Genomic DNA, 57,671 nt, shown 5'->3' with positions numbered 1-57,671 from the left:
ATGGCCATCAGCTCCTCGCGCTCGGCCTGGCTGATCAGGTCGATCTTGCTGATGAGGATGACATCAGCGAACTCCACCTGCTCGATCAGCAGGTCGGTGATCGAGCGCTCGTCCTCCTCACCGAGGGTTTCGCCACGGCTGGCCAGGCTGTCGGCGGCATGAAAGTCGTGCAGGAAGTTCACCCCGTCGACCACCGTGACCATCGTGTCGAGGCGCGCCAGGTCGGACAGGCTGCGGCCCTGCTCGTCGCGGAAGGTGAAGGTCTCGGCCACCGGCAGCGGTTCGCTGATGCCGGTGGACTCGATCAGCAGGTAGTCGAAACGGCCATCGCTGGCCAGGCGCGCGACCTCTTCCAGCAGGTCTTCACGCAGGGTGCAGCAGATGCAGCCGTTGCTCATCTCCACCAGCTTCTCTTCGGCGCGGTTGAGGCTGACGTCGCGCTGCACTTCGCTGCCGTCGATGTTGATTTCGCTCATGTCGTTGACGATCACCGCGACCTTGAGGCCGTCGCGGTTCTTCAGCACATGGTTGAGCAGGGTGCTCTTGCCGGCGCCGAGAAAGCCGGACAGCACGGTAACGGGTAGACGCGGGTTCATGGGTATTCCTCGTTCAGTCACGGTCACGCTGATGTTTTTCGCGCTGCTCCTGCCGCTCCTTGGCTTCGATGCACAGGGTCGCGGTGGGGCGCAGCAAGAGGCGTTTCAGGCCGATGGGTTCGCCGGTCTCGGCGCACCAGCCGTATTCGCCACGCGCCAGGCGTTCGAGCGCCTGGTCGATCTTGTCCAGCAGCTTCTTTTCCCGCTCCAGCAGGCGCAGTTGCCACTGGCGCTGCTCCTCGGCGGCACCGATATCGGCGACGTCGCTGCTGGTATCGGGCTGGCGCAGCTCGGTGAATTCATCGTCGATGCGCGCCTGCAACTCGGCACGCTGGGCCAGCAGCAGCGCGCGGAAGAATTGCTGCTGGGTGTCGTTCATGTACGCGTCGGCCGGCTGGGCCAGCAGCTCGACTTGGGTCAGTACGGTCATCGGGATCATGGCAAATCGGCTGGCTTGTTTTAATTGTTATAACATAACATTAAGCTCTGCAACCAACCCACGGATTTGCGATGAACGATCTTCCCCTGCCCGATATCGCTGCTCAGCCCACTCATCACGACCTGCCGCTGGACTGGGTCGGCATGGCGGGTATCACCCTGCCCATCCGTTTGGGTGACGCGGCCGTGACCGCTCGCCTGGACATTGGCGTCAGCCTCGACGACGCCGGCGCACGCGGCATTCACATGTCGCGCCTGTACCTGGCAGCGCAGCGGCTGGTGCATCAGCAATTGAACGTACCGGCCGTGCTGCAGGTGCTGGATGAGTGCCTGGGCAGCCACCAGGCGCTGTCCGACAGCGCCTCCCTCACGCTGCACGGCGAGGTGCCGCTCGAACGCCCGGCGCTGGTCAGCCCGCTCAGTGGCTGGAAAACCTACCCCTTCGAGCTTCGTGCGCGCCAGGACGGACGCGGCGTGAGCATCGAGCTGCAGGTCGAGGTCACCTACTCGTCCACCTGCCCCTGCTCGGCGGCGCTGGCACGGCAGTTGATCCAGCAGCGCTTCATCGATGACTTCCCTGAACGCCAGGCCGATTACATCGAAGTGCTCGACTGGCTCGGCTCGACCCAGGGCATCGTCGCCACCCCGCACAGCCAGCGCAGCACCGCGACGCTAGAAGTGAGACTGACCCAAGATTGCCTCCACCTGCCGCTGCTGGCCCTGATCGACAGCGCCGAACAGGCCCTCGGCACGCCGGTGCAGACGGCAGTTAAGCGCGCCGACGAACAGGCCTTCGCCCTGGCCAACGGGCAGAACCTGATGTTCTGCGAAGACGCCGCACGGCGCCTGCACCGCGCCCTGCGCGAATTGCCGCAAGTCAACGCCTTCCGCCTCAAGGTCGTCCACGCGGAAAGCCTGCACGCCCACGATGCGGTGGCAGAGAGCCGCTGGAACTGGAGCTGAAGGCCTACCAGCCCCCACCACCGCCACCACCCGCGCCACCGCCCGACGAGCCGCCGCCATGGGATGCGGACGAACTGGAGCCGGAACCACCGCCACCAGAAGGGGAAAAGTCATCGGAAGAGCGCGGCGCCTGCGGCGGCGTCGACGAGCTCATCAGCATCCGATCCAGATTCCAGGCCAGGCTGTGCGCCGCGCCTGAAGCCATCATCTGCGTGAAGGCCTGCGGCTGATAGTCCACCTCCACCGGGGCCAGGGTGCCCTTGCGCAGTTCGTAGGTGAAACGCTCGGTCCACTGCCGTTCGACGCCCAGCGCCATCGCGTAGGGCAGGTGTCGCTCGTAGTGCGCGATGCTCATGACCGGTGCCTGGCCGGCTTTATCCAGCACGTCCTTTTCGGCCAGGCTGAGGTACTCGCGATAGCCCTCCAACTCGTCGAGCAGACGCCGCCCGGCGATGCTGGGCGCGCGCAGGAGTGTGCGCGCTACCATCACGATGAAGAAGAGAATCAGGCACAGCAGCACGGCCGGGCCGCCCACCTGACTCGCGGCACAGATCGCCAGAACCAGCATGAGGAGCACGAGCAATACGCCCGATCCGGCCAACGACACTCCCCACGTGCCCAACGCGACGCCCACCACCATCAACCAGAATGCATTGCTCGTCGCAGCGGAATCCGCAGGCGTGGTCACCAGCGAGATGAAGCTGGCGACGAAGGCGAAGCACACGCCGATCAGCCATTCACCGGTGTGGCGGTTGAAGTTGTTCTGCTCGATGACCTCGAAACTCCGCAGCAAACCATCCAGCGCCGTGGTCAGGCGCGGTTCATAGCGGTTGCTCAGGGTCAGCGAGCCATCCTCGCTGGCAATGAGCGCGTTGAGCACCCGCCGCTCGTCTTCACGAATGGCGTCCCCTGGCGCCTCTGCTCGGGTCAGCAGCAGGCCTTCGGCGTTGCGCTGCAAACGCAGCCAGCCGCGAATCGCCAGGTCGGTGAGCATGATGCTCAGCGCCCGCACCCCACGCGGATCGCCTGCCGGGCCGCGATGCCAGACGTAGCCGGCCATGGCCGGGCTGATACCTCTGGGCAACTCAAACAATGGAATCACCAGCCCTTTGCGTGGGCCTCTGCCGATCGTCCACCACAGATAGAGATAGAACCCGACCAGGCCGACGCACACCAGTAGCGAGAGGATGTCGCGCAGGTTGTCGATGACCAGTCGCAGCAGGTTCTGCCACCAGCTCGGCCGGCTCACCAACCCGGCCGGCCAGGCGGTAGCGACGGTGAAGCCTTCACCCACCTTCAGCTCGCGCGTGGTCACCAGACGCAGGCGATGGCCCTTCTGCTCGACCACCTTATAAGCCCCTTCTCGCGAACCGCGGTAGCCGGTATAGGCATGAGCGGCCTCGATCTGCGCGCCCTCCGGCAGCAACACCTCGACGCTGGCCTGGCGAATCGGCAGCCGCCAGTCGTTGCCGGTGACGTTCCAGTAGAGCTCATCGACACGGGCGTGAAACTGCAGTTGCGCATCCATGCGGTAGGTCAGTTCGTAGACATAGGGGCCGGGCTGCAGCCGAACATCGGCACGCCCCAGCCGCAGACGCACGCCGTGCTCCAGCGCCTGCTGGGTGACGCTTTCCGGCTGCCCGTCACGCGTGGCCGAGATCAGCGTCAACGGCGTGCTGCGCAGCAGCCCCTTGCCCAGGCTGTAGCGCGTGGGGATGTCGCGATAGATACCGCGCGATATCTGCTGCCCTTCGGCGATGACGGCGATGCGCTCGGTCACCAGCACCTCGCCACTGGGCTCGACCTGCAGACGCACGTCATAGCTCTGAATGGCCTCTTCGGCCTGCGCACCGCAGACGCAGAAACAGCACAGCAACAGCAGAATTCGCAGTCTTCCTGACATGACCCTCTCCTTGGCACTCACAATCGCCGGCCGGGCGAATCGAGGCGGCACCCTACTCCGGTCGGCGCGACAGAAAAAGCGAACGCCGCACATCCACGACATTCGTCAGGGGATCGTTACCAACCCCCACCTCCGCCGCCACCACCGCCTCCGCCCGAGGAACCACCACCGGACGAGCCGCCACCGTCCGAAGAACTGCTCGATGGCGGCGAAGAGGCCAAAGCCGTGGCGCTGGCAAGACCAGCAGCCAGCGCACCGCTCAGCGCCTGCGGCGAGCTGTAGCTGCTGCGACTGTGATACCAGCTCGGTTGATAGTCGCGCTGCGCCGGGTCGATCAGGCCGTTGGCCAGGGCTTCGCTGAAGCGCGCGCTCCACTTGTCCTCCACGCCCAGGGCCATGGCGAAGGGCAAGTGGCGCTCGTACAGGGCAATGCTCATCGCCGGGGCGTCACCGGCCAGCGCCAGGGCATCGCGCTCGGCCAACTGCAGGTAATTGCGATAGCCTTCCAGCGCATCGAGCAGGCGCCGCCCCTCCTGGGTCGGCGCCGGCAACAGGTAAAAAAACACCACCACCAGCACCACATAAGCGACGACGAGCAACAGCGCCGGAACCGACAACGCCGCCATCATCATCAGCCCCACCGGTACCGGCCAGCCGAACATAAACACCACCAGGTACAACCCCATCTGCTTGCCGAAGCTGGGTTGGTGGCGCGCCATGTTGAACACGATCAAAGTCGGCACGCCAAAGCCCAGGCTGAACACCAGCCCGGCCAGCCCGGCGGCCCAATCATCGCCACCCTGCCCGCTCAGGAGCACGATGGCGACACAGGCCAGTGCGGCCCACACCAGCCCCCAGGCCCAGATGCCACGATTATTGGCGAACCAGGCCTTGCCCTGCTCGCCCAATTGACTGCTCAGCCCAGCCACCGCGTCCGCCAGACGCGGCTCGTACTGGGTGCCAATGGTCAGTGCGACACCGTCCTTGTTGGCCGGGAACAGACGCTTGCGCAGGTCGCGGTCAAGCTCGCTCATCTCGCTACCGGCGCCCTGGTCGCGGGCCAAGCTGAAGCCACCGCCGTGCGCTTTGTCCTCGATGTGCAGGTGCTTGCGGATGGCCATGTCGGTGAGCCATACGCTGAAGGCCTGTGCCTCGCCGAAAGCCCCGCGCAACCCGCGATGCCAGAGGTAGCCGGCCTGCACCGCGCTCATGCCCTGCGGCGCCTCGAACAGCGGGATGATCACGCCCTTCTCCGGGTCGCGGCCGACACGGTTCCAGGCGCGCAGGTAGAACAGCAGCAGGCCGATCAGCAACACGGCACCAATGCCCACGCCGAGATTGTCCAGCAGCGCGCGGCTGGCGTTCTGCAGCATGCCAGGCCGTGGCACCAGTCCAGCCTGCCAGTCCACCGCCACGGTCAGGCCGTGATAGGCCGGCAGCACAGCGGTCGTAGCTAGACGGAGCACATCATCGCGCTGTTCGAGTGTCTGGAAATCCTTGCCCTGGTCGCCTTGGGCGCCGGTGTAAGCGGCCCATTGACCGATCCGCGCACCTGACGGCAGGCGTACTTCGACCGAAGCCTGGCGGATGGGGAACACCCAGCCGTTGCCGGTGACGTTCCAGTACAGCTCGTCCGTCTCGGCGTGATGCAGCAAGGCACGCTCGACCCGATAGCGCAGCTCGTAGCGATGACGCCCTGGCTCCAGCAGTACGTCCGGAGAACCGAGATAGAAACGTATCCAGGCGCCGTTACGCTCACGACGAACCGACTCGGGCCGGCCATCGCGGGTCACGCCCAGCAGGCTGATCGGGCTGCTTTGCTCCAGCCCCATCGGCAATGCATAGCCAACCGGCAAATCGCGGTAGATGCCGCGTCGAATGTCCCGACCCTCGGCGCGCACGGTGATGCGCTCGGTCACCAGTAAATTACCGTCGGCCTCGACCTGCAGGCTCACGGAGAAATCCTCGATGGCCTCCTGCGCCGACACCAGTGCGGGCAACAGGCAGGCAATCAGCAACAGGCTGCGCAACCATCCTTGCATGCTCAAAACTCCATCTTCGGCGATTGGCTCTCACGCGGATCGTCCAGCGTGAAGTAGTCGGCCTGAGTGAAGGCGAACAGCCGGGCCACCAGGTTGCTCGGCACCGACTCCACCAGCACATTGAGCTCGCGCACCGCCCCGTTGTAATAACGCCGTGCCATCTGGATATGGTTCTCGACCTCGCTGATGTTGCTCTGCAACTCGCGAAACTGCTCGTCGGCCTTGAGTTCGGGATAGGCCTCGACCAAGGCGAACAGCTGGCGCAACTGGCTACTCAGTTGCGCTTCGACCGGCGCGCGCTCGCCCAGCGGCGAGTCGGCCAGTTGCACAGCGCGCGAACGCTCCTGCACCAGCGCCTCGAGCGTGCTCTGCTCGTAATTCATGTACTGGCGCACGCACTCCACCAGCGCCGGAATCAGGCTGGAGCGGCGCTTGAGCTGCACATCGATGCCGCTGGCGGCTTCGGCCACACGATGACGATTGAACACCAGGCGGTTGTAGTAGAAGACCGTCGCGCCGCCGAGCACCAGCAGCGCGCCCACCAGCCACCAAAATCCTGAAACCTGCATAGCCTCTCCCTGATTGACCACCACGGCGATTTACGCCCGCCCAGGAGCCGATCAACCGAAGAGGAAGTCGTCCTGGCGCAGTTCGTTCACCCCCAGCAGGCGGATTTCGAAGGCATTGCTCGCCCCCGCATCGACGGAACCATAGAGCGTGCCGGCCTCGAAGCGCAGTTGATGACTACTGGCAGACTCCGCATCGAATGACTGGCCAACGAAACTGAAATCCTGCGCCCCATCGCCCTGCAACTGGATCTTGTCACCATCCAGACGGCGGAAATCGGTGATCAGCGCATCCGCGCCGTCGTTCAGGCCGAGCCAGCTCAGATCGAAGCGGAAGGTGTCAGCGCCCCGGCCACCGGTCAGGGTATCGAAGCCGCCCATCCCGACCAGGATATCGCTGCCATCGCCGCCGCTCAGGGTGTTGTTGCCCTGGTTACCGGTCAACAGGTTGTTGCCGGCATTGCCGGTGAGGTTTAGAGCAATATTGCCCGTCTCACTGGCATCGAGATTTTCAAGGTGGGTCGCCAGGGTAATGGTCGAGGCCTTTGGCAATTGCACACCACCGCGCAGGATGAGCGTGTCGATACCTTCGTTGGCGTTTTCGACGATGCGATCCTGCAGAGCATTGCTCGCCGTGAGATCAACCCAATAGGTGTCATCGCCCTTGCCTCCGCGCAGCGTATCCACGCCAGCGCCACCATCGAGGGTGTTGTTGCCGTCGTTGCCGGTCAGCGTGTTGGCCAGGGCATTGCCGGTGGCATCGAGGTTGGCGCTGCCCAGCAGGCTCAGGTTCTCCAGGTTATCGCCCAGGACATAGCTCACGTAGGCCTTCACCAGGTCGATGCCGCCATTGGCTTGCTCGATCACCGTATCGCCAGCGCCGACGATATAGGTGTCGTTGCCACCGAGGCCACGCAGTTCGTTGGCTGCGGCATTCTGCGAGCCGTCCAGGACGTTGGCCAGACCGTTGCCTGTGCCGCTGATAGCCTGGTTGCCGGTCAGCTCCAGGTTTTCCAGGCCGTTGCCGAGGGTGTAGGCGATGCTTGCCCGTACGGTGTCGAGTCCGGCGCTGTCGATGATCACATCGCCCACATCATCCACGATGTAGGTGTCATTACCCGCGCCACCGTTCATCGTGTCGGCGCCAAGGCCGCCATCGAGCACGTTGTTCGCCGCGTTGCCAATCAAGGTGTTGGCGAGGTCGTTACCGGTCAGGTTGAAGGCGACCTTGCTGGTCAGCGTGGCGTTCTCGACATGCTCACCCAGCGTGTAAGTGCCACCCGCCGTGGCGATGGCAACCTGCACCAGATCGATGCCTTGATCGGCCTGCTCGGTGACCACGTCACCGAGGTTGTCGACCACGTAGGTGTCGTTGCCGTCACCGCCGATCAGGGTGTCGGCACCGGCGCCGCCGTTGAGCACATTGTTCGCCGCGTTGCCGGTCAGGACGTTGTCCAGCGCGTTGCCGGTGAGGTTCAGGCGGGTGGTGCTGGTATCGCTGGCGTCGAGGTTTTCGACGTTGTTGGCCAGGGCGATGGTCGCGACCGTGGTCAGCGCCGCATTGCCACCGCGCAACTGGACGGTATCGCTGCCCTCATTGAGGTTTTCGAAGAGCTTGTCTTCGAGGGCGTTCTTCATGGTCAGGTCGACGACGTAGGTGTCGTCACCCTTGCCACCGCGCAGCGTGTCCACGCCGGCGCCGCCATCGAGGGTGTTGTTGCCATCGTTGCCGGTGATGACGTTGGCCAGGCCGTTGCCCGTGCCGGAAAGATCATCACTGCCCAGCAGGGTCAGGTTCTCCAGATTAAGCCCCAGTTCGAAGTCGACATAGGACTTGACCAGATCAATCCCACCCTTGGCATCGTTCTCGATCACGCTGTCGCCCGCACCAACGATATAGGTATCGTTGCCAGCCAGGCCCGAGAGGATATTGGCAGCGCTGTTCTGCGAGCCGTCCAGGACGTTGGCCAGAGTGTTGCCGGTTCCGGCGATGGCCTGATCGCCGGTCAGCACGAGATTTTCCAGGCCGTTGCCGAGGGTGTAAGCAATGCTTGCCCGCACGGTGTCGATACCGGCGCTGTCGATGATCACGTCGCCGCTGTCATCGACGATGTAGGTGTCGTTGCCCGCGCCACCGTTCATCGTGTCGGCCCCCAGGCCGCCATCGAGCACGTTGTTCGCCGCGTTGCCAATCAGGGTGTTGTTCAGATCGTTGCCGGTCAGGTTGAAGGCGACCTTGTTGGTCAGCGTGGCGTTCTCGACATGCTCGCCCAGCGTGTAAGTGCCACCCGCCGTAGCAATGGCAACCTGCACCAGATCGATGCCTTGATCGGCCTGTTCGGTGACCACATCACCGAAATTGTCGACCACGTAGGTGTCGTTGCCGTCACCGCCAATCAGGATATCGGCACCGGCGCCGCCGTTGAGCACATTGTTCGCCGCGTTGCCGGTAATGACGTTGTCCAGCGCGTTGCCGGTCAGGTTCAGGCGCGTGCTTCCGGTATCGCTGGCGTCGAGATTTTCGAAGTTGTTGGCCAGGGCAATGGTGGCCACCGTGGACAGGGCCGCATTGCCACCGCGCAACTGGACGGTATCGCTGCCTTCGTTGAGGTTTTCGAAGAGCTTGTCTTCGAGGGCGTTCTTCGTGGTCAGGTCGACGATATAGGTGTCGTCGCCCTTGCCACCGCGCAGCGTGTCCACGCCGGCGCCGCCATCGAGGGTGTTGTTGCCGTCGTTGCCAGTGATGGTGTTGACCAGGCCGTTACCCGTGCCGTCGATATGGGCAGTGCCCTGCAGCGTCAGGTTCTCCAGGTTGTCGCTCAGGGTATAGGAGGCACTGGCCAGTACGCTGTCCACGCCGGCGCTGTCGATGATCACGTCGTCGCTGTCGTCGACGATATAGGTGTCGTTACCAGCACCGCCATTCATGATGTCGGCGCCGGCGCCACCGTCGAGCACGTTGTTCGCCGCATTGCCGATCAGGGTATTGGCGAGGCTGTTACCGGTCAGGTTGAAGGCAACCGTATTGGTCAGCGTGGCGTTCTCGACATGCTCGCCCAAGGTGTAGGTACCACCCGCCGTGGCGATGGCAACCTGCACCAGGTCGATGCCTTGATCGGCCTGCTCGGTGACCACATCGCCGACGTTGTCGACCATGTAGGTGTCGTTGCCGTTACCACCGATCATGGTGTCGGCACCGACACCACCATCGAGCAGATTGTCTGCCGCATTGCCAACCAGGCGATTGTTCAGCGCATTGCCGCTCAGGTTGATGCGCAACTGGCCGGTGGCACTGGCATCGAGCGCTTCCATATTGGCCATGAGCGTGATCATCGCCGGGCTGGCCAGATCTGTGTTGCCACCGCGCAGCATCAGCGTATCCATGCCCTCGCCAGCGTTTTCGAGGATCTGGTCTTCGAGAAGGTTGTCCGTCGTCAGATCGACAAAGTAGGTATCGTCACCCTTGCCACCGCGCAACGTATCCACGCCAGCAGCACCATCGAGGACGTTATTACCGTCGTTGCCGATGATCACGTTAGCCAGGCCATTACCCGTGCCGCTCAGGGCATCACTACCCAACAGGGTCAGATTCTCCAGGTTGTCGCCCAGGGTGAAGCTCACATAGGCCTGTACCAGGTCGATGCCACCGTTGGCTTGCTCGATCACCGTATCACCGGCGCCGACGATATAGGTGTCATTGCCACCCAGGCCACGCAGTTCATTGGCCGCACTATTCTGCGAGCCGTCCAGAACGTTGGCCAATGCGTTGCCCGTACCGGAGATAGCCTGATTGCCTGTCAACACCAGGTTCTCCAGCCCACTGCCAAGGACGTAGGAGGCGCTCGCCCGCACGCTGTCTACGCCAGCGCTGTCGATGATCACGTCACCGCTGTCATCGACGATGTAGGTGTCATCTCCAGCACCACCATTCATGGTGTCAGCACCAGCACCGCCGTCGAGCACATTGTTCGCCGCATTGCCGATCAGGATATTGGCGAGGCTGTTGCCGGTCAGATTGAAGGCAACCGTATTGGTCAGCGTGGCATTTTCCACATGCTCACCCAGGGTGTAGGTGCCGCCAGCCGTGGCGATAGCAACCCGAACCAGATCGGTGCCCTCGTCAGCCAGCTCGACCACCACATCGCCCACGTTGTCGACCACGTAGGTGTCGTTGCCAGCTCCGCCGATCAGGGTGTCTGCACCAGCACCGCCATCGAGGACATTGTTCGCGGCATTACCGACGATCCGATTGTCCGAATTGTTGCCGAGCAGGGTCAGAGCGACGTTACTCGTCTGGCTGGCATCCACCGCTTCGACATCAATGTCCAGGGAGAATGTGCTGCCGAAAAAGCCAGCACTACTGCCACGCAGGATGACCTTGTCATAACCCTCACCGGCATACTCAGTCACTCTGTCGTAGAAGTCGGAGCCTGTTGGAAGATCAATGTAGTAGGTATCGTTGCCGGCTCCTCCGCGCAGCGTGTCCCTGCCTTTACCGCCATCGAGTACGTTGTCAGCACTGTTGCCGATCAACGTATCGTTGTAGTCGCTGCCGATGGCGTTCTCGATCACCGCGCCATAGGCGATAGTCAGGAAGTCATTGCGCGATGCCCCAGTGGAATAGTTGTATATGTTCTGGCCAATGGAGCTGAACTCGCCGCTATTGAGGTTGATCTCCACGCCTTTGAGCTGGTTGCTGGCATCGATCGTGTCATTGCCGCCTGCGTCCCAGATGGTCTCGAAAATCTGTGCATTGGCATCCCAGCGATAGACGTTGTCGCCCGTCTGCCAGCTATCGTTGCTGCCGTACAGGTACTGGATGGCGGCGATATCGAAAAGCATCGGGCCAGTGGGCTGGAAGTCGTAGCTGTCGTTGTAGCTCATGACCGTATAGCGCACGTCGTCATAGCGGCCACGCAACACGTAATTACTGGACTCTGAGGCCTCGAACGAGTGCTTCAGGCCCAAGGCGTGACCGATCTCATGGACGAACGTCAGGTAGTCATAGCTACCTGGCGACGGCGCGGATTCATTGGTGGCAAAGCCGACCCATACGTCACCGGCAATCGGACTGCCGCCGGGCAGAAAGGCGAATGCCGCCGTATCCGAGTCGGTCAGGGCATAGCCGCCGAAGCGCAGATCCCCGACCTGACCACCTGCGGTATCGCTCACCTCGGTGAAAGACAGATTGGCAACCGAGCTCCAGTCAGCCAGCGCACTGCGTACAGCATCCTGCTGATTGGCTGTCAGGGCGTAGACATAAGTTCGGGAGCTGATACCGGGCAGATCGTAGAAGTCATAGCTACTCGAGTACAGCGATACGTCAGGATTGGCGAAGCTGTAGGACAGCGGCGCCGTACCTGACCATTTGGTTCCGTAGAGAAGCGCATTGACCGTCGTGGAGACGCTAAGTGATACGTTGGAATACGGGGTGATCTGCTGATAAGTCGGCACGGTACTACGTCCCTGTGAAATCTACGAAAAGCATCTTGTCGGCGGAAAATGGCCACCGTCAGTCCAAGTAAAAAGCGGGATCACGCGTCGGCCGGATGCACATAAAGGCAATGAGCCATTAGCGGACGAGTAGTCTACCGATGAGCCATGACAAATAAATACCGACTGATCCACGACATCGACTTTCCGTCGAACGGCATCTCGTAAAACGGCCTTGCCTGGACAAAATCAGGCGTTATGGTGGAGAACCCTTTCCCCATGACATATGACCCATGCAGATCGAGCTGATCGAGATTCGCGACCACCTGAATCGCTTCGCTCCCTTCGACAACCTGCCCGAGCAGACCCTCGATGAGATCGCCCGTCAGGTACAGGTGGGCTATTTCAAGGCCGGCAGCGAGATTCTTGCCGCTGGCGCGCCGATTCATGAGTTGCACTACGTGCGCAGTGGCGCGGTGGAAACCCATCGGCGTGGCGGGGAACTGCACAACCGTCTGACCGAAGGCGATATCTTCGGTCAGGCCGGCCTGCTGCGCGGCAACAAGGTGCGTCTGGGCGCGCGCGCACTGGAAGATAGCCTGATCTACTTCATCCCTGGGCCGCTGTTTCAGCAGCTCTGCGACCAGTTCGACAGTTTCGCCGATTTCGTCGAGGCCGAAGGTCAGTCGCGCCTCAAGTCGGCCCTGGAAGACAGCCACGGCAAGGCCAGCGAGCTGATGAAGATCAAGGTGCGCAAACTGATCAGCCGCTCGCCGGTCAGCGTGCCGCTGGACATGCCCGTGCAGCAGGTGGCCAAGGTGATGAGCGAGCAGAGCGTGTCCTCGGTGATCATCGTCAATCCCGCCCGGCGCTGGCCCAACCCCGCGCAGGTGCAGGTGGCCGATCAGCAGAATCAGGTGATGGCCGGTATTCTCACCGACCGCGACCTGCGCACCCGCGTGCTGGCCGAGGGGCTGCCCGGCGACACGCCGGTGAGCCAGGTGATGACCCCCGGACCGGTCACCGTGCAGGCCGACGAATCGGTGTTCGAGGCCATGCTGTGCATGCTGCGCAACAACATCCACCACCTGCCCGTGCTGCAGCGCCGCCGCCCGGTGGGCATGATCTCGCTGGCCGACGTGATTCGCTACGAGTCGCGCAGCAGCCTCTATCTGGTCAACAGCATCTTCAACAAGACGTCGGTGGAAGGCCTCAAGAGCCTGCTGCCGGATCTGCACGCCACCTTCGTGCGCATGGTCGCCGACGACGCCAGCGCACACATGGTCAGCCGCGCCATGAGCAGCATCGGCCGCGCCTTCACCCGGCGCCTGCTGATTCTCGCCGAGGAAAAACTCGGGCCGCCGCCGGTGCCCTACTGCTTCATGATCGCCGGCTCGATGGCGCGTGACGAACAGTTGCTGCTCACCGACCAGGACAACGCCCTGGTGCTCGACGACAGCTTCAACCCGGAGCTGCACGACCCCTACTTCGCCGAAATGGCCCAGTTCGTCAGCAACGGCCTGTCCGCCTGCGGCTACGCCTATTGCAAGGGTGGGATCATGGCCAGCAACCCGAAATGGCGCCAGCCGCTGAAGGTGTGGCGGCAGTACTTCAGCGAATGGATCGAACGGCCCAACCCGGAAACCCTGCTCAACAGCAGCATTTTCTTCGACCTCGACGGTGTCTACGGCAAGACCGCGCTGGTGGAGAACCTCAAGGAAATGCTGGCGGAAAAGGCCAGCGCCACGCCGGCCTTCCTCGCCGCGCTGGCGCGCAACGCGCTCAACCGCACGCCACCGCTGGGCTTCTTCCGTACCTTCGTGATGGAAACCGATGGCCGGCAGAAGAACATCATCAACCTCAAGGGTCGTGGCACCGCGCCGCTGACCGACCTGATCCGCGTGCACGCCCTGGCCTGCGGCTCCAAGGCGCAGAACTCGCTGGAGCGTCTCGACGCCATCGCCGCCACCAAGCTGCTGCCTCAGGAGGCGCTGGACCATCTGCGCTACGCCTACGAGTTCCTCAGCCTGGTGCGCATCCGCCACCAGGCGCGCGAAGTAGAAGCCGGCAACCCGCCCGATAATTACGTCGAGCCGGAAAAATTCAGCTCCAGCGAACGCCACCACCTCAAGGAAGCCTTCCAGGTGGTGAGCAATGCGCAGAAATTCCTGCGCTTCCGTTACCCGGCCCAGCCACTGCCGCGTCCACAATGACGGCGTACCAGAACCAGGATTGGTCGCAACGTTTCGCCGAGCTTGCCGCCAGCAGCCAGGACGAGCGTTTGCGGGCCTATTACGCCGCCGGCTGCATCGCCGCCGATACACCACTGGCCGACGTACCGTTGGTGGCGCTGGACGTGGAGACCACCGGCCTCGACCCGCACCAGCACGCCATCGTCAGCCTCGGCCTGGTGCCAATGGATCTGCAACGCATCCGTTGCGCCGAGGCGCGTTACTGGGTGGTCAAACCCACTCGCGAGCTGAGCGCCGAGTCGGTCACCTTCCACCACATCACCCACTCCGACGTCCGCCATGCCCCGCGCCTGGCCCATGTACTGGATGAACTACTCGAAGCCCTGGCCGGCAAGGTGGTGGTGGCGCACTACCGCAACATCGAGCGCAACTTCCTCGACCAGGCGCTACGCCAGCACCTCGGTGAAGGCCTGCTCTTCCCGATCATCGACACCATGGAACTGGAAGCCCGAGTGCATCCCAAACGCAGCATCAGTTGGTGGGATCGCCTGCGCGGCCGCAAGCGCATCTCCATCCGCCTGGCCGACAGCCGCCTGCGCTACGGCCTGCCGCTGTATTCCGCACACCACGCCCTGACCGACGCCCTGGCCTGTGGTGAACTGCTGCAGGCGCAGGTGGCGACGCATTACCCAGCGCATACGCCTGTGGGGGCGGTTTGGAGCTGACCTCCCCTACAGAAGCGAACTCATTCTCGAAACCTTGTTCTCTTCCATGATGGAAGAAGGCAAAAAGGCCGCATGGACACCTCCACACGAATGGACTAGCTTCTGCTCCCGATGCTAGCGCCGAGCCATCAGCCAAACTGAGATTCCCAAGCCTTTTTCTTCCGCTGCTGCCATGCGCGCTTCATGCACGGTCAAATAGGCGAGCGTACGAATGAAGAGTTGTGTATGAGATGCCGGCCAGAAACGCGACGACGATGTCGCCTCATGAATCATCAGGTGCCAAAGGGATGACCGGTTTCAACTGTGCGACATGCGGGCAATTTCATGATGAATTGCCAGTGGTATGGGGGGCCCCTGCCCCTGAACTCTGGTTCTCACTACCAGAATCTGAACGCGCAGAGCGCGCTGATCTCTCGTCTGACCAATGCATTATCGATGGTGAACACTTCTTCATATTGGGTCGGATCTCAATACCCGTTCATGACTCCCCAAACCCTTTTACCTGGCTTGCCTGGGTTTCGCTCAGCGAAGAAAACTTCAATCGTGCATCAGCGCTTTGGAACGTTGAAGGCCGTGAGTCAGAACCAGCCTATTTCGGGTGGCTACAAAGCGCACTACCGTATCAACCCTCGACACTGAGCCTTAAAACGCACGTCAAGACCCAGGCTTTAGGGGAACGCCCTCTGATTGAGATAGAGCCTTCGGATCATCCCCTCTCTCTTGAACAACTTCATGGCATCAGCATGCAGCGTGTTCAGCAAATCGCTGAGAAGGCACTGCATGGGAGCAAGATCTAAACCCTTCGCGGCGCTAACCGAGGTGGGCTGAGCAAGTAGCCTGGGTAGAGCAGCGCGAAACCCGGGAACTCACAAATAATGGGTTTCGCCGTGCTCTACCCATCCTACGGCTACCAGCAATACCTTCAATCTATGACAGCGCAGACGCACACCCATGAATCGCCGCAAAAAGATCAAGCAACTGCTCGAAGCCCACGCCAAGAAGGCCAATGCCAAGCTTGCGCCCAAAAGCAACAAACCCAAGTACATCAGCAAGGCTGACAGGGCGAAGCTGGAGGCGGAAGTGGCTCAAGAGCCTCTCGCGTCCGTTGAGTAAAAACCGAAAAAGCCAAGAGCATCGCGGCTGAAGCCGCTCCTACCCGGCCGTACGGGGCTAACCCAGCACTCTGTCTGCCGTGTACACCGCCTCGTCGAGAAAGACGTTGACCGCCGGATGATCCCGCTCGCCCTTGCGGTAGGCCAGGAACACGCCGCGCTGGATGTCCGGCAGCAGCGGTACGGCGATGACGCCCGGTAGCGGACGCACCAGGCGCAGGCCGGAAACGATGGAGATGGAGTTGCCTGAAGCGACCATCGCCGCGACCATCTCGAAGCCGGCGCAGTGGGCGTTGATACGCGGCGCATAGCCGGAACGGCGACACAGATTGGTGATGAACTCGCCGAACGAGCTGCCGCTGGAATCCAGCGCCCAGGCTTCGTCTCGCAGATCGGCGACGGTCAAACTGTCGCGCCTGGCCAGGGCATGGTCGATGGGCAGCAGCACGTGCAGCAAGTCCTGGGTCAGGGGAAGCAGCGCGTAGTGCTCGCGGTTCTCGTCCAGAGTCACGGCCAGGTCGTCGATCACTGCCACGTCGATCTGCCAGGAGCCCAGGGCACTAAGGCTTTCCTGCGGTTCCAGATCCAGTACCACCACGTTCAGCCGTGGATAGGCGCTGCGTAGCGCTCGCACGGTTTCCGCGATCACCGCCACGGCGATCGAGGGGAACGCCGCCACCCGCAGCTCACCCGCGATCTCGCCACGCAACAGCGCCAGCTCCGAACGGGCTTCGTCGAGTACCGTGAGGATGCGCTCGGCATGCGCCACCAACCGCTCGCCGGCCGGGGTCAGCACCACCCCACGCCCGCGTCGCTCGACCAACGCCACGTCGACTTCGCGTTCGAGCTGAGCGACCTGCTGCGACACCGCCGAGGGTGTCAGGTGCAGCGACTCGGCAGCAGCCGCCATGGTGCGGCAGCGGGCCAGTTCGCGCAGGGTTCGCAGGCGGATGATGTCCATGACGCAATCTCAATAGTTAAGCGACGCTAACGAATACGTTAAAAATAAATCAGTATACATAATGATAGGGCCGTTCTTAGATAGGGCATCCACACGCGCGTAACCGGGCGCGTGTTCAATCAATCGACCAGAAGAACTCCGCCATGGCTATCAGCGTTTTTGACTTGTTCAAAGTGGGTATCGGCCCGTCCAGCTCCCATACCGTCGGCCCGATGCGCGCCGCCGCGCTGTTCACCCACGCCCTGGAAAACCACGAGCACATGCCCAAGGTGACCCGCGTAGTTGCCGAGCTGTATGGCTCGCTGGGCGCCACCGGCAAAGGCCATGGCAGCGACAAGGCGGTGCTGCTCGGCCTCAGCGGCCATGAGCCGGATACCGTCAACGTCGATCAGGTGCCCGAATACATCGAGGCCATTCGTCGCGACAAGCGCATCGTCCTGGCCGGCAAGCATGCCGTGGCCTTCGACGAAAAAGCCGACCTGAAGATGTTCCGCAAGGCGCTGCCGCTGCACGCCAACGGTCTGCGCTTCGCTGCCTTCGATGCCGCCGGCATCCAGCTGCATGAAGCCACCTACTACTCGGTGGGCGGCGGCTTCGTGGTCAGCGAGGCGGTACTGGCCGACGGCAGCAAGCAGAAGATCATCGCCCCGGACGCCACCTCCCTGCCGCTGCCCTTCCGCAGCGGCGCCGACCTGCTCAAGCTGACCCGCGAGCATGGCATCGGCATCGCCGAAGTGATGCGCCGCAACGAGCGCCACTGGCGCACCGACGAAGAAACCGACGCCGGTCTGCTGAACATCTGGAAAGTCATGCAAGCCTGCGTGGATCGTGGCTGCCGTACCGAGGGCATCCTCGCCGGCGGCTTCAAGGTACGCCGCCGCGCCGCCATCCTGGCGCGCAAACTGGGCGGTTTCCAGCGCAGTTACATCGAAGACCCGCTGCGCATGCTCGACTGGGTGAACCTCTGGGCGCTGGCGGTGAACGAGGAGAACGCCGCTGGTGGTCGCGTAGTCACTGCACCGACCAACGGCGCCGCCGGTATCGTCCCGGCGGTGCTGCACTACTACGCCAACGCCATCTCCGGTGCCAACGAGCGCGGCATCATCGACTTCCTGCTCACCGCCGGTGCCATCGGCATCCTGTACAAGGAAAACGCCTCGATCAGCGGCGCTGAAGTGGGCTGCCAGGGTGAAGTCGGCGTGGCCTGCTCGATGGCCGCTGGCGCGCTGTGCGCGGTACTGGGTGGCACCCCGGAGCAGGTCGAGAACGCCGCCGAGATCGGCATGGAACACCACCTGGGCCTGACCTGCGACCCGGTCGGCGGCCTGGTGCAGATCCCCTGCATCGAACGCAACGCCATCGCCTCGGTGAAGGCGATCAACGCCGCACGCATGGCGCTGTACGGCGACGGCGCGCACTACGTGAGCCTGGACAAGGTGATCAAGACCATGCGCGAGACCGGTGCCGACATGCTGACCAAGTACAAGGAAACCGCTCGTGGCGGCCTGGCGGTGAATATCATCGAGTGCTGATGGCCAGCCAGGATTGCTCGTTCTTGATGGTTTGAGCACCAGCAGCGCTTTATTGAAAACCCGATGCCAGGTCTTGGCATCTGGTTTTTTGCGTTTTCGTGGCGTTGGTCTTGATACCGGATTGGCAAGTTTGTGTGTTGGCTTGCTGGTTGTTCGGGTGTCTGTTCCGGATTGCCGCGTTTTTGCTGATGTTTTTGGTTTCGCCCTCCCGGGCGAGTGACTTTGCGGGCAAAGTAACCAAACCCTTCCGCCCGTTCATCCGGCCCTCGCTACGCGAGGGTTCGTTCACTCCATCGCCGCTCCAGAGGCCCGCCACGATGGGCCATCCATGGCCCTCCGTGGCTCTCGCGACATCCTGTCGCTCAACCTCTTCCACGACGACTCCGTTCACCCTCCTGGGCGGGCTCTGCACGCGCCTGAACGCCAGGTAACCCAGAAGGGATAAGGAGTGGTCAGCCAGAGGGCTGACCGGAATGCCGGCTGCAGGCCGGCAAGCTATCCACGTATATGAAACTACTTGAATGAGATAACGCGACGGCCACATCGCGACTACACAGCCACCAGAGCACGCAGGACTATCCTTGCATACCTGTTCGCTCAGGCGCGCGAATGGCCCCTTCAGGAGGGTGAGTGGAATCGTTGCGCAGAGGGGCGAGCGGCATGGATGCCGCGAGAGGCGTAATGGGCCAGGGATGGCCCATGTACGCCGACCCTCGGAGCGGCGATGGAGCGAACGAACCCCGGCGAAGCCGGGGCCGGATGATGGGGTGCGCTTTCTTTTGCTTACTTTTCTTTGCGCACTTCAAAGAAAAGTGAGTCGCCCGAAGGGGCGAAACCCGGAATAACTGAACACACAGGAGCGGCGTCCAGAACACCCAACAAGCCACCACCCAACACACAAACTTGCCAATCCGGTATCAATCAAACAGCCCCTGCTAGCCCACACCATGCACCAAGTCTCTAGCCTTGAGCAGTGACGCTCATCCATGTTCAGCCCCCATAAACGACAACGCCCCTATTCCGAGATAGAGGCGTTGCTCAGACCAAAGCCGCCGACAGCGGCACCGGCTTACTGCTTAGCGCGGTTCGCTCATCAGCCCTTTGATGATCGCCACACAGCCGACCAGCAGCACGATGGTGAACGGCAGACCGGTAGACACCGCCATGGCCTGCAGGGCCACCAGGCCACCGCCGAGCAGCAGTGCCACAGCCAGCGCACCTTCCATGACCACCCAGAACACCTTCTGCGAAACCGGCGAGTTGATCTTGCCGCCTGCGGTGATGGTGTCGATCACCAGCGAACCGGAGTCCGACGAGGTGATGAAGAACAGCACGACCAGGACGATGGCAGCGAAGGAGCTGATGGCACTGATCGGCAACTGATCGAGCATGACGAACATCTTCAGTTCCAGCGCAGCCTGGCTCAGCTCGGTCAGGCCCCCCAGGGCCTGGTGCAGCGCGGTACCACCGAAGGTGCTCATCCAGATCACCGAAACCAGCGACGGCACCAGCAGTACGGCAGTGAGGAATTCACGCACGGTACGGCCACGGCTGACGCGCGCGATGAACATGCCCACGAACGGCGACCAGCTGATCCACCAGGCCCAGTAGAAGGCCGTCCAGCCCTGGCTGAAGTTGGCGTCTTCACGGCCGACCGGGTTGGACAGCGCCGGCAGGTATTGCAGGTAAGCGCCGAGGTTGTCCAGCACACCGCTCAGCAGCAGCGCGGTGGGGCCGGCGATCAGCACGAACAGCAGCAGCACCAGGGCCAGACCCATGTTGAGTTCGGAGAGGATCTTCACACCCTTGTCCACGCCGGTCACCACCGAGCACAGCGCGATCAGGGTGATCACGGCGATCAGCACGACCTTGGTGGTGGTATCGGCCGGCAGGCCGAACAACACATGCAGGCCCGCCGTGGCTTGCTCGGCACCCAGGCCCAGTGAGGTCACCAGACCGAACAGGGTGGCGAATACCGCCAGGATGTCGATGATGTGGCCTGGCCAGCCCCACACGCGCTCACCCAGCAGCGGGAAGAAGATCGAGCGGAACGACAGCGGCAAGCCCTTGTTGAAGGCGAACAGACCCAGCGCCAGGGCGACGATGGCGTAGATCGCCCAGGGGTGCAGGCCCCAGTGGAAAATGGTGGTGGCCATGCTCAGACGCGCCGCTTCAGCGGAGTCGCCGGCAGCCCCGCCGAGCGGTGCCCAGTCGGAGCGCACGCCATTGGCATCGACCACCGTACCGCCCAGGGCGGTGCCGTAGTGCGACATCGGCTCGGCGACGCCGTAGAACATCAGGCCAATGCCCATGCCCGCCGCGAACAACATGGCGAACCAGGAGAAATAGGAGTAGTCGGGCCGGGCCAGGGTGCCGCCAAGACGTACCTTGCCCAACGGGGAAACGATCAGACCCAGGCACAACAGCACGAAGATGTTGGCCGAGCCGATGAAGAACCAGGAAAGGTGTACGGTCAGCCAGTCACGCACGGACTTGAACAGGGGTTCGACCTGATCGTGCATGGCCATGGCCAGGGTGACGAAAATCAATGCGGCAACGGCCGATACCAGGAACACCACACCGTGGATATCCAGATTGACCAGATAGCGGCCACGGATGTTGTCCTGGCCGACCACGTAATCGGTGTCGATGAGATTTGCCGCGCCACTTGGGGCGGGAATACCGTCTGCTGTTGAGTCGTTCTTGCGTGACGCGGGGCCTTGGCTCAAGGGGCTGCTCCTTCTTTTTTTATTCGCGAGCAATGCGGCGATTGCCGCTGCTATACGCGGATGCAGACGCTATCAGAAGGAAAATCGGCCCTGCGCTGCGCAAGCGGCGCGGGCTTTCCCATTAGCGACCGCCAGGCGGGAATGAAAAAACGCGCCCGAAGGCGCGCTCTTTTTATCCAGCCGACGGGCGCGTCAGCGTGGTTCGCTCATCAGCCCCTTGACGATGGAAATGCAGCCCACCAGCAACACGATGGTGAACGGCAGACCCGTCGATACCGCCATGGCCTGCAGCGCCACCAGGCCGCCGCCGAGCAGCAGGGCGATGGCGATGACGCCTTCGATGCTGGCCCAGAACACGCGCTGCGGTACCGGCGCATTGACCTTGCCGCCGGCGGTGATGGTGTCGATCACCAGCGAGCCGGAGTCCGACGAGGTGATGAAGAACACCACCACCAGCACGATGCCGATGAACGAGGTGATGCCGGTCAGTGGCATCTCGCCGAGCATGCTGAACAGCTTCAGCTCCAGGCCGGCGTCCTGCGCACCGGTAAAGCCATCGACCAGCAACTGGTTGATCGCGGTGCCACCAAAAGCGGTCATCCACAGCACCGACACCAGCGACGGCACCAGCAGCACGGCAACGAGGAACTCACGCACGCTGCGGCCACGGCTGACCCGCGCGATGAACATGCCGACGAACGGCGACCAACTGATCCACCAGGCCCAGTAGAAGGCGGTCCAGCCCTGGCTGAAGTTGACGTCCTCACGCCCCACCGGGTTGGCCAGCGCCGGCAGGTATTGCAGGTAGGCGCCGAGGTTCTTGAAGAAGTCGGTGAAGATCACCAGGGTCGGCCCGACGATGATCACGAACAACAACAAGGCCAGGGCCAGGGCCATGTTGATCTCCGACAGGCGCTTGACCCCCTTGTCCAGACCGGCAACGACCGAAGCCAGGGCGATCAGGGTGATGGCCACGATCAACAGCACCTTGGTCATGTCCGTAGCGGGAATGCCGAACAGGTACTCCAGGCCGGCAGCCGCCTGCTCGGCACCGAGGCCCAGCGAGGTGACCAGGCCGAACAGCGTGGCGAACACCGCGAGGATGTCGACCACGTGGCCAGGCCAGCCCCAGACACGCTCACCGAGGATCGGGTAGAAGATCGAGCGGATCGACAGCGGCAGGCCCTTGTTGAAGGAGAACAGCGCCAGCGCCAGGGCGACGATGGCGTAGATCGCCCAGGGGTGCAGGCCCCAGTGGAAGATGGTCGCGGCCATGCCCAGGCGCACGGCCTCCTCGGCATTGCCCTGCGCACCACCGAGCGGCGCCCAGTCCGTGCGCACACCATCGGCGCCCACGGTGATCCCGCCCATTGCCGAACTGTAGTGCGACATCGGCTCGGAAACGCCATAGAACATCAGGCCGATGCCCATGCCAGCGGCAAACAGCATGGAGAACCAGCCCATGTAGGTGTAGTCGGGCGTCGCGTCCTTGCCACCGATGCGCACTCGGCCCAAGGGCGAGAAGATCAGGCCGATACAGAGCAGGACGAAGATATTGGCGGCGCCGATGAAGAACCAGGCCATGTGATGGGTGAGCCAGTCGCGCACACCGCTGAACAGCGGCTCGATCTGGTTCTGCAAGGCCAGGGCGAGGATCACGAAGATCACCGCGACCAGCGCGGAGATGGTGAAGACCTTGCCGTGAATGTCCAGGGAGAAGACGAACTGCCCCTGAATGTTGTCCTGACCGATGACGTAATCGGTGTCGATCAGGTTGGCCTCACCGGTCGGTGCCGGGATGCCCTCTTGAATTTCCGCTGCGGGTGGCGGGGTCGTGTCATGCGAAGGGACGTTTCCCATGGTTGGCGTGCTCCTTGATGCGTTTGACTCGCTAGACGAGCGTGAACAGGACGAATGCCCTCCTCCAGTTGAAGTCGACCGACGAGTAGGTCGAACCGAAAAGGGTAACACATGAATTCCGCTCACTCAGAAATCAAGACACGTGAAAGTGCCGAATAATTCCCCGCCCGATGGCAATCTGCCCGCCTCTGCCATTGCCCCCACGGGCATGGCAGGATGGTCGCGAACGCCACGCACCCCACGTGGTCAGCTGCTTACAGCTCGTGCAAAGGAAGACCCTGCATGCCCGCGGATTTCGGCATTCCCCACCTGTTCGCCTACCTGATCGCCGTCATTCACACCCTGGGCGTACTCGCGGCCATTCACGCCGTGCTCACCGTGCGCACCGCGCAGGGCGCCCTGGCCTGGGGCCTGTCGCTGTTCTTCATGCCCTACCTGACGCTGCTGCCGTATCTGGTGTTCGGCCGCAGCCGTTTCGATGCCTACGTGCGAGCAAGGCGCCAGGCCGACAGGGAAATGCGCCTGGCGATGGCCAAGCAGGATTGGCGCCCCTGGGTCGAGGAAGCCAAGGCCGCGCACCTGTCTCCCGCCTATGAGCGCCTGCGTGCGCTGCCGCGCCTGTCACATCTGCCGGGTCTGACGGGCAACCGCGTGCAGTTGCTGGTCGATGGCGAGGCCACCTTCGAAGCGATCTTTGCCGCACTGGCCAGCGCTCGGCAGGTGATCCTGCTGCAGTTCTTCATCATCCGCGACGATGCGCTCGGCCAGCGCCTGCGCGACGTGCTGCTGGAGCGAGCTGCCGCCGGCGTGCAGGTGCACGTGCTGTACGACGGCGTCGGCAGCCACTCGCTGCCCCGCGCCTACATCGATCATCTGCGTCGGGGCGGCGTACAGGTGCATGCCTTCCCGACGCGCGCTGGGCTGTTCAATCGCTTTCAGCTGAATTTTCGCAACCACCGCAAGATCGTCGTGGTCGACGGCGAGATCGGCTTTCTCGGCGGGCTCAACGTCGGCATCGAATACCTCGGGCAGAAGCCACCCCTGGCGCCCTGGCGCGACACCCACGTAGAAGTGCTCGGGCCCGTGGTGGCGAGCCTGCAGGAAGCCTTCGCCGAAGACTGGTACTGGGCCTGCCGCAAGCTGCCACCACTGCTGCTGCCAAGCAAACAGGACGACCCCGGCCTGCTCTGCCAGATGATTGCCAGCGGCCCGGCCGACGCGCAGGAAACCTGCTCGCTGCTGTTCGTCGAAGCGATCCACGCGGCGCGCGAACGGGTGTGGCTGAGCAGCCCCTATTTCGTCCCCGACGAAGCCTTGTCTGCGGCCCTGCGCCTGGCGGTGATGCGCGGCGTCGATGTGCGTCTGCTGCTGCCGTCACGCCCCGACCACCGCATCGTCTATGCCGCCTCCAGCCTGTATGCCTTCGAGGCACTGCGCGCCGGCGTGAGAATCTTCCGTTACCAGCCGGGCTTCCTGCATCAGAAAGCCCTGCTGATCGATCACGATGCCTGCGTGCTGGGCAGCGCCAACCTGGACAACCGCTCCTTCCGCCTGAATTTCGAGGCCAGCCTGCTGACCTTCGACGAGGCCTTCAATGCGCAGGTGGCCACCATGCTGGAAGCGGATTTCAGCCGCTCACGCGAGCTGGTCAACGCCGACCGACGCAACCTGCATCGCCTGCAACAGCTGGGCATGCGCGTGGCGCGGCTGATCTCGCCGATCCTCTGACGCTCAACCGACGAGCTGTGCCGTCGCCCGATTGCGCTGCTCGCCGAGCACCCGCGAGCGGCGCTTCTTCGCCCAGATCACCAGCCCGGTCAGCGACAGGCCGGCCACCGCCAGGCCCAGCAGCGACACCAGGATGCGCCCCGGCAGACCGATGATGCGCCCCGAGTGCAGCGGGAACTGCGCCTGCAGGAAGATATCCCCAGCGCTGCCGGTACCCGGCACATGGGCGCCGGCCAGTTCGCCGCTGCGGCTGTCGACATAGATCCACGGGTTGCCCAGTCCGGCATCGCCATGATCCTCGCCGGGCGCATAGAAGCCGACGCCATAGACGCCAAACTCGGCGGAATGGAACAGGCCGCCGGGCGGCGCCTGCCAGCCCAGGCGTTTGGCCTCGGCTGCGGCAATCGCGATGGCCTCGCGACGGTCGATCTGCGGCACGATCTGCTTGTCCAGCGTCACCGGCGTACGGCTGGCGAAAGGGCTCGGCGTCAGCGGCGAAACCAGCTCCACCAGGGGGCGCACCACCTGGCGTTCGAGGTTCATCGATACCGAGGTGACCGCCAGGATCAGCAGCAGCAGCCAGATCCATACGCCGCCGGACCGGTGCAGGTCGAAGTTCAGCTTGTAGCCGCCCTGACGCCAGCGAAAGGCCAGGGACTTGCGCCAACTGCGCAGATTGGGAAACGACAGCCACAGCGCCACCAGGCAGTCGATGCACCAGACGATGGCGACGATGCCGAAGAACAGGACGCCCAGTTCGAGGCCGAAACCATCCGGGATATGCAGGCTGTAGTGCAGCTTGTAGAGAAATGGCAGCAGGTTCTCCCGGCTCAGGGAGATCGCGCCCCACTCGCGCTGGCCCTGGATCTCACCACTGACCGGATCGATACCGAGCTGGTTGAAGCCCAGCTCGAAAGTCTTACCAGTGGCCGGATCGATGCGCGGATCGACGAAGATATTCAGCGCATGGCCCGGTTCCAGCGCCAGCGGCATGAAGCTCACCTGCAGACGCGGATCACGCGCCTCCAGAGCATCGGCCAGTTGCAGCGGATCCTGCGCTGGCCCTGCGCTTTGCGCGTCGAACAAGTGCGGGTTGAGCCACTCGTCCAGCTCGTGATCCCAGGAGATGATCGCGCCGGTCAGACCGGCGGTAAACAGGAACAGAGCGATGAATAGACCGCACCAGCGGTGCAGCAGTACCAGAATCGGGCGCATGACAGTCTCTCGTCGAACGTGCGGGCCGCTGCAGCGAGCGGCCCGTTCGCTCAGTACTTCCAGGTCAGGGTGGCGCTGACGTTACGTGGCGCGCCGTAATAGGCCTGAGTCCAGTACAGGCTGGTCAGGTACTTCTCGTTGGTGACGTTGTTGAGATTGGCCGACACGCTCCAGTTACGGTCGATGTCGTAGCTGGCCATCAGGTCGACCACGGCGTAGGCATCCTGCTCGGCGATACCGTTGCGAATATCGTCCTGCCAGCGCATGGCGCCCCCCACCTTGAGCTTTTCCAGGCCGGGTACACGGTAGGTGGCCGCTGTCTTGACCATGTGCTTGGGCGAATAGGTCACACCATGCGAGCCATCGGCATTGGTGATATCGACGAAGGTATAGCCCGCGCTGAGCTGTAATCCCTGCACCGGTTCGCCGGAGAACTCCAGCTCGTACCCTTCGCTGGTCAGCCCCTCCACCGCACGGTAGTAAGCGCGACCCGCATCCGTTCCCGCTTGTTCGGCAAAGTTGTCCTGCTCGGTGCGAAACACCGCCAGAGCCACGTTGACCCGGTCGTCGAACAGCTCGCCCTTCACCCCCACCTCGTAGTTCACGCCCTCGACCGGTGCCAGGCGAGAGCCTGTGATGTCGGTCTTGGTCTGCGGATCGAAGATTTCGGTGTAGCTGGCATAGACCGAGTACTCATCGGTGAGGTCGTAAACCACACCGGCATAGGGCACCACCTTGCCGCTGTTCTTCGACGACTTGTCCGCACCGTAGTTGTTGCCATCACTCTTCACATCGACCACTCGAGTGCCAGTGATAAGACTGAGGTCATCGGTCAGACTCCAGCGGGCTGCGCCGTAGACACTCTTCATGCGATCAGTGAAATCACTGCCCCGCGTGGGCTGATCGTTCAAGGGTCTGCCGATGTCTCCATTCCAGTCGTCCAGGGGCGGCAACGCACTGCCGGTGGTCGAGTCGTAATAGGAGATATCGCTCAGTTCCGAGCGCGACCAACTGGCCCCAAGCGCGGCCTCATGCTGGCGACCGGCAAGGCTGAATGGACCACTGGCCTGCAGGTCGACGATCAGTTGCTTGTTCTCGTCCTTGTACTCGGAGGGATAGCTGGTCAGCCCCAGGCCGGTCTCCCTGTTCGGCGTGCCCGCCATGTAGAACAGCGAGCCGTCGCCCTTTTTCTCCACCCGCGTCAGCACCACCTTGGCCTGCCAGTCGTTGGCGAAGCTGTGCGCCAGCTCGGCGAAGGTGCGGTTCTCCTTGACGTCCCAGTAGGCCCAATCGGCCGACGTACTGGTGGAACGCGAGTAGTGGGTTTTCGAACCATCGGTGTAATTCAGCGGCAATGCCCCCCACATCGGCGAGTTGGCATCGCTGGTTTGCAGGGTATGGCCAAGGGTGAAAACGGTGCTGTCGTCCAGATCGAAATCCAGCACGCCATGGAATACGTTCTTCTCGCGCGAGTAGCGGTCGAGGTAGGAATTCTTGTTCTCGTTGGCGTACACCAGGCGCCCGCGCACCGTGCCGGCGTCGTTGAGCGCGCCGGATACGTCAGTATCGATGCGGCGTTTGTCCCAGGAGCCGGCGGTCAGGTCGACCCGCGCCTGCGGCGTGACGGTCGGCCGCTTGCGCACGAAGTTGACCGTCGCCGACGGGTTGCCCGTGCCGGAGATCAGGCCGTTGGCACCGCGAATGACCTCGACTCGCTCGTACATGGCGGTGTCCAGATCGCCTTCGACGTTGCCATAGACGAAGGGCACGGAGATGCCGTCGTACTGGAAGTTGGTGATGTCGAAGCCGCGCGCGGTGTAGTAGGTGCGATCCGTCTCGACCTCCTGCACCTGCACGCCTGGCGCTGCCTTGAGCGCATCGTTGACGCTGGTGAGCTGGAAGTCGCGCAGTTGCGCTTCGGTAATGGTGGAAACCGCCTGCGGCGTCTGCCGTGGCGTCAGGTCGAGCTTGGTCGCGGCGCTGCTGCGCTTGGCTTTGTAGCTGTCGGTATCGGACATCTCGCCGCTGCCCACCACGGATATGGCCTGGAGCTCCATGCTCTGCTGCTCGTCGGCCGAGGCCTGGTTGAAGCTGCAAGCTGCCGCGACGGCCACGGCCAGATGGGTCTTTTTACTGAACAAGGGACGGTCTCCTGATGCGCTGTCGATTGCTGCTGACAGTCCCTTTGCAGCCTTTGCCTCACTGGCGCACCTGCACAACGCAAATGCTAATGATTATCTTCAATATGGTCACAGCAGATCCTCTATTGGTCAACGCTAATTATTTGCATTTGACCTAATTTCTCGAATGAGTAGAGCCTCTCTGACAGGAATCGACGGGCCAAACGAACAAAACCCCCACAGGCTCGCGCCGTATGGGGGTTTCTTCTTTGCGCCGACGCTTGTGGCGCCGGGAGCCTGGTTCGCGCTGGCGAACCTAACCCGCTGAGGGTGCGGGGGTGCTCAGCTCACAGCTCCAGAGTTCCAACGCCGGCTGGCTCGCTTTTGGCGGGCCGAGCCAGTCGCTCATCGGGCGACAACGCTGGTCGATACACAGTTGGTAATCCCCCGCTTCGGGCGTGCGCCCAACGCGCAGGGGTTGCAAGGGCGGTAGCTGACGCTGGTAGTGCCAGCTGCCATTGCGCAGTTCGGCGCCGTCAGGAATCTCCATCCCGGCGCCCGAGCCTTTGACCCGCGCCTCGCCGAGGATCAAACCCTCGGCGCTGACGCGGTAATCCTCTTCCCAGCGGATCTTCTCGATGGTGTGGTTCCAGGCCAGGGTGAACGCTGGCGTGGGCAGCGACGCCCACACCACGCCGGCCATCCCCAGGCACAGGCCGATCACGCCGTGGCCACCTGGGAGCGTCGCGCGCGCCACAGATGCTGAGCGATGAACAGCGCGCTGAGGGCGAAACCGATTTCATCGCTCGACGGCGTGGCCAGGATCAGGCTGGCACCGGCGGCGAAGCCCAGCAGACGCTCCCACCAGCTCAGCTTGGCCTGCAGGTAGCCGGTGAAGATTGCGCCGAGCAGACCGATCGCCAATACCGCCTTGAACACCACGTAGACCGTTGCCAAGAGGCTGTCGCCCTGCAGCATCAGGGCGGGCGAATAGACCGCCATGAACGGTACGACGAAACCGGCCACGGCGATACGTACGGCCCACAGGCTGATCTTCAGACCCGTCTCCTTGGCGATCGGCGCGGCAGCGAAGCAGGCCAGCGCCACCGGCGGGGTGAGGTCGGCCATGATGCCGAAGTAGAAGACGAACATATGCGAGACGATCAAGGGTACGCCCAGATCGAGCAGCGCCGGGGCAGCGATGGAACTGGTGATGATGTAGTTGGGAATGGTCGGGATGCCCATGCCCAGCACCAGGCAGGTGAGCATGGTCAGCACCAGCGAGAGGAACAGGTTGTCCTGACCGATGGCGAGGATGTAGCCGGCGAAGGTGGACGCGACCCCGGTCAGCGACACCACGCCGATGATCACCCCGACCAGGGCGCAGGCGATCCCCACCGGCACCGCATGCCGCGCGCCTTCGACCAGTGCGTGCAGGCACAGGGTCAGGGTGTCGCGGCCACCTTTGACGAACCAGCACACCGCCACCAGCGCCGCGATGACACCGAACACCACGCCGATGCCGAGCTGGAAGAAACCGGCGCAGAGCACCCCGAGGGCGATCCAGAAGGCGAAGCGCATGGCCTTGGACGACACCTGCAGGATGATCGCCGAGCCGAGGATGACCATGGCGGTCAGCGCCAGGCCGACGGTGCCGGAGAACAGCGGCGTGCGCCCGGAGAACAGCAGGTAGACCAGAATGGCCAGCGGGATCAGCAGGAACCAGCGCTCACGCACGGCCTTCCAGGGGTTCGGGCATTCATCCTTGGGCAGGCCGCGCAGGTTGGCGCGCTTGGCCTCCAGATGAACCATCCAGAACACCGAACCGAAGTACAGCAGCGCCGGAATCAGCGCGGCCTTGGCCACCTCGAAGAACGGCACGTTGATGGTCTCGGCCATGATGAAGGCCACGGCGCCCATGATCGGCGGCATGATCTGGCTGCCCATCGACGAGGTCGCCTCGACCCCACCGGCGAACGCCGGACGGTAGCCGAAACGCTTCATCAGCGGGATGGTGAACTGGCCGGTCGTGACCACGTTGGCCACGCCGGAGCCGGTGATGGTGCCCATCAGCGCCGAGGACACCACCGAGACCTTGGCCGGGCCGCCGACCTTGTGGCCGAACAGGCCCATGGCGAAGTCGGTGAACAGCTTGATCATCCCGGCCTGCTCGAGGAAGGCGCCGAACAGGATGAACAGGAAGATGTAGGTCGCCGACACGTAAGTCGGGGTGCCGTACAGACCCTCGGTACCGAACGACAACTGGTTGACGATCTGGTCGAGGCCGTAGCCCCGGTGCATCAGGTCGCCCGGCAGGTACTGACCGAGCAGGCCATAGGCGAGAAACAGCGCGCAGATGATCGGCAGGGCAATGCCCATGACCCGGCGCGCGGCCTCGAACACCAGCACGATCAGGGTCAGGCCGACGATCATGTCGGTGCTGGTCATGTCACCCGAGCGCTGGATCAGATCCGCCTCGAAGTACCACTGGTAGAAAGCCGTGGCCATGCCCGCCAGGCCCAGCAGCCAGGCCAGCGGTTGCCACGGGCGGCCCTTGCCCAGCGCCGGAAAGCTGATGAACACCAGCAGCAGCAGGAAGCCCACGTGCACCGCACGCAGCACCTGGGTCGACACCGGGTGGAAGGCCGCCGTGATGATCTGGAAAACGGAAAACAGCAGCGCGACGGCAAAGAGTGCCTTGGGCCAATCCGAAGGACTGGCAGCCAGGTCGTTGTTCTGATCACTCATGGAGTGCAAACCTCATGACTACATAGGATGCGGAGACAGACTCGCCAACAAAACCCACCGCCGTTTAACGCCGGTTTTATTCGCGATTCTGGGAGCTCTGCCCATTCCGGTCTTTGCGCTGTAGGAGCGGCTTCAGCCGCGATCAGCTCGCAAACATCGCGGCTGAAGCCGCTCCTACAAAAGCAAGGTCGGCGTGGAGGCAGAGCGATCAGGCCGCGACTCATGTCGCGGCCTGATTCGGCATTACAGCGCGCCGACTTCCTTGTAGTAACGCTCGGCGCCCGGGTGCAGCGGGATCGGCAGGTTCTTGGCAGCGTTTTCCAGCTTGATGTCCTTGGCCGCGGAGTGAGCGGTGCCCAGGCGGTCGAGGTTGTCAAACATCAGCTTGGTCATCTGGTAGGCCACGTCGTCGGAAACGCCTTCATGGCTGACCAGGATGTTGGTGATGGCAACGGTGGGCACGTCAGCGTCCTGGCCGTCATAGGTGCCGGCCGGGATGGTCGCCGGCTGATAGGCGGCGTTGCCGATTTTGGCGGTGACATCCGCCGGGATCGAGACGAAGTTGATCTTCATGGTCGAGGCCAGGTCGCGGATGGCCGCCATGCCCAGACCAGAGGATTGCAGGGTGGCATCCAGCTGGCGGTTCTTGATCAGCTCGACCGACTCGGCGTAGGGCAGGAACTCCACCGCAGCCATGTCCTTGTAGGTCAGGCCGGCGGCGGCGAAGATGGCGCGCGCGTTGAGTTCGGTACCGGACTTCGGTGCACCCACGGAGATGCGCTTGCCTTTCAGATCGGCCAGGGTCTTGATGCCGGAATCGGCGTTGGCGACGATCTGGATGTAGTTCGGGTAAGTACCGGCGATGGCGCGCAGCTTCTTCAGCGGCGCCTTGAAGCCGGCATCTTCCACGCCGTTCCAGGCGTCGGCGACCGAATCACCGAGGGCGAAGGCCAGTTCACCACGGCCAGCCTGCAGCAGGTTGAGGTTTTCCACCGAGGCCTTGGTGGCCTGTACCGAGGTCTTGGCGCCGTCGATGCCGGTGGTATAGAGCTGCGACAGGGCAACGCCGATCGGGTAGTACACACCGCTGGTACCGCCAGTGAGCACGTTGATGAAGGTCGGCGCAGCGAGCACGGCAGTGCTGGCAGTCAGGGCTGCAGCGGCGGCGAAAAGGCCGAATTTCTTGGTCAGTCGCATGGAAGTATCTCCGTCGTTGTTATGGCTTTATGCAGAGGTTCACTGTAGACGACGCCCTCCGCAGCACACGGCGAGCGCAGTCGTACCGCGCAATCAGCGGCGCAGGGTGCAGCGTCGGACAAGTACCGCAGCGTTGGCGGTCGGATGGCGGCCCATGCACGGCAATACAGGCGGCATGGCGCGGGGGGCATGACAGTTCATGGGCTGACCTCTTGTCGTTCTTATGGTCGCCGCATCGGCAAGACACCGCGCGGCTGACATTGCTTTAGCAGATGCCGTGCCAGCGCCTGAAATGCCCGAGATAGAGGGGTTTTATCAAATGACTCAGGGATCACTGAGCGGGAAACCGCTTATACCCGCGGAGCCATCGGCAGAAATCCGCCTATAAATAGCCCGGATGCAATCCGGGGCCGGAGCGCGCTGTTTACCCGGATTGCATCCGGGCTACGCTGAAAAACTTTCTCGGCAGGCTGGCTAGCGCAGAACCCGCATCACTCCTCACCAGCAGGCAGATAGTCGCTGCGCGCCAGCCCGTGGCGCTGCATCTTCTCGTTGAGGGTGCGCCGTGGCAGTTGCAGCATCTCCATCACCGCGGTGATGTTGCCCTGGCATTGCTGCAGGGCGTTGTGCAGGCAGCGCGCCTCGAAGGCTTCCATCTGCTCGACCAGCGCCTGGCCGGCAAAACGCTCGTCCGGCGACGGGCGGGACAAGCCCAGGGCATGGCGCTCGGCGGCGTTGATCAATTCGCGCACATTGCCCGGCCAATCATGCCCGAGCAGACGCGCCAGCTCGCTCGGCGCCAGCGGCGGCGCCTCGCGCCCATGGCGCAGGGCCGCCTCATGAGCGAAGTGGTCGAACAACAGGGGAATGTCCTCACGGCGCTCGCGCAGCGGCGGAATATGCAGGGTGGCGACGTTGAGGCGATACACCAGGTCTTCGCGGAAGCGCCCGGCCTTCACCTCGTCGAGCAGATCCGGCTTGGCCGCGCTGATCACCCGCAGATCGACCTTGATGCTCTTGTTCGAGCCGAGGCGTTCCAGGGTCTTTTCCTGCAACACGCGCAGCAGCTTGACCTGCTGCGCCAGTGGCATGCTTTCCACCTCATCGAGAAACAGCGTGCCGCCATCGGCATGCTCGATGCGGCCGATGCGCCGCGCCTGAGCGCCGGTGAAAGCGCCGCTCTCGTGGCCGAACAGCTCGCTTTCGAAGATGGTCTCGGGGATCGCCGCGCAGTTGAGGGCGGCGAAAGCCTTGTCGGCACGCGGGCTGAAGTCGTGCAGGCAGCGCGCCACGCGCTCCTTGCCGCTGCCGGTTTCGCCGCGGATCAGCACATTGACCGAGGTGCCGGCCAGTTCGAGGATCTGCCGGCGCAGGTTCTCCATCGGGCGCGAGATGCCGATCAACTGGCTCTCGATGCGCCCCTTGTCCGCCACCTGCTGGCGCAGCAGGCGGTTCTCGCAGACCAGGCGGCGCTTGTCCAGCGCCCGGCGCACGCTGTCGAGCAGGCGTTCGGGGGCGAAGGGTTTTTCGATGAAGTCATAAGCGCCGTTGCGCAGCGCCTGCACGGCCATGGGCACATCGCCGTGGCCGGTGATGAGGATCACCGGCAGGTCACTATCGATCTGCAGCAGCTTGTCGAGCAGTTGCAGGCCATCACTGCCGGGCATGCGCACATCGCTGACGACGATGCCGGGGTAATCGCGATCCACCGCAGCCAGCGCCTCGGCCGCGCTGGCGCAGGTGCGCACGGTGAAACCGGACAGTTCCAGCCACTGCTGCACCGCCTCGCGAATCGCCGCCTCGTCGTCGACCACTATGACCTGAGCGCTCATGCCACCTCCTCATCAAAACGGCTGGCAGTGTAGCCCGAGCGCGCTTATGTGGGAGGGGCTTTAGCCGCGAACATATGACATCGCCGTCGCGGCTAAAGCCCCTCCCACCGGTATTACGGTGCGGCGGGCAAACGCAGGGTAAACACCGCGCCCAGCTCGCCATTGTCGGCCTCCAGGCTACCGCCCAAATCACGCACGATGCCGTAGGACACCGCCAAGCCGAGCCCCAACCCCTGCCCCACCGGCTTGGTGGTAAAGAAAGGCTCGAAGACGCGCCCCAGCGTCTCTTCGGCAATACCGCCGCCGCTGTCCTCGACGCTCAGCACGCAGTCGGCGCCGTCACGGGCGATACGCACCTGCAGCACGCGGGCATCGCACTCGGCCATGGCATCGAGGGCGTTGTGCAGCAGGTTGAGAATCACCTGTTCGAGGCGGATGGCATCGCCCAGTACCTGCGCCCCGGCATCGACCTCACGGCGCAACTCCACCTGTTCGCTGCGCATGCGGGGCGCCAGCAGTTGCAGGGCCTGCTCCAGCACGTCGGCCAGGCTCAGGCGTTCGCTCAAGCCTGCCGGGCTCTTGCGCGCGAAGGTTTTCAGGTGGCCGGTCAGCGCGGCCATGCGCTGCAGCAGGCCGTCGACACGCTGCAGGCCGTCGCGAACCGCCTCCGCCTTACCGCTGTCGAGCAGCAGGCGCAGGCTGCCGAGCTGCATCTGCAGGGCGGTCAGCGGCTGGTTGATCTCGTGCGCCAGGGCCGCCGACATCTGCCCCAGCGCAGCCATCTTGGCGGCATGCACCAGGCCTTCCTGGGCTTCGCGCAGCTCGCTGGTGCGCAGCTCGACCTCACGCTCCAGCCGCTCACGGATGCCGGCCTGCAGGCGCTGGTTCTTGCGCCGCTGAACGAGGAACAGCAGCAGGAAGGCCAGGGTCGTCCATACCCCGGCGGCGGCCAGGCGATAGCTGCGCACGCTGTCGGCCAGGCCGGAGGGCTCGCTGAGCAGGTGCAGCGTCCAGCCTTCCTCGGGCATCAGCAGGCGCTGCCAGAGGTAATCACGATTGCCATCCGGGCCGTCGACCCGCGCCCACTCGGCGTCATCGTCGATGCGGCGGTGCTGCACGCTGGTCAACGGCTGCAGCGATTGCTCGGCGTACTTGCGCACCTCCACCAGCTCGGCGCGCGCCGCCTCGTTCAACGGTTGCAGGGCACGGAAACGCCAGGCCGGACGATTGCTCAGGATCACCACCTGGTAGCTGTCGGCCACCAGCAGCACGCCAGGCTGGCCGACCCATTCGCGCTGCAGCTCTTCCAGCTCCAGCTTGACCACCAGCACGCCGAGCAGGCGGCCGTCGTCGTCACGCACCACATGGGAAAGGAAGTAGCCGGGAATGCCGGTGGTGACCCCCACCGCGAAGTAACGCGAGCCTTCGTTGCGCAACGCGCCCTGGAAGTACGGACGAAAGGCGTAGTTGTTGCCGACGAAACTGCTCCAGTCGCGCCAGTTGCTGGCCACCAGGGTGTCGCCGTGGGTGTCGAGCAGATACAGCACGGTCGAGCCCGCTGCGGCATTGAGGCGTTCGAGGCGATGGTTCAGGGCCTGGCGCAACTGTCGATCATGTGGCGTACGCAGCAGCGCCTTGATGTCGCTGTCCAGCGCCAGCACCTCGGGCACCGAGCTGAAGCGCTCGACCAGGGTGCGAATGGACTGTGCATAGAGCTGCAGTTGCCCGCGCGCCTCGACGCTGCGCTCGTCCCAGGCGTGGCGCTCGGCATAGCGGCCGCCCAGCCAGGCACTCAGCAGCAGGCCGACGAGGATCGCCAGGGCGGTGAGCGGAACGCGGTAGCGGGGGCGTTGCGGCAGGGGCATGGGCGGCTCGCGGGGGTGGGCACGAGCCGCATGTTACTGCATCAGAGGTAGAGGTCGGCACGCGTCCAGGGCAGATCATGGCTACCGTCCTCGCGCGGCTTCACCGCGAGAATCTGGTGCAGGTTCATCCAGCCATGCTGGAAGCCGTAGGCGCAGCCGGCCAGGTACAGACGCCAGATGCGCAGGGCTTTCGCCGGCACCCACTGCGCGGCCTTGTCCAGTTGCTGCTCCAGGCCCTGGCTCCACAGCTGCAGCGTGCGCGCGTAGTGCAGGCGCAGGCTCTCGACATCGACGATCTCCAGCCCGGCTTCGCTGATCGCCGTGGCGATGGTCACCAGATGCGGCAGCTCGCCCTGCGGAAACACGTAGCGGTCGATGAACTCGCCCGCGCCCCGACCGACCGGGCGGCCATCGGTGAAGCGCGAGGTGATGCCGTGGTTCATCACCAGCCCGCCGGGCCTGACCGCGCCGAACAGACGCTGGCAATACAGCGCCAGGTTGGCGTGACCGACGTGCTCGAACATACCGACGCTGATCACCTTGTCGAAACGGCCATCCTGCGGCAGGTCGCGGTAGTCGAGGCGCTCCAGGGTCACGCGCTCGCTCAGGCCCTCTTCGGCCACACGCTGCAGGCCCAGCTCCAGTTGCGCCTGGCTGAGGGTGATGCCATACACCTCGGCCTCGAACTCGCGGGCGGCGAAACGCGCCAGCCCGCCCCAGCCACAGCCGACGTCGAGCAGCTTGTCGCCCGGCTGCAGGCGCAGCTTGCGGCACAGGTGGCGCATCTTCGCCTGCTGGGCCTGGTCGAGGCTTTCCCCGCCGGTTTCAAAGTAGGCGCAGGAGTAAACCATGTCGCGATCCAGCCACAGCCGGTAGAACTCGTTGGACAGGTCGTAGTGGTAGCTGATCGCCTCGGCGTCGCTGCGCTTGTCGTGGGCCGTGTGCAGTTCCACCGGCGCGCTGTCGTCACCCAGCAGCGCGCTGCTCAGTGCATCGCCCAACTCGATGGCCGCCTCGATGGGACCTTCCAGCTCCACCCGGCCCTCGACGTAGGCCGCGCCCAGCGCATCCAGGCTGGGGTGAGCCAATTGGCTGACCAGGCTGGGATCCTTGACCACCAGCGTCAGCCGCGGTTTCGGCCCCAGATCCATCTGCTTGCCGTCCCACAGTTTCAGACGCAGCGGCAGTTGCAGGTCACGAAGTGCGGTGGGCAGTTGCGCGAGCATGGTCGTCCCTCCTGATCAGGTGTGATGGAACCTGAAGCAGATGACCCAGCCATGCCTGGCCAGGTTCGTTCAAGCTGACTAACGGCAACAGGCTGCTCTGAACCACCCCTCAGAAGCGCAGCACAGACCGCACTGATTAATGCTTAAAAAGAAATAAAAGACGCCAGAATTGCATTGGATCGATTTATCCAGCCCTGTCATAGTCCCGCAAGGCTGACTCCACCCTACAGGTCAGGGCGATCCCCTAGCGCTTGCCGCCAGATGATGGGTAAGCCGCCTACTCATAAAGAAAACCTGGCCGATACCATCGAAGCCAATAAGACAACAAGAACGACTGCCCATGCCCTCGACTCCCTGCCTGACTCCACGAGTCATCCGCTGCCAAGAGAATCCTGACGTGGCTCCGTTCAATCGGTGCTGGACTGCTGTGTGCCTGCCCTCGAACACACGCACCGTCCACCCGCCACTCAAGGAGCACGTCGTATGAATCGCTGGTTGGTAAACCTGAGTGTCGCCAAGAAACTGATCGCCGGCTTCGGCCTGCTGCTGATCATGAGCGTTCTGATGTTCTCGGCTGGCTGGTACGCCCTCTCCAACCTGTCCTACCGCATGGATCGCATGAGTGCGGTCAACCAGTTGATGCAGCATCTCTCGGACATGCGCCTGGCGCGTGCCGCGTATCTGCAGAGCAACGGCGAAGAGAAATCTGCTGCCGAGCTGAAGCAGCAGATCGTCACCATCGAGCAGAATCTGGCCGACCTGCGCGGCTATTTCATGACCCAGGAAAACCAGCAGAAGATCGCCCAGATGGACGAGGCGCTGGGCAACTACCAGGCGCTGATCAACGACATGGAAGGGGCTTACCAGCAGATCGCCTCGTCGCGAAATTTGCGCCGCAGCAGCGGCGATCAGGCCCTGGCATCCCTGGATAAGCTGGACAGCTATGTCAGTAGCGACACACTGGACGTCGAGCGGACATACGCACGCTACAAGGTGGTGAAGACCATCCAGATGCAGTTCCTCTTCGCCCGCTTCGAGACGCGCGCCTACAGCTACAGCGGCAAGACCGATCAATACCAGTCGACCCTCGATGCCATCGACAAGACCCTGGCCAATCTCCAGCCCCTGCGTGCGACGCTGAGCGATGCGCCGCCCGCACTGTTTCAGGAGATGGAGCAGTCCATCCGCACCTACCGCGATACGCTCGATACCCACCAGGCCGCCCTGCTGCGCATCGATCAGGATCAGAAGAAAGCCAATGCGCTGGTTCTGGCAATGGTCGAGCACTGTCAGGCGCTGTATGACAACCAGATGCAACGGCGCAACGAAGACACCCAGCAGGCCTCGGGGATGCTGCTGGGCTGCCTGGCACTGGCGCTGATCTTCGGCATCGTCGGCGCCCTACTGATCACCCGGCAGATCGTCCCGGCCCTGCGCAGCGTGCTGCACAACGTGCAACGCATCGCCAGCGGCGACCTCAGCCATCAGGATCAGGTGCAGCGCAGTGACGAGATCGGCCAGTTGCAGCAAGGCATGAATGCCATGACCAGCAGCCTGCGGCAGTTGATCGGGCATATCGGCGACGGCGCCGCGCAGATCGCCAGCGCCACCGAAGAGCTTTCCGCCATCACCCAGCAGACCCGTGCCGGCGCCAACGAGCAGAAGCTGGAAACCGATCAGGTGGCCACCGCCATGCACGAGATGGCCACCTCGGTGCAGGACGTGGCGCGCAATGCAGTGGAAACGGCGCACGCGGTCGAGCACAGCGCCCAGGAAGCCAGCAGTGGTGCGCAGATCGTCAACAAGGCCATCGCCCAGATCGACAGCCTGTCCAGCGAGGTGGAGCTGACCGGCGAGGCCATCAGTGCCCTGGCCGAGGAAAGCGGACGCATCGGCGGCATGCTCGACGTCATCAAATCGGTGGCCGAGCAGACCAACCTGCTGGCGCTCAATGCCGCCATCGAGGCAGCGCGTGCCGGCGAAGCCGGGCGTGGTTTCGCCGTGGTCGCCGACGAAGTGCGTGGCCTGGCCCAGCGCACGCAACAGTCCACCCAGGAAATCGAGACGCTGATCGCCGCCCTGCAGCAGGGCACGCTCAAGGCCGTGCAACGCATGGAAGGCAGCCGCAACCTGACCCACAGCAGCGTCGAGCTGGCCCGCCAGGCCGGCGCGGCCCTGCACAGCATCACCACGAGCATCGGCAACGCCCAGGGCATGACCCAGCAGATCGCCGCCGCCGCCGAACAACAGGGCGCCGTGGCCGAGGAAATCAACCGCAGCGTGCTCAACGTGCGTGGCATCACCGAGCAGACCTACACCGCCAGCGAGCAGACCAGCCAGGCCAGCCAGGAGCTGGCACGCCTCGGCAGCTCGCTGCAAAGCCAGGTGCAGCGCTTCCGTCTGTAAAGGCGACTAGCGGCGCCTGAGCAGGGCCACGAAAAACACTCCGCCGATGGCCGCAGTGACGATGCCGATGGGCAGATCCTGCGGCGCCAGCCAGGTGCGCGCTGCGACATCGACCCAGACCAGGAACAGCGCCCCCAGCAGCGCCGCCACCGGCAGCACGCGGCGGTGCTCGGCGCCGACCAGAAAGCGCGCCACGTGCGGCAGCATCAGGCCGACGAAGCCGATGGCACCGGACAGCGACACCAGTACGCCGGTGAGCAACGAGGCCACCACGAACACCAGCAAGCGCACCCGACGCGGCTCCAGGCCCAGGCTCACGGCGCTCTGCTCGCCAGCCATCAGCGCGTTCAGCGCGCGGCCCAGACCGAGCAGCACGATCATGGCCAGGGCCAGGCACAACGCTGGTAGCCAGAGCAGCTCCCAGCGCGCCAGGCCGAGGCCGCCGAGCATCCAGAACAGCACCGAGCTGGCCGCATGCGGGTTGCCCAGGTACAGCAATAGGTTGCTCGCCGCCATCATCACGAACGACACCGCCACCCCGGCCAGCAGCAGGCGGTCGCTCTCCAGACGCCCGCCCCGGCTGGCGATGGCCAGCACCAGCAACATACTCGCCAGCGCGCCGACGAAGGCCGCCAGCGGCAGGCTGAGCAGCCCGGCGAACTCGCCCAGGTAGAGCACCACGATCACCGCACCGAACGCCGCACCGGAGCTGACGCCGAGCAGGTGCGGGTCGGCCAGCGGGTTGCGCGTCACCGCCTGCAGCACGGTGCCGACTAGTGCCAGTCCGGCGCCGACCAGCGCGCCGAGCAGCACCCGTGGGGCACGCAGTTGCCAGACGATGCTGTCCTGGCCGCTGTTGATCGGCATCTCGGGCGGGATACCCAACAGATGCTGGCCGAGGATCGCCAATACGCGATCTAGCGGCACCTGCGCCGCGCCGAAGGCCAGCGACCAGGCGCAGGACAGCGCCAGCAGCACGGCCAGTCCAAGCAGCAGCAGGCGATAGCGATTCACTGGGCGAAGGCCTCGGGGTGCAGCGCAGCGGCCAGCGTCTCGATGGCGGCGGCGTTATCCAGGCTTGGCGTCACCGCCAGATACGGCAGCACCACGAAGCGCTTGTCACGGATCGCCGTGACACCCTGCAGCGCCGGGTGCTGCAGCAGGAAGTCGCGCTTCTGCGCCGCCGTGCGCTCGCCGTAGTCGACGATCAGGATGACTTCGGGGTCTTGCTCGACCACCGCTTCCCAGCCCACCTTGATCCAACTACCGGTCACACCGTCCATCACGTTGCGCCCGCCGGCCGCCTCGATCAGTGGCTGCGGCATGCCCTGGCGCCCGGCGCTGAAAGGCAGGTCTTCGCCGCTGTCGTAAACGAACACCCGTGGCCGCGTTGGCTGCCCACCGAGGCGCGCCTGCACCGCCGCCACCCGCGCCTGCATGCCCTGCACCAGCGCGTCGGCGCGATCCTCGACGGCGAAGATTCGACCGAGGTTGTGCAGGTCGGTGTAGACATCGTCGAGGCTGGTGACGCGGCCCGGCATAACGTGGGCGCAAGACTCGCTCAGCTCGTACACCGGGATGCCAAAGCGCGCCAGGCTGCTCGGGGTGACCTCACCGCCCATACGCATGCCGTAGTTCCAGCCAGCGAAGACGAAATCGGTGCCTGCGCCCAGCAGGTTTTCCAGCGACGGATAACGCGCGGCCAGTTCGGGCAGGCCATCAAGCTGCTCGCGCATGCTCGGGTCGAGGGTCTTCCAACCGCTGATGCCGGTGTAGCCGGCCATGTGCCCTTTCAGGCCGAGAGCCAGGAGCATGGCGGTCATATTCACGTCATGGCTCACGGCCCGTTGCGGCGGCTGGTCGATGGTGATCTGCCGGTCGCAACTGGTGACGATCACGGCCCAGGCGGGACTGGCCAGCGCCAGCAGGATTGCACCAATGAATGTAGGAGCGAGCTTTGCTCGCGAAGCTTTTGTCTTTACCCATGATTCGCGAGCAGAGCTCGCTCCTACAGGTTCGACCGTGCGTGAGCGCTTCATCAAAGAATCCAGGTAATACGCGGATAACCCGCCAGTGGATGGGTGTCGACCAGTGCCTGCACACCGAACACCTGTTGCAGCAGCTCGGCAGTGAGCACCTCGGCGGGCGTGCCGACGGCCACCAGGCGACCCTGGTCGATCACGCACAGGCGGTCGCAGAAAGCCGCCGCCAGGTTCAGATCATGGAAGCTGGCCAGCGTCGCAAGGCCCAACGATTTGATCTGCCGCAGCAGTTCGATCTGGTAACGCGGGTCGAGGTGGTTGGTCGGCTCGTCGAGGATCAGCAGTTGCGGCTGCTGCACCAGGGCGCGGGCGAGCAAGGCGCGCTGCTTCTCGCCGCCGGACAGGCGGGCGAAATCCTGCTGCGCCCGCTCGCTCAGGCCGACCCGCGCCAGCGCCTCGTCGACCAGGCGCTGATCCTCACCATCGTCGCCGTCGAACAGCCCCTTGTGCGGCGTGCGACCCATGGCCGCCACCTCGTGCACACGCAAGCCGAAGTCCTGCGGGAATTCCTGCAGCACCACCGCCACGCGCTGCGCGCTCCAGCGTGGCGGGCGTTGCCACAGCGCTTCGCCGCCCAGTTCAACACTGCCGCTGCACGGCCGCTGAAAACGATAGGCGCAGCGCAGCAGGCTGGTCTTGCCGCTGCCGTTGGGGCCGATCAGGCCGAGCAGCTCACCGTCGCCGATGTCCAGGTCGATGGCCTCGAGCAAGGCGCGCTGGCCATCCGGCGACCAGGCCAGGTCACGGATGCGCAGGCGCGGCTCGGACGCCGCCTTACGGCGGCTCGCGGGCGGCGAGAACAGGCTGAACGACCAGCCCGAGGCGCTACTCACTGACACAAGAACTCTCCACGTGCGGCGCGCCGAGACAGGCACGCGCGCTTCAAAAGCTGTAATCCGCCGTGACGAACAGCGAACGCGGCGCGCCAAGGAACCACTGCTGACCATCGCTGCTGGCACTGGTGGCGTACTGGCGGTCGAACAGGTTATTCAACTCCAGGCCCAGGCGCACGTCCGACAGCACCTGCCAGGCGATATTCGCATCGACCACCGTGTAACCCGGCACTTTCTCGGTATTGGCCGTATCGACATAACGTGCATCGACATAACGCGCGCCGATGCCCGCCTCCACGCCGCTGCCGAGATCCTTGTTCAGCCATAGGTTGGCCGTGCGCCTCGGCACGTCGACCGGACGATTGCCGCTGCGGTCGCCACCGCCATCGACGAAATCGTCGTACTCGGCACGGACGAACGCCGCGTTGGCCGACACCTGCCAGCCACGCCCCAGCGCCAGTTCCAGCGAGGCCTCCAGGCCATCGGAGGATTGCTGGCCGATCTGCTCGGTGGGTGATGTCGGTGTCTCACGGCTGAGCAGCTTCTCCTTGACGATGTGATAGGCGGCCAGCGTCCACTCGCCCTGCCCGCCCCAGAACAGTTGCTTGAGGCCGATCTCGGTCTGCTTGGCTTCACTCAGATCGAACTGCTGCTGGCTCGGGTTGAGAGTGAGCAGGTTGCTCACCCCTTCGGTGCTGGTGGCGTACTGGCCGTACAGCGACAGCTCCGGGGTCAGGGCGAAGACGAGCCCAGCGCGCCAGTTGTCGCCCGTGAGGCTGCGGTCGACGCGGCTGTCGTCGACCCGATTGTTGCGCTCGAGATGCACCTGATCGCGGCGCACGCCAGTGACCAGCGCCAGGCGCTCGGTGAGCTGGGTGCGGTTCTCAGCGAACAGCGAGAACTGCCGGGCCTGATTGAGCTCGCGTGGGCGGTAACTGTCGGTGCTCTGGTAGCTGCCGCCGCCGGACTGGCCGAGCGGTACGCTGTCAGTGAAGGTGTTGTCGAAATCGTGGTGGCGGGCGAAGCGAATATGGTTGTAGTCGACACCGACCACGGTGCGGCTGTCGAGGCCGAACAGGGCGTGATCGAGGCTGAAGCTCTGGCGGTCGCCGAGCTGTTCCTGGTTGTGCTTGATGCGCCAGAAATCGCCTCGTTCGACCGTATCACCCGGCTGCCAGCGGTAAGCCTCGCTGTTGCGCCAGTAGCGCTGGGTCTTGATGTAGTAGAGCTGGTTGTTGGACGTCAGTGCGTCGTTGATGCGCCAGTCGGTCACCAGGCGGGTGATCTGGTCGTTGTAGTGGATATCAGCGTTGGCGACGTTGTAGTTGCGCTCGCGCAGGCTCTCGCGGAACTTGCCATCGACCAGGGGCGTGCCGAGGTAGCGCTCCGGGCTCTGCTCGCCCTGATCATGGAACAGGGTGAAGCTCAGGTCTTCGCTGGCATCCCAGCGCAGCGCGGCGCTCAATGCCAGGCTGTCGGAATCGCCACGGTCGACCCAGCCATTGCTGGCCTGTTGATTGAGGTTGAAGCGATAGCTCAGCGCGTCGCTCAACGAACCGCCGCTGTCCAGCGCGGCCTGGCGGCGGTCGTCGCTGCCATAGCCCAGGCGCAGGTGATTCTCGACCGGGCCGGAGAAGGGCTTCTTCGGCACCACGTTGATCACCGCGCCGGTGGCGCCTTCGCCATAGAGCACCGAAGCCGGGCCACGCAGCACGTCGATGCGCGCCACCGACCAGGTGTCCGCCGGGAAGGTCACGGTGCCGGCGCCGACGTACTGGCGGGTGCCGTCGTAGAGCTGCATGGTCGCCGAGTGGCCGGTGAAGCCGCGTGCCGATAGCGCGGTGCCGCCATTGCCGGGCGTGCCGATAAAACTGATGCCGGGCGTGCGGGTTACTGCATCCTGTACCGTCAGGTTGTTGCGTTCACGCACCTCGGCGCCGCTCAAGCTGCTGGTGCTGGCCGGGGTTTGCAGGGCCGAAAGCTCCAGGCGCGAACCGCTGGTGGTGGGCGTGCGCAGGTCGCTTTCGCCCTCCTCGGCGGCCTTGGCCTGGACATCGAGTGCGGGCAGATCGACAGCCTTGTCGGCCAGGGCCAGGCCGCTGAACAGCAGGGCCAGCGGCCAGGTGCAGTGAATAACAGGGTTTCGCACGTTAGGGCTTCCGGTGGTACGCGAGGAGTCGAGACATGAAACGTTATTGTTATAACATAACATTTTCAATCTCTGTCGCCAGGAAGGCAGCCGAACGGATGCCCTGGCCAAATCGGCCAGACCGGTTTTTTTGATGCGGAAATGGCGCGCCATATTGCTTCCATCGCAAAGAGAAAAGGCACGGCAATCCGATGGAAATGCGCAACAGCAGACAGGGGCACGGCGGCGCCCTACTGGAGTCAACGCCCGCCCACCGCGGGTTGCCAGACACAAACGACTCCAGGCCGGTCTCCGGGCTTGCGAGGGTCATGAACGCATCGCCTTCCCATGCGCGTGGCGCACAGTGGCGTATCGATGCGGTCGCTCGCTTACCGTTGCGGGGGCAGCGTCGGACTTCAACCGACTTCCCGTTTCACCTCACGCGCGGCGGCGTGAGACACCTGAAGCGGGGCGGATATGACCACCCGCCTCCGTTCAAGTCAAGGCGCGGGGCCGACTGTGGGAGGCGCTTTAGCGGCGATTGCTCTTTTATAGGAGCAGTTGGGCGGCATTGCGCGTCAGCCGCGAAAGGGGGCGGGCATTAAGCCTGCTCATCAATCCGCAACTCCGGCAACGCCCTGCCCGCCACCAGACGCTCGTCGACCAGACGGATCACCGCCGCTTCATCCTTGATGCCATACCACTCGCCCTGTGGATAAAGGCTCGCAGTCGGGCCCAGGTCGCAGGGGAACTGGCACTGGCTGCGGGTGATATGCACACCGCCCTCGCACTCCAGCTTGCCGGCGGCCTTGAGCCGCTGACGCAGGGTTTTCCAAAGGCCCAGCGCGCCCTTGCGCGTGCAGCGCGGGCCGTTGCACAGCAGCAGGCGCTGCGCATGCGGCGGGATCTGCGACCAGGCATGGTGTTCCGGCACGGCTGGCACGTCGCTGCAGGGGATATGCGCTTCACGGCGTTCGAGCAACGCGCCCAGGCCATCGAGCCAGGTGTCTTCCATGGCGGTGCAGACCACGAACACCTCGCTCCCATTACCGCGTTCGGCAATGCACTCGCGCAACCAGTCACGGTGCGCGGCATCGGCGCGCGGTTCCAGGTCGACCAGCAGCAGCGGGCGTGGCGCGTTATCGATGGCGTGCCAGAAACCGTCCTGCTCGGTGTCATGCAGATGCGCCTCGCCCAGCAGCGTTTCGATGCGCTGCTGCAGGCGCTCGGACGATGCACCACGCCCCAGGCCGGGGCCGATGAACAGGATGCGGGCGTAAGGGGTTTGGCTCATGACAGTCTCCAAAACGGGGCGGCAGTCTAGCAGCGCAACGGCAAGCTTAGGGCGGGTGCAACCCGCTAGACCGACATTGGCGGGTTTCACCCGCCCTACAGGAGCAGCGCCTCGCCCCAGGCATCCAACTCGGTGAACTCGCGCGTCACCACTGGCAATGGCAGGCGGCGTGGCGTCAAGCGTAGGGCGGGTGTAACCCGCCGGGCCGACGTTGGCGGGTTTCACCCGCCCTACAGGGGCAGCGCTTCGCAGAGGGCGTCCAACTCCGCAAACTCACGCGTCACCACCGGCAATTCGGGACGACGCAACAGCAGCACCGGCAGGCCCAACTCTCGCGCCACCTGCAGCTTCGGCTCGGTGGACGCGCTGCCGCTGTTCTTGCTGATCAGCACGTCGCAGCGGATGCGGGCGAACAGTGCACGCTCCTCGTCCAGGGAGAACGGCCCACGCGCGCCGATGATCTCAGCACGCGGCGGCGCCGGTTCGGCCTGCAGGCAACGTACCGTCCAGTGCTGGTGCTCAGGAATCTCATGCAGATGCGCCAGCGGCTCGCGTCCGGAGGTGAAGAAGGGCCGTTCGAATAGTGCCAGTGCGCGGGTCAGTTCATCCCAGCCGTCCACCTCGCGCCAGTCATCCTCCCCGCCTGGCTGCCAGCCAGGGCGACGCAGCGCCCAGCAGGGCACGCCGACGATTTCGGCGGCGCGGGCGGCGTTATGGCTGATCTGCGCGGCGTAGGGGTGGGTCAGATCCAGCAGCAGTTCGATGCCTTCGTCGGCGATAAAGGCGGCCAGTCCTTCGGCGCCGCCAAAACCGCCGACGCGCACACGGCAGGCGAGGTCGTCCGGCACGCGGCCCAGCCCAGCCAGGCTGTAGACCGTCTCCGGCCCCAGCCGACGCGCCAGGCGCAGCGCCTCGGTGGTGCCGCCGAGCAGCAGGATCCGCGCACTCACGGCTTGCGCACCGTCAGCAGGGTGATCGGCAGCGCCGCGCGCCAGGTGTCGAAACCACCCAGCGGCTGCGCCTGGGCCACGGTCAGACGCAGCATCTCGCCGCCGTGCTGCTCGCGAAAACTTACCAGCGCCGCCTCGCTCTGGATGGTCACGGCATTGGCCAGCAGACGCCCGCCCGGCTTGAGCGCAGCCCAGCAATCCTCCAGCACACCGGGCACGGTGACGCCGCCGCCGATAAAGATCGCATCCGGTGCAGGCAGCCCAGCCAGCGCCTCGGGCGCATGCCCGGCGACCAGTTGCAGACCGGGTACACCGAGCGTGTCGCGATTGTGGCGAATGTGTTCCTGGCGCCCCTCGTTGGCCTCGATGGCGATAGCGCGGCAAGCCGGGTGCGCACGCATCCACTCGATGCCGATGGAGCCGCAGCCGGCGCCAACGTCCCACAGCAGCTCACCAGGCAGCGGCGCCAGGCGTGCCAGGGTGACCGCGCGTACGTCGCGCTTGGTCAGTTGCCCGTCGTGGCGATAGGCGTCGTCCGGCAGGCCGCAGGTCGGCGGCAGCAGTTGTGCCCCGGCATCGGCCAGACATTCCACCGCCAGCAGGTTGAGGTCGGCGCCCCGTGGCAGGTTCCAGCTCGCGGCCAGACTATCAACACGGCGCTCCTCGGGGCCGCCAAGGTGCTCCAGCAAAGTCAGACGACTGGCACCGAAACCGCGGGCGCACAGGGCTTCGGCGACCTGCGCGGGGGTGTCACCATCGGCGCTCAATACCAGCAGGCGCATGCCGGGAAACAGTTTGCCTTTGAGCGTGGCCAGGGGCCGCCCGACCAGCGAAACCACCTCCACTTCCTGCAACGGCCAGCCCAGACGCGCGGCCGCCAGGGACACCGAGGACGGCGCGGGTAATACCAGCAGCTCGTCGGCGGCAACCTGGCGCGCCAGACTGGCACCGACGCCATAGAACATCGGATCACCACTGGCCAGCACGCACACCGCCTCGCCGCGCCGCGCCAGCAGCGGCCCAAGGTCGAAGGGGCTCGGCCAGGTTTCCCGCTCGCCACTGATGCACGGCGGCAGCAGCGCCAGTTGCCGTGGCGCGCCAACGATGCGCGTGGCCGCCAGCAGGGCGCGGCGCGCGGCCTTGCCGAGGCCGGAGTAGCCGTCTTCGCCGATGCCGACCAGGGTCAACCAGGGTTTCATCCAATGTCCTCGCACGGGCCCGACGGAGCGCCTGTCCGCGCTCCGGGCAAAGCGGGCATAATACAGGCTTCGTCGGTGCCCTTGAGTCGATACGACTCCGCAACGGGCCTAAGAGGGAACACGGCTAAACCGTGGCTGCCCCCGCAACTGTAAACAGCGAGTCTGCTGCACCCACGCCACTGGATGTCCGGGAAGGCCGCAACAGACCAAGACCTGTCAGCCAGGAGACCTGCCGACGAACGCTGGTCGCGAGTGCCAACATCGGGCGGGGTGTACCGATGCCATGGAATCCCCTGTGGATTTCGCTGGTTTGGTCGCCGCGTCGTTATCCACAGGTGATCCTTTGCCCGCATCCGTCCGCCCTTCCGCCTGCCCCGGCCTGCTGCGCATCGTGCCTGCGCTGGACGGCGGCATCTGCCGGGTCAAACTGCCCGGCGGCGTGCTGCGCAGCACCCAGGCGCGGGCGATTGCCGAGGCCGCGCTGCACAAGGCCAGCGGCGTACTGGAGCTGACCAACCGCAGCAACCTGCAGATTCGTGGCGTGCTACCCGGCCAGGAAGCACCGCTGATCGATGCCCTGCTCGCTGCCGGGCTCGGCCCGCGCGTGGCCGCCGCCGATGACGTGCGCAACCTGATGCTCAGCCCCGCCGCCGGCCTCGACCCGCAGGCGCGGATGGATGTGCGGCCACTGGCCAGCCAGTTGCTCGACCTGTTGCAGGACACCCCGGCGCTACATGCCCTTTCGCCCAAGTTCGCCCTGCAACTGGACGGCGGCGAAGCCCTGGCCATGCGCGAACACCCGCACGACCTGTGGCTGGCCGCTGAGAACGAGCAGCACTTGCTGCTGGGCCTGGCTGGCTGCCCCGGCGACACGCCGCTGGTACGCATCGAAGCGTCACAAGCGCTCGAAGTGGTACGCGAACTCCTGCTGCTGTTCCTCGAACGCGCCACGCCAGAACAATCCCGCATGCGCCATTTGCTGGCGCAGATCACACCCAGCGAGCTGCTGCAGCAATTGCAGGCCCGGCTGGCCTTTCCCCTGCAGCCTGCTGCTAACCCTCGGCAGCCCGCCGTTGTTCACCAGAGTGCGCCGGCAGGGATTTATCCACAGGCGCAGACCGGCCTGTGCATGGTGGTAGCAGGTGCGCAGTTGGGCCGGTTGCACGCCGAACAGTTGCTGACGCTCGCAGAGCTCAGCGAGCGATTGGGCGACAGCGAGCTGCACCTGACACCCTGGCAGGGCGTGCTGCTGGGCAACGTGGCGAAGGAAAGGGCTGACGAATTACTGGCCGCACTGAGCGAACTGGACCTTCTGCCCCATCTCGACGAACCGCTGCTCGGCCTGGTCGCCTGTACCGGCTCGGCGGCGTGCGCGCGCGGCCTGGCCGACAGCAAGCACCACGCCCTGCATCTGGCCGAGCTGCTGCGCGCAAACGGCGCGCGCCCACAGGTGCACTTAAGCGCCTGCCCACGCAGTTGCGCCAGCGCCCGCGTGCAGCCCTACACCCTTTTGGCCAGCACGCCCGACCACTACCAGCTCTATCAACGCACGCCCGAGGCGCCCGGTTTCGGCCGTCTGCTGGTGCCGGCCATGACCATCGACGAGGCCGGCGCCTGGTTCGCCCGCCAACACCCCGCAGGAAAACCCGATGCTTGATTACATCCGCGACGGCCAGGAAATCTACCGCCGCTCCTTCGCCACCATTCGCGCCGAGGCCAACCTCGACGGCATTCCCGCCGACCTGGAAAAACTCGCCGTACGGGTGATCCACGCCTGCGGCATGGTCGATGTGGTCGAGGATCTGCGCTTCTCCCCCGGCGCCGGTGCAGCGGGAAGTGCCGCGCTGCTGGCCGGTGCGCCAATCCTCTGCGATGCACGCATGGTCGCCGAGGGCATCACCCGCCCGCGCCTGCCGGCGAATAACAAGGTGATCTGCACCCTGCACGACGCCGGCGTACCGGAACTGGCCCGCGAAGTCGGCAACACCCGCTCGGCGGTAGCCCTGGAGCACTGGCGCGAACACCTGGAAGGCAGCGTGGTGGTGATCGGCAACGCGCCCACCGCGCTGTTCTACCTGCTGGAAATGCTCGATGCCGGGGCGCCGAAACCGGCGCTGATCATCGGCATGCCGGTGGGCTTTATCGGTGCTGCGGAATCGAAAGATGCGCTGGCCGCAGACAGCCGTGGCGTGCCCTACGTCATCGTCCGTGGCCGTCGCGGCGGCAGCGCCATGGCGGTGGCCGCGGTCAACGCCCTCGCCTCGGAGGTGGAATGATGGCTGGCCGTCTACTTGGCCTCGGCGTCGGCCCCGGCGACCCCGAGCTGCTTACCCTCAAGGCGCTGCGCCTGCTCAAAGGCGCGCCAGTGGTGGCCTACTTCGTGGCCAAGGCCAAGCACAACGCCGGCCATGGCGGTAATGCTTTCGGCATCATCGAGCAGCATCTGGACGCCGCCCAGCAGCGCCTGCCGCTGGTCTACCCGGTGACCACCGAGAAGCTCGCCCCGCCGCTGTCCTACGAGGATGTGATCGCCGACTTCTACGACACCTGTGCCGAGCAGATCGCCCAATTGCTGGACGATGGCCAGGACGTGGCGGTGATCTGCGAAGGCGACCCGTTCTTCTACGGCTCCTACATGTACCTGCACGACCGTCTGGCCGAGCGCTACGAGGTTGAGGTGGTGCCTGGCGTGTGCTCGATGCTCGGCTGCGCCTCGGTGCTCGGCACGCCGCTGGTGTATCGCAACCAGAGCTTGAGCGTGCTCTCCGGCGTGCTGCCGGAAGACGAACTGGAACAACGCCTGCGCGACGCCGAAGCGGCGGTGGTGATGAAACTCGGGCGCAACTTCGACAAGGTGCGCCGCGTGCTGCGCAAGCTCGGTCTGGACGACCGCGCCCACTACGTCGAACGCGCCACCATGGCCAGCCAGAAGATCGTGCCGCTCGATGAAGTAGAGCCGATGGATTCGCCGTACTTCTCCATGATTCTGGTGCCTGGGCAAAAGTGGCGGGGGTGAAGCGCCCGACATGCTTTTCTCCCCTCTCCCGCTTGCGGGAGAGGGGCCGGGGGAGAGGGTCTAACCGGCAACTCCGCATCGCCTGAGCCACCCTCTCCCCAACCCTCTCCCATAAATGGGAGAGGGAGCAGTCCGTGCACTGGGAGGCAGTTCATTTACCTCAGCACACAGGACTTAGACCGTAGCCCGGATGAAATCCGGGAGCCCCATTCCCCGGATTGCATCCGGGCTACAGGATTTACCGCATGAACATCGTCATCCTCGGCGCCAGCGCGCTGGCCACTGCACAACGCCTCAAGGCGCTTTATCCACAGGCCGTGATCCATGGCCTGCGCGGCCGTGCCGACGGCGCAGAGCGCCACTACGACGAGTTCGGCGAGCACCTGCGCGCCCTCTACCGCGCCGGTCAGCCGCTGGTGGTGCTGTGCGCCGCCGGTATCGTTATCCGCAGCCTTGCCGCGCTGCTGGCGGAAAAAGGCGCCGAGCCACCGGTGCTGGCCCTGGCCGAGGATGGCAGCGCCGTGGTGCCGTTGCTTGGCGGCCTGGCCGGGGTCAACCGCCTGGCCCGCGAGATCGCCGCGCACCTGGGCGTCACCCCGGCCATCACCACTAGCGGTGAGCTGCGCTTCGGCACCTGCCTGCTGGAGCCGCCGGCCGGCTATGCACTGGCCGACCTGCAGCAGGGCAAGCGCTTCGTCAGCGACCTGCTCGGCGGCGAAACGGTGCGTATCGAAGGCCAGGCGCCCTGGCTGGAAGCCGCGCAGTTGCCTGTGGATAACGCTGCCAACCGGGTCATCCACATCACCCCGCAGGCACGCCCGGCGCAGCCGGACGAACTGCTGATCCACCCGCGCAGCGCCGCCGCACTGATCGAACGCCCCGATGCCGAGTTGCCGGCACGGCTGCAACAGGCACTGAGCATCGCCAACCTGGCACCGCAAGCGCTGGCCTGCCTGCTTGCGGACAACCGCTGGATGGCCAATGCCGAGCTACACGCCGCCGCAGACGAGTTGAAGCTGCCGCTGCGCTTTATCCACAGCACGTCCGAACTGCTGCCCGAACACCATGCTGGCGATGGCCTGCGCCTGCTGCTGAGTGAACAGCCGCTGGATATCGAACGCCTCGGCCAGCGCCGTGGCCGCCTCAGCGTGGTCGGTCTCGGCCCTGGCGCGGCCGAGCACATGACTCCCGCCGTACGCCGTGCCCTTGATGAGGCCGAAGACCTGCTCGGCTACGACACCTACGTGAAGATGGCTGGCCCGCTGCGCACCGATCAATGCCTGCACCCCAGCGATAACCGCGAGGAGCTGCAACGCGCCGCCCATGCCTTCGAGCTGGCCGCCAGCGGTCGGCGGGTGGTGATGATCTCCTCCGGCGATCCCGGCGTATTCGCCATGGCCGCCGCCGTGATGGAAGCGCTGGAAAGCCCGCAAAGCGAGGCCTGGCAAGGCGTAGAACTGGAAGTACTGCCGGGCGTTTCCGCTGCCCTGGCCACTGCCGCCAAGGCCGGCGCGCCGCTGGGTCATGACTTCTGCCTGATCTCGCTATCGGACAACCTCAAGCCCTGGGCGGTGATCGAGAAACGCCTAGAGCACGCCGCCCTGGCCGACCTGGCCATGGCCTTCTACAACCCGATCTCCAAGGCCCGCCCCTGGCAGCTCGGCCGCGCGCTCGACTTGCTGCGCCAGCACCGCACGCCGGAAACGCTGGTGGTGCTCGGCCGCGATATCGGCCGCCCCGCCGAAGCCCTGCGCAGCCTGACCCTCGGCGAGCTGACGCCGGAGATGGTCGATATGCGCACCCTGGTGATCATCGGCTCCAGCCAAACCCGCCGTTTCCCGCGTGCCAATGGTGGCGAGTGGGTGTATACGCCGCGCTGGTATCCGGCGCTCACTACCGACTAAGGCAAAAACACATCATAGAGCTGGTGCTGCTACAGCCACTCCATTAACGTACCGCCGGTTCGAGGCCTGGATACCTGTCCGTGGTCTCACTACATGGATATGCCTTGGAGAGGCGAATGGCGATCAATTGGTTATCGCGACTGCGTTTTCTGTTCAACAAGGCCGCAGGCCGCATCGATAGCAAACTCAATCTCGACGATATCGAGCGCTATTGGAATTACCCACGGACGGGCGATGCCTACCTGGAGGCCTACCAGCACTCCCGGCGCCTCACCGCCTCCAGCGACGACCTGGCCAAGCAGATGCGCTTTCATACGCTGATGCAGGCAGTGCAGCGCGTAGCCAACGGGCAGGTCACCGGCGATATTGCCGAGTGTGGCTGCTGGAGAGGGCACTCCAGCCACATGATCGCCAGCGCGCTGGCTACCAGCGCCTGGTCGGGCCGTTTCCTGATCTTCGACAGTTTCGAGGGCGGCCTTTCCGACAAGACCGCGCAGGATCGCACGCAACTGGGCGATACCAGCCCGGAAGAAACGCTCAAGCAAAAACTCCTGTTTTCATCCAATCAGGAGGCAGTGGCCAATGTCCTCAGCCCGTTTGACTTCGTCGAGCTGCACAAGGGCTGGATTCCCGAGGTCTTCGAGCAGGCGGCGGAGCTCGCTTCACGGCGCTTCGCCCTGGTGCATATCGATGTCGACCTGTACGCGCCGATCCAGGCTTCCTTGCACTTTTTCGGCCCGCGCATGAGCGAGGGCGGCGTCATCGTGGTCGACGACTACGGCTCCAGCCATTTTCCGGGCGCCACGACCGCTGTCGACGAATTCATCGCCGAGTACCCACCCAAGCTGGCCCTGGCGGGACAGACCGGCGGCATGCTGTTGCTGTATTAGCCCTGGGCGGTTGCACAAATCTTCTAGCTCAGCACGGAGTACGCGCTAAGCTCGGGCGTTCACAACCGCGAAGGGCAGCAGGCAATGAACGCGCAATCATGGGTCGACCTCAAGCAGGATGCCGATACCGGCATCGAGGTGATCCGTGCGCATTTCGAGGGGCATGCCTACGACCCGCACTGGCACGACAGTTACCTGATCGGCTTCACCGAACAGGGCGTGCAGCAGTTCCATTGCCGTCGCGCGCTGTTCAGCAGCGTCGCCGGGCAGACCTTCTTCCTCGAGCCCGGCGATATTCACGACGGCCATGCACCGACGCCGGGTGGCTTCACCTACTCCACGCTCTATCTTGAGCCGGCCTGGCTGCAGCGTGCGCTGCCGGCGTTGTTCGAGCAGGCGCCTGGCGACTGCCTGCCCGGCGTGCCGCGCACCCAGCCGGACGATCCTGGCCTGCTGCCGTGCATCGCCAACGCCCTGCAGGCATTACGCGACGGAGAGCCACGCATGGTGCGCGACGCAGCACTCGATGCGCTGCTGGAACGCATCTCGCGCAGCCTGCACTGGCGCCAGAGCCTGCCGGGTAATCCGCAGATTCCCAGCGTGGCCCTGCGCGCCCGCGACTACCTGCACGCACATTTTCAGCAGAACATCGGCCTCGACGAACTGGCGCGTGCCTGCGGCGTCGACCGCTTTCGCCTAAGCCGCGCGTTCAAGGCAGCCTTCGGCATCGCTCCGCACGGCTACCTGATACAGCTGCGCCTGGTGCGCGCCCGACGTCTGCTGGCCCTCGGCACGGCGCCAGCGGAGGTCGCCAGTGATCTGGGCTTCGCCGACCAGAGCCACCTGGGCCGCTGGTTCCGCCGCGCCAATGGCCTGACCCCAGGCGCCTACCGCAACCGCTGCACAAAGCTTCAAGACCACGGATAGACCGAGCCGGACAATCGCGCCACACCTGATATGGAGCGATGCCCAATGCCCTTCACTGCCATGAACCAGTGGCTGCCCTTCATCCTGTTCGCCTCGGTAGCCTCGATTACCCCCGGCCCGACCAACCTACTGATCCTTGGCAGCGCCGCCCGCTTCGGTCTGGCCATCGCCCTCGCCATTGCCATCGGAGCGAGCCTGAGCGCCAGCCTGATGTTGCTGGTAGTCGGTCTGGGTCTCGGTGAACTGCTGGCCCATGCGCCGCTGCTGCAGACGGCGATGAGCTGGGCCGGCGCAGCCTGGATCAGTTGGATGGCCTACAAGCTGATGTGCGCCGAAGCGGCTGGTCTGGACGAGCGCAGCGTCGACCGGCGTCAGGGCTTCGTCCAGGGCGCCGGCCTGCAACTGATCAATCCCAAGACCTGGCTGATGACCCTGTCGGTCACGGCGATTTTTCTCGACGGCCAGGCTTCGTTCGGCGCGGTGGCAAGCTACGCGACGCTGTTCCTGCTGGTGTCCACGCCCTGCCTGCTGGCCTGGGGCCTGCTCGGTATCGGCAGCGCGCGCCTTTTGCGACAACCGGCCAGGCTGCTGTTGTTCAACCGCTGCATGGCCCTGTTGCTGCTGGCCTCGGTGTGGGTACCGTTGCTGTACCAGCTTCGCGGCTGAAGCCGCTCCTACGCCGTGGGTTTGGTTTGGCGGCGCATCACACCAGGCGTGGTACCGAAGCGCTGGCGGAACAGCTTGCCCAGATGACTGGCATCGCTGACGCCGATCTCGTCGGCGATCTGCGCCAGGCTGTGGCTGGAGTTGAGCAGGCGCCAGCGCACGTGCTGCAGGCGCAGCTCGTTCCAGTACTCCCGCGCGCTCATGCCCTGGCTGGCCTGGAACAGACGGTCGAGCTGACGCCGGCTGATGCCGACACTGGCCGCCAGTTGCTCGATACCGTCGGCACTGGCCAGGCCGTGGCGCATCAGGGCAATGGCGCGGTCGACATGACGTTCGCCGCTCGGCGTCGTGTGCAGCGAACGCAGCGCGTGCTGGCCGCTACGCGTCTCGTCCACCAGCATGTCGGCCAGGCCCTTGAGCGCCCGCGCCCGACCGCTGCCCTGGGCCAGCAACTCCACCGCCAGGTCGATGGCCGCAGCGCCACCGGCGCAGGAAATCCGCGCACCATCGATGCAATACAGGCGCTCACGAGCCAGGCGCAGATGCGGAAAACTGGCGCGAAACTCTGCCTCGTGGCGCCAGTGCACCGCCACCCGATGCCCGTCGAGCAAACCGCAGGCGGCCAGCAGGAAGCTGGCATTGTCGATCGCCACCAGTTTCACGCCAGCGCGCGCCGCACGACGCAGCAACGGCTGGTAGGTCGGCGCCAGCGCGGCGGTGGCTTGCGCGTTACGCCCGCCGAACAGCACCAGGTAATCGAAGTCGGCCAGCTCGATTTCAGCCGGAGTGGCCTCGATACGCAGCGCCGCACCGCTGCTGGACTGAACATGCCCTGGCTGCAGGCCGAGAATCGTCCAGGCGCAGTAGCGCTGGCGGCTGTAGTCCTCGTCGTCGGCGCTGAAGCGCAACTTGTCGAGAAAACCACCGAACGGCAGCAAGGCGAACTCCGGCAGCGGCAGCAGGAGAAAACGCAGATCGGGGCTTTCGACCATGACCGTCCAGAATCAACCGTTGGATGACCAGAATCTACCTCATTACCGCTCCTGCCGCTGACTAGACTGGCCGCGCCTTCACAGGAGACCCGCATGGCCCTCGAACTCTGGCTCGTCTACTTCGTCGCTACCCTCGGCCTGGCGCTGACGCCCGGCCCCAACAGCCTGCTGGCGCTGACCCATGGCGGGCTGTACGGCGCGCGCATGGCGCTGGCCACCATCCTCGGCGGCGTGGTCGGCTTCAGTACCTTGATCGCCCTGGCCATGTTCGGCCTCAGCGCGCTGCTCAAGACCGCACCCACTGCGCTACTGGCACTCAAGTGGATCGGCGGTGCCTACTTGATCTGGCTGGGCGTGCAACTGTGGCGCTCGCCGCCGATGAACCTGACCCTGGCCGACAGCGGCACCCGCCCCAGCGCCGCCCGGCTGTTTCGCCAGGGCCTGCTGTCGGCGCTGTCCAATCCCAAGGTGATCCTGTTCTACGGCGCCTTTCTGCCGCAGTTCCTCGACCCACAGCGCGGCCTGGCCATGCAGTTCGTGGTGATGGCGGCGACCTTCGCTGTGGTCGAGTTCCTCGTCGAGCTGCTGCTGGCGCTGCTGGCCTTCCGCGTACGGCCCTGGCTACAGCGCGGCGGCCGTACCTTCAACCGCAGTTGCGGCGTGCTCTTCGTGCTGATCGGCGTGGCGCTGCCGCTGGCGCGCTGAGCGAGTCAGGCCTTGAGTGCTTCGCCAATCGCGTAGTAATGCCCGCCCGCCACATGATGCAGGCTGCGCAGGCTCGGGTCGGCCGTCTCGAAATGCCAGCGACCATCGCGGAACACACGCTCGTCGGCCCAGGCCGCAATCACCTCGCCGATGAACAGATCGTAGGCCTGCTGGTTGTGCGGCTCCTCGATCAGCCGGCAGACCAGCCAGGCCGAACAGCCGGCCACCAGCGGCAGATCGTGGCCATCCAGGGTGAACAGCTCGACACCGGCATGTGCCAGCTTCGCCGGATCATCGGCCAGGCTGGCGCTGCCCACCGCCTGGGTTAGTTGCAGTTGCGCCACGGTCGGCACCTGGATGGCGAACAGACCGCTGCCCTCGATCAGCGCGCGGGTACGAGTGGCCTTGTCCAGCACCACGCTGAGCTTCGGTGGGTCGAAATCCAGGGCGCAGCACCAGGCCGCCGCCATGACGTTATCCACAGCCTGGTGACGGGCCGATACCAGCACGGTGGGGCCGTGGTTGAGTAAACGGTAGGCCTTGACCAGGTCGACTGGGGCGAGATGGGGCTGCATGGCGTCTCCAAACTGGGCATGGATGAGAGATGGCGATACTCGCTCAGCCAGGTCGCTCACGGCAACGTCACCGTCGCCTGCGTGGCGCCTGCCCCGGTCATCGCTCCGTAACCTGCCTGAAGCCGTCTAAATCAGGGATCAGGAGCGTTGCATGAATGGCA

44 protein-coding genes, 1 pseudogene and 2 riboswitches (2 of these 47 cut by a window edge) are annotated in these 57,671 nt (G+C 64.5%); of the genes and pseudogenes, 19 read left to right on the top strand and 26 right to left on the bottom strand.

Annotation, left to right across the window (positions count from 1 at the left end):
- Both zigA and dksA read right to left on the bottom strand, forming a co-directional pair.
- Positions 1-596 carry the 5' portion of a zinc metallochaperone GTPase ZigA gene (gene zigA / locus VC352_RS13715; RefSeq protein ID WP_322980104.1) on the bottom strand. It extends 613 nt beyond the left edge of the window, so 596 of the gene's 1,209 nt are visible here — the first part of the coding sequence; its start codon is at positions 594-596; its stop codon lies beyond the left edge, outside the window.
- 13 nt (positions 597-609) lie between these two features.
- A complete protein-coding gene (dksA, locus tag VC352_RS13710) occupies positions 610-1,017 on the bottom strand; it encodes an RNA polymerase-binding protein DksA (protein WP_322980129.1) in 408 nt (135 codons plus the stop codon).
- Positions 1,018-1,106: 89 nt separating this feature from the next.
- Here dksA and folE2 point away from each other — a divergent pair, with 89 nt between their 5' ends.
- Entirely contained in the window at positions 1,107-1,997 is an 891-nt protein-coding gene (gene folE2, locus VC352_RS13705) for a GTP cyclohydrolase FolE2 (RefSeq protein WP_322980103.1), read from the top strand.
- A 4-nt stretch (positions 1,998-2,001) separates the two neighbouring features.
- On the opposite strand, the gene VC352_RS13700 is transcribed toward folE2, so the two are convergent.
- From VC352_RS13700 to VC352_RS13685, 4 genes are all read right to left on the bottom strand, one after another.
- Positions 2,002-3,900, bottom strand: coding sequence for a DUF2207 domain-containing protein (locus VC352_RS13700; protein ID WP_322980102.1), 1,899 nt, complete (start codon positions 3,898-3,900; stop codon positions 2,002-2,004).
- Between the two features lie 116 nt (positions 3,901-4,016).
- Positions 4,017-5,942 carry a DUF2207 domain-containing protein gene (locus VC352_RS13695; protein ID WP_322980101.1) on the bottom strand — a complete coding sequence of 642 codons (1,926 nt, stop codon included), beginning with the start codon at positions 5,940-5,942 and terminating at the stop codon, positions 4,017-4,019.
- 2 nt (positions 5,943-5,944) lie between these two features.
- Complete coding sequence (locus VC352_RS13690) at positions 5,945-6,511, bottom strand: LemA family protein (RefSeq protein WP_322980100.1); 567 nt, start codon at positions 6,509-6,511, stop codon at positions 5,945-5,947.
- Between the two features lie 51 nt (positions 6,512-6,562).
- Complete coding sequence (locus tag VC352_RS13685; protein ID WP_322980099.1) at positions 6,563-11,962, bottom strand: M10 family metallopeptidase; 5,400 nt, start codon at positions 11,960-11,962, stop codon at positions 6,563-6,565.
- 272 nt (positions 11,963-12,234) lie between these two features.
- Here VC352_RS13685 and VC352_RS13680 point away from each other — a divergent pair, with 272 nt between their 5' ends.
- The 4 genes from VC352_RS13680 to VC352_RS13665 all read left to right on the top strand — a co-directional run bounded on the left by VC352_RS13680 (position 12,235) and on the right by VC352_RS13665 (position 15,971).
- Positions 12,235-14,154 (top strand): DUF294 nucleotidyltransferase-like domain-containing protein, encoded by a 1,920-nt coding sequence (locus tag VC352_RS13680; RefSeq protein ID WP_322980098.1) that lies wholly within the window; start codon positions 12,235-12,237, stop codon positions 14,152-14,154.
- The gene (locus tag VC352_RS13675; RefSeq protein WP_322980097.1) at positions 14,151-14,858 is read left to right on the top strand and encodes a 3'-5' exonuclease; all 708 of its coding nucleotides are present in this window, start codon (positions 14,151-14,153) and stop codon (positions 14,856-14,858) included. Before VC352_RS13680 ends, VC352_RS13675 begins: the two co-directional genes overlap by 4 nt.
- Positions 14,859-15,145: 287 nt before the next feature.
- Positions 15,146-15,655 (top strand): DUF2199 domain-containing protein, encoded by a 510-nt coding sequence (locus tag VC352_RS13670; protein ID WP_322980096.1) that lies wholly within the window; start codon positions 15,146-15,148, stop codon positions 15,653-15,655.
- Between the two features lie 154 nt (positions 15,656-15,809).
- Entirely contained in the window at positions 15,810-15,971 is a 162-nt protein-coding gene (locus VC352_RS13665) for a DUF2986 domain-containing protein (protein ID WP_322980095.1), read from the top strand.
- Positions 15,972-16,028: 57 nt separating this feature from the next.
- Here the strand turns inward: VC352_RS13665 and VC352_RS13660 are convergent, their stop codons facing one another.
- Positions 16,029-16,931, bottom strand: coding sequence for a LysR family transcriptional regulator (locus VC352_RS13660; RefSeq protein WP_322980094.1), 903 nt, complete (start codon positions 16,929-16,931; stop codon positions 16,029-16,031).
- Positions 16,932-17,074: 143 nt separating this feature from the next.
- Here VC352_RS13660 and VC352_RS13655 point away from each other — a divergent pair, with 143 nt between their 5' ends.
- Positions 17,075-18,463 carry an L-serine ammonia-lyase gene (locus tag VC352_RS13655; RefSeq protein ID WP_322980093.1) on the top strand — a complete coding sequence of 463 codons (1,389 nt, stop codon included), beginning with the start codon at positions 17,075-17,077 and terminating at the stop codon, positions 18,461-18,463.
- Between the two features lie 1,076 nt (positions 18,464-19,539).
- Here the strand turns inward: VC352_RS13655 and VC352_RS13650 are convergent.
- Together VC352_RS13650 and VC352_RS13645 are read right to left on the bottom strand one after the other, a co-directional pair.
- Positions 19,540-21,192: a BCCT family transporter gene (locus VC352_RS13650; RefSeq protein ID WP_322980092.1), complete on the bottom strand. Its 1,653-nt coding sequence runs from the start codon at positions 21,190-21,192 to the stop codon at positions 19,540-19,542.
- A gap of 192 nt (positions 21,193-21,384) precedes the next feature.
- Complete coding sequence (locus VC352_RS13645) at positions 21,385-23,052, bottom strand: BCCT family transporter (protein ID WP_322980091.1); 1,668 nt, start codon at positions 23,050-23,052, stop codon at positions 21,385-21,387.
- A gap of 282 nt (positions 23,053-23,334) precedes the next feature.
- On the opposite strand from VC352_RS13645, the gene cls reads away from it, so the two are divergent.
- On the top strand, positions 23,335-24,780 hold the full coding sequence (cls, locus tag VC352_RS13640; RefSeq protein WP_322980090.1) for a cardiolipin synthase: 1,446 nt from the start codon (positions 23,335-23,337) through the stop codon (positions 24,778-24,780).
- Between the two features lie 3 nt (positions 24,781-24,783).
- Here the strand turns inward: cls and VC352_RS13635 are convergent, their stop codons facing one another.
- The 8 genes from VC352_RS13635 to cfaB all read right to left on the bottom strand — a co-directional run bounded on the left by VC352_RS13635 (position 24,784) and on the right by cfaB (position 36,983).
- Positions 24,784-25,995, bottom strand: coding sequence for a PepSY-associated TM helix domain-containing protein (locus VC352_RS13635; RefSeq protein WP_322980089.1), 1,212 nt, complete (start codon positions 25,993-25,995; stop codon positions 24,784-24,786).
- Between the two features lie 50 nt (positions 25,996-26,045).
- Positions 26,046-28,136, bottom strand: coding sequence for a TonB-dependent siderophore receptor (locus VC352_RS13630; protein WP_322980088.1), 2,091 nt, complete (start codon positions 28,134-28,136; stop codon positions 26,046-26,048).
- Between the two features lie 295 nt (positions 28,137-28,431).
- Entirely contained in the window at positions 28,432-28,839 is a 408-nt protein-coding gene (locus tag VC352_RS13625; protein WP_322980087.1) for a DUF1850 domain-containing protein, read from the bottom strand.
- Entirely contained in the window at positions 28,836-30,863 is a 2,028-nt protein-coding gene (locus VC352_RS13620; RefSeq protein WP_322980086.1) for a TRAP transporter permease, read from the bottom strand. Before VC352_RS13620 ends, VC352_RS13625 begins: the two co-directional genes overlap by 4 nt.
- A 243-nt stretch (positions 30,864-31,106) precedes the next feature.
- The gene (locus tag VC352_RS13615; RefSeq protein WP_322980085.1) at positions 31,107-32,060 is read right to left on the bottom strand and encodes a TAXI family TRAP transporter solute-binding subunit; all 954 of its coding nucleotides are present in this window, start codon (positions 32,058-32,060) and stop codon (positions 31,107-31,109) included.
- A 491-nt stretch (positions 32,061-32,551) separates the two neighbouring features.
- Entirely contained in the window at positions 32,552-33,892 is a 1,341-nt protein-coding gene (locus VC352_RS13610) for a sigma-54 dependent transcriptional regulator (protein WP_322980084.1), read from the bottom strand.
- A gap of 113 nt (positions 33,893-34,005) precedes the next feature.
- Positions 34,006-35,757, bottom strand: coding sequence for a sensor histidine kinase (locus tag VC352_RS13605; protein ID WP_322980083.1), 1,752 nt, complete (start codon positions 35,755-35,757; stop codon positions 34,006-34,008).
- 41 nt (positions 35,758-35,798) lie between these two features.
- Positions 35,799-36,983 (bottom strand): C17 cyclopropane fatty acid synthase CfaB, encoded by a 1,185-nt coding sequence (cfaB, locus tag VC352_RS13600; RefSeq protein WP_322980082.1) that lies wholly within the window; start codon positions 36,981-36,983, stop codon positions 35,799-35,801.
- A gap of 483 nt (positions 36,984-37,466) precedes the next feature.
- Here cfaB and VC352_RS25455 point away from each other — a divergent pair.
- Positions 37,467-38,534, top strand: a pseudogene (locus tag VC352_RS25455) (methyl-accepting chemotaxis protein); the annotation flags it as partial.
- On the top strand, positions 38,517-39,389 hold the full coding sequence (locus VC352_RS25450; protein ID WP_416340180.1) for a methyl-accepting chemotaxis protein: 873 nt from the start codon (positions 38,517-38,519) through the stop codon (positions 39,387-39,389). The pseudogene VC352_RS25455 and the gene VC352_RS25450, both read left to right, overlap by 18 nt.
- Before the next feature lie 6 nt (positions 39,390-39,395).
- Here the strand turns inward: VC352_RS25450 and VC352_RS13590 are convergent, their stop codons facing one another.
- Together VC352_RS13590 and VC352_RS13585 are read right to left on the bottom strand one after the other, a co-directional pair.
- Positions 39,396-40,403: an iron ABC transporter permease gene (locus VC352_RS13590; RefSeq protein WP_322980080.1), complete on the bottom strand. Its 1,008-nt coding sequence runs from the start codon at positions 40,401-40,403 to the stop codon at positions 39,396-39,398.
- Positions 40,400-41,287 (bottom strand): ABC transporter substrate-binding protein, encoded by an 888-nt coding sequence (locus VC352_RS13585; RefSeq protein WP_322980079.1) that lies wholly within the window; start codon positions 41,285-41,287, stop codon positions 40,400-40,402. Before VC352_RS13585 ends, VC352_RS13590 begins: the two co-directional genes overlap by 4 nt.
- On the opposite strand from VC352_RS13585, the gene VC352_RS13580 reads away from it, so the two are divergent.
- Positions 41,202-41,444, top strand: a complete 243-nt coding sequence (locus VC352_RS13580; RefSeq protein WP_322980130.1) for a hypothetical protein — start codon at positions 41,202-41,204, stop codon at positions 41,442-41,444. The two genes, VC352_RS13585 and VC352_RS13580, sit on opposite strands and share 86 nt — an antisense overlap.
- Here VC352_RS13580 and VC352_RS13575 read toward each other — a convergent pair.
- The 5 genes from VC352_RS13575 to cbiE form a co-directional block, all read right to left on the bottom strand.
- On the bottom strand, positions 41,428-42,234 hold the full coding sequence (locus VC352_RS13575) for an ABC transporter ATP-binding protein (protein WP_416340179.1): 807 nt from the start codon (positions 42,232-42,234) through the stop codon (positions 41,428-41,430). The genes VC352_RS13580 and VC352_RS13575 overlap by 17 nt on opposite strands.
- 79 nt (positions 42,235-42,313) lie before the next feature.
- On the bottom strand, positions 42,314-44,413 hold the full coding sequence (locus VC352_RS13570; RefSeq protein WP_322980078.1) for a TonB-dependent receptor: 2,100 nt from the start codon (positions 44,411-44,413) through the stop codon (positions 42,314-42,316).
- Positions 44,414-44,677: 264 nt separating this feature from the next.
- A riboswitch (cobalamin riboswitch) is annotated at positions 44,678-44,872 on the bottom strand.
- A 121-nt stretch (positions 44,873-44,993) separates the two neighbouring features.
- Positions 44,994-45,686 carry a (2Fe-2S) ferredoxin domain-containing protein gene (locus VC352_RS13565; protein ID WP_322980077.1) on the bottom strand — a complete coding sequence of 231 codons (693 nt, stop codon included), beginning with the start codon at positions 45,684-45,686 and terminating at the stop codon, positions 44,994-44,996.
- 230 nt (positions 45,687-45,916) lie between these two features.
- The gene (locus tag VC352_RS13560) at positions 45,917-46,636 is read right to left on the bottom strand and encodes a cobalt-precorrin-6A reductase (RefSeq protein WP_322980076.1); all 720 of its coding nucleotides are present in this window, start codon (positions 46,634-46,636) and stop codon (positions 45,917-45,919) included.
- Positions 46,633-47,835: a precorrin-6y C5,15-methyltransferase (decarboxylating) subunit CbiE gene (gene cbiE / locus VC352_RS13555; RefSeq protein WP_322980075.1), complete on the bottom strand. Its 1,203-nt coding sequence runs from the start codon at positions 47,833-47,835 to the stop codon at positions 46,633-46,635. Before cbiE ends, VC352_RS13560 begins: the two co-directional genes overlap by 4 nt.
- Before the next feature lie 56 nt (positions 47,836-47,891).
- Positions 47,892-48,087, top strand: a riboswitch (cobalamin riboswitch).
- Between the two features lie 91 nt (positions 48,088-48,178).
- Here cbiE and cobG point away from each other — a divergent pair.
- From cobG to VC352_RS13520, 7 genes are all read left to right on the top strand, one after another.
- Complete coding sequence (cobG, locus tag VC352_RS13550; RefSeq protein WP_322980074.1) at positions 48,179-49,492, top strand: precorrin-3B synthase; 1,314 nt, start codon at positions 48,179-48,181, stop codon at positions 49,490-49,492.
- A complete protein-coding gene (locus VC352_RS13545; RefSeq protein ID WP_322980073.1) occupies positions 49,485-50,111 on the top strand; it encodes a precorrin-8X methylmutase in 627 nt (208 codons plus the stop codon). Before cobG ends, VC352_RS13545 begins: the two co-directional genes overlap by 8 nt.
- Positions 50,108-50,851: a precorrin-2 C(20)-methyltransferase gene (locus VC352_RS13540; RefSeq protein ID WP_322980072.1), complete on the top strand. Its 744-nt coding sequence runs from the start codon at positions 50,108-50,110 to the stop codon at positions 50,849-50,851. Before VC352_RS13545 ends, VC352_RS13540 begins: the two co-directional genes overlap by 4 nt.
- Positions 50,852-51,096: 245 nt before the next feature.
- A complete protein-coding gene (gene cobJ / locus VC352_RS13535) occupies positions 51,097-52,755 on the top strand; it encodes a precorrin-3B C(17)-methyltransferase (protein ID WP_322980071.1) in 1,659 nt (552 codons plus the stop codon).
- A 116-nt stretch (positions 52,756-52,871) separates the two neighbouring features.
- Positions 52,872-53,645 (top strand): TylF/MycF/NovP-related O-methyltransferase, encoded by a 774-nt coding sequence (locus VC352_RS13530; protein ID WP_322980070.1) that lies wholly within the window; start codon positions 52,872-52,874, stop codon positions 53,643-53,645.
- Between the two features lie 84 nt (positions 53,646-53,729).
- On the top strand, positions 53,730-54,572 hold the full coding sequence (locus tag VC352_RS13525) for an AraC family transcriptional regulator (RefSeq protein WP_322980069.1): 843 nt from the start codon (positions 53,730-53,732) through the stop codon (positions 54,570-54,572).
- A 60-nt stretch (positions 54,573-54,632) separates the two neighbouring features.
- Positions 54,633-55,238 (top strand): LysE family translocator, encoded by a 606-nt coding sequence (locus tag VC352_RS13520; RefSeq protein ID WP_322980127.1) that lies wholly within the window; start codon positions 54,633-54,635, stop codon positions 55,236-55,238.
- A gap of 8 nt (positions 55,239-55,246) precedes the next feature.
- Here the strand turns inward: VC352_RS13520 and VC352_RS13515 are convergent, their stop codons facing one another.
- Positions 55,247-56,230, bottom strand: a complete 984-nt coding sequence (locus VC352_RS13515) for a GlxA family transcriptional regulator (RefSeq protein WP_322980068.1) — start codon at positions 56,228-56,230, stop codon at positions 55,247-55,249.
- A gap of 93 nt (positions 56,231-56,323) precedes the next feature.
- On the opposite strand from VC352_RS13515, the gene VC352_RS13510 reads away from it, so the two are divergent.
- Positions 56,324-56,935: a LysE family translocator gene (locus tag VC352_RS13510; protein ID WP_322980067.1), complete on the top strand. Its 612-nt coding sequence runs from the start codon at positions 56,324-56,326 to the stop codon at positions 56,933-56,935.
- Positions 56,936-56,940: 5 nt separating this feature from the next.
- On the opposite strand, the gene VC352_RS13505 is transcribed toward VC352_RS13510, so the two are convergent.
- Entirely contained in the window at positions 56,941-57,510 is a 570-nt protein-coding gene (locus VC352_RS13505) for a flavin reductase family protein (RefSeq protein ID WP_322980066.1), read from the bottom strand.
- A 151-nt stretch (positions 57,511-57,661) separates the two neighbouring features.
- On the opposite strand from VC352_RS13505, the gene VC352_RS13500 reads away from it, so the two are divergent.
- Positions 57,662-57,671, top strand: partial view of an MFS transporter gene (locus tag VC352_RS13500; RefSeq protein ID WP_322980065.1) — the beginning only. The gene runs 1,298 nt beyond the window's last position; 10 of the gene's 1,308 nt are visible here — the first part of the coding sequence; the start codon lies at positions 57,662-57,664; the stop codon falls past the right edge of the window.

It is taken from the genome of Pseudomonas sp. C11 (genome assembly GCF_034683865.1).
In the GTDB taxonomy this organism is placed as follows: domain Bacteria; phylum Pseudomonadota; class Gammaproteobacteria; order Pseudomonadales; family Pseudomonadaceae; genus Aquipseudomonas.
Note: the sequence above shows the minus strand (reverse complement) of the source record. Positions and strands in the feature narration are given on the sequence as shown.

Bases quoted from the DNA above. Each gene is read 5' to 3' on its own strand.
- VC352_RS13660 (WP_322980094.1), bottom strand. From the start codon at position 16,931: ATGGACATCATCCGCCTGCGAACCCTGCGCGAACTGGCCCGCTGCCGC.
- VC352_RS13515 (WP_322980068.1), bottom strand. From the start codon at position 56,230: ATGGTCGAAAGCCCCGATCTGCGTTTTCTCCTGCTGCCGCTGCCGGAG.
- VC352_RS13530 (WP_322980070.1), top strand. From the start codon at position 52,872: ATGGCGATCAATTGGTTATCGCGACTGCGTTTTCTGTTCAACAAGGCC.
- VC352_RS13565 (WP_322980077.1), bottom strand. From the start codon at position 45,686: ATGAGCCAAACCCCTTACGCCCGCATCCTGTTCATCGGCCCCGGCCTG.
- VC352_RS13605 (WP_322980083.1), bottom strand. From the start codon at position 35,757: ATGCCCCTGCCGCAACGCCCCCGCTACCGCGTTCCGCTCACCGCCCTG.
- VC352_RS13695 (WP_322980101.1), bottom strand. From the start codon at position 5,942: ATGCAAGGATGGTTGCGCAGCCTGTTGCTGATTGCCTGCCTGTTGCCC.
- VC352_RS13615 (WP_322980085.1), bottom strand. From the start codon at position 32,060: ATGCGACTGACCAAGAAATTCGGCCTTTTCGCCGCCGCTGCAGCCCTG.
- VC352_RS13665 (WP_322980095.1), top strand. From the start codon at position 15,810: ATGAATCGCCGCAAAAAGATCAAGCAACTGCTCGAAGCCCACGCCAAG.
- VC352_RS13520 (WP_322980127.1), top strand. From the start codon at position 54,633: ATGAACCAGTGGCTGCCCTTCATCCTGTTCGCCTCGGTAGCCTCGATT.
- VC352_RS13655 (WP_322980093.1), top strand. From the start codon at position 17,075: ATGGCTATCAGCGTTTTTGACTTGTTCAAAGTGGGTATCGGCCCGTCC.
- VC352_RS13690 (WP_322980100.1), bottom strand. From the start codon at position 6,511: ATGCAGGTTTCAGGATTTTGGTGGCTGGTGGGCGCGCTGCTGGTGCTC.
- VC352_RS13620 (WP_322980086.1), bottom strand. From the start codon at position 30,863: ATGAGTGATCAGAACAACGACCTGGCTGCCAGTCCTTCGGATTGGCCC.
- VC352_RS13670 (WP_322980096.1), top strand. From the start codon at position 15,146: ATGACCGGTTTCAACTGTGCGACATGCGGGCAATTTCATGATGAATTG.
- VC352_RS13675 (WP_322980097.1), top strand. From the start codon at position 14,151: ATGACGGCGTACCAGAACCAGGATTGGTCGCAACGTTTCGCCGAGCTT.
- VC352_RS13505 (WP_322980066.1), bottom strand. From the start codon at position 57,510: ATGCAGCCCCATCTCGCCCCAGTCGACCTGGTCAAGGCCTACCGTTTA.
- VC352_RS25450 (WP_416340180.1), top strand. From the start codon at position 38,517: ATGAATGCCATGACCAGCAGCCTGCGGCAGTTGATCGGGCATATCGGC.
- VC352_RS13540 (WP_322980072.1), top strand. From the start codon at position 50,108: ATGATGGCTGGCCGTCTACTTGGCCTCGGCGTCGGCCCCGGCGACCCC.
- cbiE (WP_322980075.1), bottom strand. From the start codon at position 47,835: ATGAAACCCTGGTTGACCCTGGTCGGCATCGGCGAAGACGGCTACTCC.
- VC352_RS13580 (WP_322980130.1), top strand. From the start codon at position 41,202: ATGGCGGTCATATTCACGTCATGGCTCACGGCCCGTTGCGGCGGCTGG.
- cfaB (WP_322980082.1), bottom strand. From the start codon at position 36,983: ATGCTCGCGCAACTGCCCACCGCACTTCGTGACCTGCAACTGCCGCTG.
- VC352_RS13510 (WP_322980067.1), top strand. From the start codon at position 56,324: ATGGCCCTCGAACTCTGGCTCGTCTACTTCGTCGCTACCCTCGGCCTG.
- VC352_RS13545 (WP_322980073.1), top strand. From the start codon at position 49,485: ATGCTTGATTACATCCGCGACGGCCAGGAAATCTACCGCCGCTCCTTC.
- VC352_RS13610 (WP_322980084.1), bottom strand. From the start codon at position 33,892: ATGAGCGCTCAGGTCATAGTGGTCGACGACGAGGCGGCGATTCGCGAG.
- cls (WP_322980090.1), top strand. From the start codon at position 23,335: ATGCCCGCGGATTTCGGCATTCCCCACCTGTTCGCCTACCTGATCGCC.
- folE2 (WP_322980103.1), top strand. From the start codon at position 1,107: ATGAACGATCTTCCCCTGCCCGATATCGCTGCTCAGCCCACTCATCAC.
- VC352_RS13525 (WP_322980069.1), top strand. From the start codon at position 53,730: ATGAACGCGCAATCATGGGTCGACCTCAAGCAGGATGCCGATACCGGC.
- VC352_RS13645 (WP_322980091.1), bottom strand. From the start codon at position 23,052: ATGGGAAACGTCCCTTCGCATGACACGACCCCGCCACCCGCAGCGGAA.
- VC352_RS13700 (WP_322980102.1), bottom strand. From the start codon at position 3,900: ATGTCAGGAAGACTGCGAATTCTGCTGTTGCTGTGCTGTTTCTGCGTC.
- cobJ (WP_322980071.1), top strand. From the start codon at position 51,097: ATGAACATCGTCATCCTCGGCGCCAGCGCGCTGGCCACTGCACAACGC.
- VC352_RS13635 (WP_322980089.1), bottom strand. From the start codon at position 25,995: ATGCGCCCGATTCTGGTACTGCTGCACCGCTGGTGCGGTCTATTCATC.
- VC352_RS13680 (WP_322980098.1), top strand. From the start codon at position 12,235: ATGCAGATCGAGCTGATCGAGATTCGCGACCACCTGAATCGCTTCGCT.